Source organism: Bacillus cereus group sp. MYBK108-1, assembly GCF_051917185.1.
GTDB lineage: Bacteria > Bacillota > Bacilli > Bacillales > Bacillaceae_G > Bacillus_A > Bacillus_A cereus.
Genome location: NZ_JBQAHZ010000015.1, coordinates 1 through 57,671, shown reverse-complemented (window position 1 = coordinate 57,671; position 57,671 = coordinate 1). Strand labels below are relative to the sequence as shown.

The window sequence follows — 57,671 nt, the reverse complement described above, 5'->3', positions numbered from 1 at the left end:
GTAGTACTCCCCTTGCTCTACTGGTTTTGGAGTATAAAATTTCTTTTATAACTTTTAAATACGGTGAATGAAATTTTTGTTTTTTCTTGCCATCATCCTTGTTGTATACAAACAAAAAAAGAGCCGCAATATTTTGCGACTCTTTTACAATTATAACTATTTAACGGCCACGTCTTTGCTGACCTTGTTTTGTACTACCTTTTTTATTACTTGGCTTATTAAATGATCGATTATTTTCATTTCTCGAACTATTTCTTGAATCACGTCTTGAACCTTCACGGCTATCTCTTTGACGATTTTGACCTGATTTCTTCGGAGCCGGCTTTGGTACCGGTTTTCCATTTTCATCTACACGTTTTATCTTCGGTTGTTCGATTATTTCTCTTTGTATTGGTGCACCAAGCGTTTTTTCAATTTCTTCTAAATGTTTTTCATCTTTCGCTGCAACGAACGTAATTGCAAGACCTGATCCACCTGCACGTCCTGTTCGGCCAATGCGATGAATGTAACTTTCTACATCTTCAGGGATATCATAGTTAAATACGTGCGTTACACCATCTACATCAAGTCCACGAGCTGCTACATCCGTTGCGATTAAGTACTGAATTTTAGCTTCGCGGAAACTCTTCATAACTCTTTCACGTTTCGCTTGAGGTATATCACCATGAAGTTCAGCACAATTATAACCTAGTCCTTTTAAATTATCATAAAGCTTACTTGCTCTAACCTTTGTACGACAGAAAATAACAGCTAAAAATGGCTGATCACGATCCATAACAAAACGAAGTGCATCTGGCTTTGCACGGTCTGTCGTCTCAATGACACGCTGCTCAATTGTATCAACCGTTACTTCTTCACTTTGTACTTGAATCATTTGCGGTTCATCCATATAACGCTTCGCCAATTTTTTAATATCTTTTGGCATCGTTGCTGAGAATAACATCGTTTGTTTACTACCTGGTGTCTCATCTAAAATATCTTCAATATCATATAAGAAACCAAAATAAAGCATTTGATCCGCTTCATCTAGTACAATCGTTGAAAGATTACTTAAATCAATTGTTTCACGTCGTATATGATCTAATAATCGTCCTGGTGTTGCAACAACAATATGTGTATTACCTTTTAATTTTCTCAATTGTTGTGCTACATCTTGCCCACCATAAATCGCTAGTACATTAATATCTTCTCTTTGAACAAGCATTTTTTTAATTTCAGCTGTAATTTGCAGAGCTAGTTCCCTTGTTGGTGCAACAATTAAGGCCTGAACATCACTAGACTCTGGATCGATTTTTTCTAAAATCGGTAACACGAATGCTAACGTTTTACCCGTTCCTGTTTTCGCCTGCCCAATAATATCTTTACCTGACAGAATAACTGGAATTGCCTTCTCTTGAATTGGTGTTGCTTCTGTAATTCCATTTTCACGTAATGTATGATTAAAAGTTTCACTAATTCCTAATTCTAAAAAGTTTTTCAAATAGACCACTTCTTTTCCTTATTTTTCACATTAGCTTTCATTGTACCATTTGTTTCGCCAAATATGAAAAATAAAAAAATTCTTATCTTCTTTTTTTATATTCATCCTGTACTAGATGAACAAATTCTTTTTGCTTTTTCTCAGATTTTATTAATGCTTCCATGTTAGTAGAAGACAAAATATACTTTTTAATTTTTCTATTACTCCAAATTAAACTTGTATACTTCGGATCTTCATGTAGATTTCGAAACCACTCTAATTCACTTAATTTTGCAATATGGTGTTTCAATTTCATGTCATTTCGAGGATAAAACAAAATTATATCCATTATTACATCAAGCAATAAACTCATCTTCTCCCCTCCTATACATATATATTTCAAATTTACGGAAACATAGTTAAAGGGTGATGGAATTGAACACTACATTCATAAAGATATTTTGCATATTTTTCTTACTATATTTTCAGTCGACCTCAATTATTATGGCAAAATCTCGAACAAATGTGATAAGTGAATTTAAACAAGCTTTACTCAAAAATGATAAAAAATTAATGCAGTCATATGTAACAGAAGGAGTTGAACTACCTACTTTCCAAAAGGAAAAACCTATTCATGAAATTAAAATAGTACCATCTCCAAAAGAAGATACTACAATTCTTATTTCTTATTTCAAAGGCACTAATGATGAATTTACTGTCGGTTTCATTTTAGAAATAGTAACAAAAAATAATAAAATATCTCAAATCAATCAAATTTATGATGGGAATCCACTTATGAAAGAAGCTACTATCGTAAAAGAATATGAAATGAATTGTAAGGAACATATACTTACTCCTACAAAATTCCCATTCGAAATTCACGAATTTCAAGGGTACATCTATAACGATTACTTAAACCTCCAATACTACAATGAAGATATTAATGGGATTTTAAAAATCACTGTTTCACCAGTTCAAAATAAATTAGGCTTCTATGTACATAGGGGAGCTAAGTTCTACAGTTTAAAAAATAATATGAACGCATTATATAATCCTCATTTTGATTCAGCATATGAACTTATCTTTCAGAAGAATGGTTTTCAATATACAATTGCAATTGGTAACAAACGCTATATACAAGGAAAATATAACGTAAAGAATTTAATTAAAATTGCAGAATCTATGAATTAAAAAAACGATCTTTTCGATATAGGAAAGATCGTTTTTTTATTATTTTATACAGTAAGCTTTCCTCCATGATAGCAATAATACTGTGCTGCTTTAAAACTTTTAATCCTATTTAAAGACTGTTTCGCTTTTTCTATATCCAAACAAAAATTCGGATTAGCTATTACTAACTCACGATTCTCTTGAACAGCCGCATCTCCCGTAATTACACAGTCTAAATTCGGAAAATATAATGAAATATGCCCCGAAGTATGTCCTGGCGTCGCTACTATTTGACATTCATTATTCAAAATCATTTGACCATCATGCACTTTTTCATCGACGGAAATATGTTTTATATTTTTTAACTGTTGTATAAACCATTTACCAAATTCTTTTTCTTCATTTGGCATACGTTCTAACATTTCTTCAGCTTGAACTAACCTCTCTGATTTTATATCACCACTAATATAGTTAGATTCAATTTCACTAGCAATAACATTAATGTGAGGATATTTCACTTTGAAATCATATAAAGCCCCTATATGGTCATCATCATAATGAGTAATAATTATATTTTTTAAGTTTTTCATCTCATATCCATGTTTTAATATTGCATTTTCAATTAAAGGTAAAAAACTTGGATATCCTGTATCGACTAACGTTAATTCATTATGTACTATAATTAAACTTGGATAAACACATTGTTTTTGCCCGTTAAATTCGAATTCAATTGGTAGTTCTATTATTTTCATTTTTCTTCCCCCATACCGCTTATAAAATGCATAATAATAACTAAATGATCCACATACATCTTACAATATATATACTATGTAACGGAACAATGTGAATCATTGTATAATCCACATTATATTATTTTAAACAGGTAATCCCCTATTTTTATGGAAATATATAATTAAGAAAAACAATAAAATTGATTAATCTCTCACTTCTTTGTCCATCCTTTTAAAAAATCTATGTTTTTGTAAAAGGAGTGTTTATATGGAGAAACAGACACTTTGGAAAAAGTTCAAAAAAAGCTCTGTAAACCTCGGTAAATCCAGCGTATATGAAAGTATTATTTTATTCTACACAATGAAAAAGAAAGAATTACCTACTAAAGCAAAATTCATAATATTAGCCGCTTTATCTTATTACGTATTAACAATCGATTTCATTCCAGATATAGCTGCTATTATTGGGATTGGCTTATTAGATGATGTTTTAGCAATCGCTGTAGCGCATAAATACGTTATGAGACACGCAGATGCTGAAATTCGAGAGAAGAGCAAAGTAAAGATGGAGTCATTATTTACTTCAGCACAAGCATAATTAAACTATCTAGTCATTTACCATGAGAGCATTGCAGAATAAATTCCTAAACAGTAAAAGAATTTCTCTTAGTCCTCAAACCATAAACAAATAGGGTGTCAGCACTTATTCCTAAGTTCTGGCACCCTTTTATTTGTTCTTATTTCTATCTGTTATACAGTTGCATGTGTCCCCTTATACAAAACTGCTATTGCCGCGACTATAAGGATCACACCCATAAAAGCAGGTGTAGCATGACCAAGCGATACATAGATTTGCCCTCCAATAATAGGACCAATTATTCTTGCTAAAGCTTGAATAGATTGGCTTCCACCTTGAATCCTTCCTTGTTCACTAGAACTAACAGACTTTGAAAGCATCCCGTTGAATGAAGGTCCGAAAATTGAATCCCCAAAACCATACATCAGCATCCCAGCAATAAGTAGTGGATAGAGTGAAAACAAAGCTGATGCCGCAATAAAACTGTATCCTATAATCTCCGAAACCATCCCAAGAATTGCTATTTGTTTATCACTAAGCTTGATCAAAAGCTTTGGCATGATAAAACCTTGTGAAACAATGTCTTGAAAGCCCAAAATTGAAAACATAAGTCCGATTAATGCAGGTTTCCAACTGAAAGTATCCATTGTAAATTGCGTGAAAATTGCTTGTAAAGATCCGTTAGGTATCCAAAATAAAAACGCTGAGACAAGTAACCACTTTAAATTTTTCATGGAAAGTATGTTTGCTAGCTGTACAAAAGGATTTAACCTTACAAAAGTAATCTCTTTCAACCTATTATTTTTTTCAAGGCTCTCAGGCATATATTTGATCCCATATACAACATTTATTAACGTTATGATTGCACCAAAATATATAGGTACAGTATCACCAAAATTGGCAAGTATCCCCCCAATGGTTGGGCCAATGATAGTTCCCGCACCTACAACTGCACTCACCCATCCAAAATATTTCGTTCTCTGTTCTTTTGGAATGATGTCTGCAAAATATGCGAAGATAGTACTTATGCTCCCGCCTGTTATTCCTTCTATTATGCGTCCAGCAAATAGTACCCATAAAGCTCCTCCTATTCCAAAAACTAAGTACCCAATTGCAGAACCCAATAAGCATATTAAAAGTAGTGGACGACGGCCATACTTATCGCTTAAAGCTCCGAGTACTGGTGCAGCTAAAAACACGCAGGCCGCATATACGGAAGTTAGTAGTGTAACAACCAATGCTTGTTCTTCCGGATTACTTGTATATGGCTGTACTAAGAATGGGACTACAGGCATGATGATACTGAAACCTATACCACAAAGAAATACAGAAATAAGTCCGAATAGTAAAGCATGTTTATCTATGCTTTTTTCAGTTCCCCTTTCATTTTTCGATCTAAATATAGACATTTAACTTCTCCCCTAAAAATTTTGTTGCTTTGTCAACAAAATAATAACTCTATTTTGTTGATTAGTCAACAAAAATAAAATAATAAAAAAGCAGCCTATTCTCATTAGAGTAAGGCTGCCCGTAAAAGCCCGATTGGTGAGGGCTGATAATCAGTGGAGATGAAGCCCCCCACTGATTAAAGTTTCACTTTATTATTAAAATATATTACGATTTAATATGTATACCTTGTTTCTTTATTTCTGCATCCAAATGTCTACTATACTTTTCCACAAAGCTAATTATACTGTTGAATTCTTCTTCAGTTACTTGTTCAAATACAGCTTTATCTCGCTCTTGAAACTCTTTGTGCAGATTTTCATGGATTTTATAAATTTCTTTCCCTTGTTCGGTAAGCCTAAAATAAATTTCTTTCTTATTTTCTGACTTTTGGTAGCTTTCAACAAGGCCTTTTTGTATGAGCTTCTTAGTCATTCTACTTATAGCACCGCGAGTCACATAAAAAGCCTCTGCGAGTTGTGTCACGTTAGAATCTGCATTGTTTTCAATATATTCAATGCAGTGGACTTCAGAAGACTTAAAACCTTTAAGACCCTCTTCCATCTTATCTTTATTAAGCCAAACCAGCTTATTATATAATTCCCTGAAACCGTTCATGACCTGTTCTTCTTTATTCATGCCCTGCCCTCCTCACCGCTCATTAGCACATTAAAACTATTATATTAAATTTCTGCTTACGTTTCGACAATATTGAAATAATTATTATAACATTAAAGATATGTGTAAAAATAGGCGCTTATATAAAATAATTTTTAAACAGCAAATTTTGCAAGTTTATTTCTACTTACAGTAAACGGTAGACAAAAAGTAAGAGCTAAGATCATTTCTCTTAGCTCTTCTTTCATAAAACTATTTCACTTCATTAGCGACAAAAAAGTGCTCACATACACTTGATATGCGCTGTAAGTCCACGTTCCCACCAGATATAACAGCCACTACTTTTTTCCCTTTTATATAACTATCAACTTTTCCTGCAAGAAGTGCAGCAGTTGCTAATGCACCTGCACCTTCTACAACAGCTTTCCCACGTTGTAATAAATCTTTCATCGCTACTTCCAGCTCTTTTTCTGATACAGTTACAATATCATCTACTAATTCTTTTACAATTTCAAATGTTAATTCACCTGGTATTTTAACTGCGCAACCATCTGCAATAGTAGGCGCCTCATAGTGTTCTACGATTGCTCCTTTATCGTAAGATGCCTTCATTCCATGAACATTATCTGCTTGGACACCAATTATATTAATGGATGGATTAAAAGATTTCAATGCTACAGAAATACCAGAAATAATTCCGCCTCCACCTATTGGTACAATGACAGTATCTACATCCCACATATCATCAAGAATGTCTAATCCAATTGTACCTTGACCAGCCATTACCTCTACATCATCATATGGATGTAAGTATGTTTCACCTGTTTCCCTTATAATTTCTTCACATTTTACCTTTGCATCATCAAAGGTTTCACCATGTAAAATCACTTCAGATCCATATCCTTTTGTTGCTTCAACTTTTGCCTGAGGTGCAGAAATTGGCATAACAATTTTACTCTTAATACCGAGTAAATGAGCAGATAATGCAACTCCTTGTGCATGATTACCTGCTGAACATGCAATTACACCTCTTTCTTTTTCTTGATCCGTGAGCCGCGACATTTTATTAAATGCGCCACGAAATTTAAAAGAACCCGTTAATTGCATATTTTCTAATTTCAAATGAATTTCTCCACCCGTTTTACTAGTCAAGTAAAAAGATTTTACTAATGGCGTTTTACGAGCATTTCTATCTAGAATTTTGTGAGCTTTTTTAATATCGTCTATATGTAATGGTAGTTTTCTAGTTATCATACTGACACCTCTTCCAATGTTCTATTCCTAAGTTTTCGTAAGTCGTAGCTCCTTTATACGAAAAGAAAAAGTCTTTATATATGTACCCCACTCTGAAATAAACACATTTGCAAACAATTTAACATCCTCTTCATATCGCGTTCTTTATAATGATTTAAACATGCAATTTGGATCCAATTATTCTTTTGTAAATAAGATGACTCATAATGAACGATGTATCCTTGTAATGCTAATGTATCGCCTACTACTTTAGAAGAATAATTTTCGCTCAATACAATAGTAAGTATAATTGGCGCGGCATGTTCTTTAGGTGAAACAAGCTTTAAACCCATATCAGTAATAACTTCTTCAACATAATCATATGTCTCTTTAATTTTTACAAATGCCTTTTCATCTTCAAATCTCTTCAACGCTTCTTGCAATGCATAAATTAAATTCCATGATTGTGAGTATGGAATACTTTCATTTTCTTCATACATGCCAATGTCCATATAGGCCGGCACAGCCTCGTTTATTTTTACAATGTGGTTATGAAAAACGAAAGAAATTCCTGTATATGATTTAATCGCTTTACCGCTAACACCACTTGCAAAATACACATCCTTCAAGTCTAATGGTATTGCTCCAATTGAGCTTATGCAATCTACACACAGTTTCATTTGATTCTCGTTACAAAGAGTATTTAGCTCGTTTAAATCGTTTAACATTCCAGTAGATGTTTCATGATGAACAAACCAAATCCATTCATAATTTCCAGTTGTCATAATTTCTTCTAATTCGGTATAAATAAATGGATCTCCCATTTCCTTTTTATACGTATCAAAATGTAACCGTGCTCGTTTTGCATGTCCAACTAATCTATTACCAAATTCCCCATTTGTTAATACTAGTCCTTTCCCTTTTAAAGAACGTAACTGTAAAGCAATCGCATCATTTGCTAACGTCCCTGTTCCTAACATAAGCTGTACATGTTTTGCTTTTGTCATGTGAAGTAACCGTTTTTTCACATTGTCCATCATCACTTGAAATGACTTAGAGCGATGGGAAATAGGTCGCGTAGAAAATGCCTTTCGAACGTTCTCTTCAATATCTACTGGACCAGGTAAAAACGTATATTCTTTCGTCATAATCCCCCCAACACTCGACTCTTCAAACATAGCAGGGGTAACATACATTGGCTGGAAGGCTGCTTCTTCTGTACCAACTAACGTATGGAAAGATTTGAATCCCATTTGCTCATATAAAGCTAGTTCACGTGTTGTTGCAGAAATGAGTGCTAATTCATATCCATTTAGAAGCAAATAACGATGTAGAAAACGAATTAATCCTAACAACGCTCTTCCATTTCTATATTCACGTTCTACTGAAAGTAAACGAATTTCATACACTTTTTCTCCATGCTCTTGCAAATAAATATCTAAATTTGAAATTTTATAATCTAACGAGAATGGTCGTTTTCCCCGCACTGCGACCATACCTACTAATCTATCCTCATCTAAACAAATTAAATATGTATTTTCTTTATGAAACCGATCTATACGAAACCGTTCTTTCGTTTCTTCATGTTGTGGTATCTCTTCTACAAAAGTTTTATAATTCAATTTATGTATACTTTCAAATTCCCAATCTTGATCAGCAACTTTATAAATTAACCCCATGCCTTATCTCCTTTATCTATTTAATAAAAAATGATAAGTGGAGATTATCCCCACTTATTAAACATTCATTTTATTCTCGATTTACATATAGAATGAGTACAATAATTATTCCACTTAATATAGTGGTAACAATAGAATAAGAATAAAGAATCATACAAATTGGTAAACAAGCAATCGTAATTAGTCCTGGCTTCGTAAACCCTTTAAATATTAAATAAAATACAATAAAAATGCCTAAGAGGGTAAGCGCTATCAAATAATCAAATGCGATTAGTCCTCCTATAAATGTTGAAATACCTTTACCGCCCTTGCCTTTAAATAAAACTGGATAAATATGTCCAATAATAACGGCCAATAATGTTAACATTACGAATGTAGGATCTTCAAAAAGGTATTTTGCTACAGCAACAACGATTGCCCCTTTAATTGCATCACCTAAAAATGTAGCGATGAAATACCCTTTTCCATATACGCGCCCCATATTTCTTGCGCCAGGATTTCCGCTTCCTTCATCCCTAATATCAACGTTATGTCTCAATTTTGTTACTATATAAGCCGTCAATATGTTTCCAATTAAATAAGAAGCCACCAAATATAAAAACTGCATACTATTAATCATGTAATCATTCACTTTCTACATGGGAATACATATACAATATTCAATTACTACGTATATTGTACGTTTTTAACATACATCCCTTTATACATTTTAACATCATATTTTTACAAATCATACAAAAATTCTCATACCTATTTTTAAAAATATATATCCCTCATTAAATAATATGTTCCTTTCACTGCCATTTCTGCTTGTGATACGAATGTAATTTCTTTCATACTTTCTTCACACCATTTCTTAAATACAGCAAATATTTCAGGAACTAAACGCAATATACTGCCACTTACTGCAATTGGCGTTGAGTGCTTAAAGTTCAACTTGTTATAAACATTTACTGTAATCCTTGCTAATTCCTTTCCAGCTTGCATCATAATTTCATGCGCATCATCATTGCCATCTCTCGCTTCCTGAATAACTAATGGGGCGATTGCTGCAATTTTATCTTTAGAAGAAGTATATACTAAGCTTTTTATATGAGACGGTGTCAAAAGTTGAAACTGCCTTTGAATATTCAAACTCAATGGACAAAGACTGATTCCTTGATCGAACTGAATTGCCATTTTCTTTAAAGCTTGTAATGCAATCCAATATCCGCTCCCCTCATCTCCTAAAATATGTCCCCATCCACCGCTATACTGATATACTTCTCCTTTTTTTCCTATACAAATTGCACCTGTACCACCTATAGTTAATATTCCATCCTTACCTTTTAAAGCAGCTGCATGTGCGATCATTGCATCATTAAAAATTTCAATTTTTGTTCCGTATTTCTTTTTTAAACGTAATGTTAATTCATTTGTATTCGCTCCGCTTATACCAGCTAATCCTAAACAAACACAAACACAATGCCCATTTATTAAACTCTTCTGGCATTGATTAATTGCTTCCATAATATGCACAAGAGCTTCTTCAAAATCTATTAATATGTTTCCAAAACCACTGGTACCTCTTACAAGTTCATTTCCGTCTTTATCAAATGCAATTGCCTCGGTCTTTGTTCCCCCGCCATCTACTCCAATCATATACTTCATATGTTCGCCTCATTTTCATTTGCGTATGGAGGGAATGTTATATTCCCTAAAATTATGGAATTCTTAGCACCTGTTGCGCTCGGCACATTACTCGGATTACGATGATACGTTTCGTTTGCTAAAATAGCAAATGCAATTGCTTCTTTCGCTGCTGAAGAATGACCAATATCTTCTTGTATACATATGCTACATTTCTCTTCTCTTAATCCATTCCGTAACATTTCAACAAGTGTATTATTATAACTTCCACCACCACCTAAAATCACCTCATCAATTTCATAATACGGCAAAATAAACGCCTTATAATGATGAACAATTGAACATGCTGTAAACATCGTGACAGTTGCCAATATATTTTCTTTACTATGCTTTTTAAATCGATTCAATAATTCAGTCACAAACGCTTCTCCAAACTGTTCTCTACCTGTTGATTTTGGTGGTTTCATGTTCAAAAATGGATGGTTCATACAGTATGTTAAAATTTCATCTACAACTACCCCCTGCTTTGCAATCCAACCATTTTGATCATATGGTACATGAAATAATCTTTGACATACTTCATCGATTACCATGTTGCCTGGTCCAGTATCGAAAGCAATAACACTCTCTTTACTTCGTTTACTTGGAACCACTGTAACATTACTAATCCCACCAATATTTTGTAGTAGTCTATTTTTAGTTTGATGCCGATATAAAATAATCTCTGAATATGGTACAAGTGGTGCACCTTGTCCCCCTGCCGCTATGTCCATCGTTCGGAAATTCGAGATAACCGTCGTGTTCGTTTCATATGCTATTACTGCTGGTTCCCCAATTTGCAATGTTGAAGAAATAATATTCCCTTCTTGCTTTGGCTGATGATAAATCGTTTGTCCGTGAGAGCCTATTAAATCTAATTGTCTCAAAGGAAAATTGGCCTCTTTACAAACTTCCTTTACAGCATTGGCGAAGCATAAACCAAGTTTAAAATTTAAACTACATATAAGTTGGACATTCGAAGTTTCAATTGATAACGCTTGTTGGATCTCATTTTTCATATCATTACAAAATGGAACAGTAGTAAAATGGATGAGTTGGATTTTAGAATCTACACCACTTCCTTCTATATGAACGAGCGCTACATCTATTCCATCTAATGAAGTACCAGACATTACCCCTGCAATATACATAACGTGCATGACCTCCTATTTACTAAAAAACAATCATGTAAGTAACGAACGTACAACCAATCGAAAACAATATAAATCTAAAAAACAACTGAGCTTTCGATGCAAACGATCCATCAATGAAAGAAACAACTACCGTAAGCAAAACGCTTGCCGCAATACTTGTAACAAGCCAGATACTATGCATTTGTGATAGATTTAGCATGCCTAATAAAGGGACAAAAAGTAAATTTGCACAAATCACTCCAAATAATAATAAAAATACGCCTTTATAACTAAATTTTATATTCATTCTATTTCCCCCTTTCTAGTTTTAATGTGAAAGAAGTGATAGACAAAAAGTCTATCACTCAAAATAACAGCGTGCAGATTAAGGATTAACAGATTCCCCGTCACCATTTTTTTCAATTTCAAGCATATTTTTGTCGTACATTTTAAAGAATGGTAAATAAATAAGGAACGATATTGCTATATTTATAAAAACTAATACAATCGCACGCCAATCTCCACCTGTTGCTAAATATGCACCAATTGGAGCAGGTAATGTCCATGGCGGCATAATATGCGTTGGTGTTACAAATCCCATCGCAGTTGCTGAATATGCAACAGTTGCTGTTACAAGTGGTGTAATGATAAATGGGATAATTAAAATTGGATTTAGTACAATCGGTAATCCGAATATGACTGGTTCATTAATATTAAAAATACCCGGAACAATACAAGTTCTTGATAATGCTTTCGAATATTTCGATCGACCAAATACAATCATAGCTAATACAAGCCCTAACGTCGCACCAGAACCGCCAATCCATATAAACCATTGATATAACGGCTCTGGTGAAATAAATGGCAACTGATCTGCTCCACTAGCAACTGCTTCACCATTTTTCCCTAGGTATACTTCCCATAATGGCCGAGCAACAGTTCCAACAACCGACACACCATGGATTCCGAATGACCAAAAAAACGTAATTAAAAACACTGGAATCATTACACCGAAGTAACTGTCCCCAGCTTTTACTAATGGTGCTGCTAATTTATCAACAACATGGTGTAAATCAATGCTAAAAACGACAGTTACTAGACTCATTATAATAATAACGAATGCTGCAGGTATAAGTGCTTCAAATGAACGCGATACAGATGGCGGTACTTGTTCTGGCATTTTAATCATTACATTTTTCTTCTTACAAAACCTTAAAATCTCTACGGATAAAATAGAAACAATCATCGTCACAAATAATCCATGACCTCCGAGATTTGTCATCGGAAGCATGAATCCTTTTTTATCAATTAACTCAGGCGTTAATGTTAAAAGTAGTGAACATACCGCGAGCTGTGCTCCTGATAAAGCATCTAATTTATAACTTTTCGCTAAATTATATCCTATTCCAAATGCGATATATAAGGACATAATAAACATGGTTAAACGATATGGTATCAATATACTTGTTTGATTCTTTAATGCCCAAACTGATATAAAACTATCTTTCGGCAGTGGTGGAAATGCTACTATTAAAAAGAAGCTTCCTACTATAATAAATGGTAACGCCGAAATAACTCCATCACGGATTGCTTGTAAATGTCTCTGCTCAGAAAGCCTTGCCATCGGTCCAGATAAGTTTTTATCAAGAAACGTGACAAACTTATTCATAACGTTTCCCCCTAACTGATTAATTCATTTACAGTTTTTAATAAAGTCGGGCCGCCAAGCGGTGTGTATGCTTGCGGCGGTATGATGCCACACGGAATTGATTCCTCCTCTGCAAATTTTTTTACAGAGTCAAATCGGTGTCTTATTTGAGGTGCCACCATTACGACATCCCAGCCATTCTTTACTTCTTCCTCTACCTCATTCGTTCCAATTGCATGCACTTCCATGTTCACACCATTTTTCTCCGCTTCTTTTTTTAAAGCGTTCACAACAATTGCACTGGACATTCCTCCAGAACAGACGAACAAGACTTTCATTTATTAATCCTCCTATACTTATAATTTATTACCCTTCAAATGAAAGGAAGTTTCACTTTACTAACAAGCATATGAAGTAGTAAATGAATTTAGTTATAATGAAAGTAAATTTCATTAAAAATATTTTTCCTATTAAATTAATGTTTCAATATGCAATTTTCTCTATTGCAAAATCAACCTCGCCTCATATATTATTTTAAATAATCATATGATAGGGAGGCGTATAAATGATCGTTAAACGTTTATTAATGATATGTTGTATCGTTATCTTGTTCATCCCTTTCTCTTTCATTCCCCCTCACTTTACTTATGCTGAAGTAAATACTACGTACAAAAAACATGAATTACGTGCTGTATGGATCGCATCAGTTCTGAATATTGATTGGCCCTCAAAAACTGGCTTACCTATTGAAAAACAGAAGCAAGAATTTATAAGATTATTAGACGATGTAAAAAGCACTGGTATGAATGCAGTTGTTGTACAAATTAAACCAACCGCTGATGCTTTCTATCCTTCAAATTACGGTCCTTGGTCTGAATACATTACAGGAACACAAGGAAAAGATCCTGGTTATGACCCGCTCGCATTTATGATTGAAGAAACTCATAAAAGAAATATAGAATTCCACGCTTGGATTAACCCATACCGAATAACGATGAATCACACCGATATAAATCGATTATCAAATAATCACCCTGCAAGGCAACATCCCGATTGGGTTGTCCCTTATGGCGGAAAGTTATATTACAATCCCGGTATTCCGGAAGTGAAAAAATTTATAACAGAAGGCGCTTTAGAAATCGTACAAAATTACGATATTGATGCGCTGCATATGGATGATTATTTTTACCCATATAAAGTAGCCGGTGAAGAATTTCCAGATCAGAAAACGTACGAAACATATAATAATGGTAGATTTACAAATATAGAAGATTGGCGACGTAACAATGTAAATGAACTTGTAAAAGATTTAAATACTGCTATAAAACAAGAAAAATCATATGTAAAGTTTGGCATTAGTCCGTTCGGCGTATGGCGAAATATAGCTGACGATCCCACTGGCTCTAACACAACCGCAGGCCAAAGAAACTATGATGACCTTTATGCTGACACACGTGAGTGGATACAAAAAGGATATATTGACTACATTACACCGCAAATATATTGGAATATAGGTTTCACCCCAGCTGCATATGACATATTAGTAGATTGGTGGGTTAAAGAAACAAATAACAAATCGCTTCACCTATACATCGGTCAAGCGGCCTATAAAATTAATAATAACTCCGTCCCTGCTTGGTCTGATCCAGAAGAATATCCAAAACAAATTGCATTAAACAGGCTATATCCTGATATAAAAGGTAGTATGCATTTTAGCTTAAAAGATATTAATAACAATCCACTCGGAGTTAAAGATAGACTTTCAAAAAACATATATAAACATCCTGCATTAATCCCGCCTATGCCTTGGCTTGATCATGATCCACCAAAACAACCGACTTTAAAAGGCGCCTTTCCAAGAGATGAAGGTATTGCAATCGGTATCATTGACAATAGAGATAATGATTCTGCTTATTACGCTATTTACCGCGTGAATGGGAAAAATGAAGTGGATATACAAAATCCCCAAAATTTACTTACTACTGTAAGAAAAACAAAACTTGGAGAAATTTATGTAGATAAAACCGCTATTTCCGGAGAAACGTATACCTATGTCGTAACTGCAGTTGATCGATTGCATAATGAAAGTGTGGCTTCTAGTAAATCTACTATTCAAGCAAAATAAAAGTAAGAGCCCCCATTTTTTTGAATGCGGGCTCTTACTTTTATTTTCGTAGTTCACTATATTGAATATGAATTCTATTCTCAGGGTTTTTATCTACTGTGTAAAGTACAAATAAGAAGAACCATTCTAGTGGCTTCATTAAAATATAAACAAAATCAGCCGACCATTTCGTATTAATATGTTTACTAATCGGATAACCGTATTTATCATAAAAATTACGAATAACTTTATGACATTTTGGTACCCGCTCCTCAATTACATTTTCAAAAGCGTTCGCAATTAATAACTGTCGATTAACTGTAATTCTTTCCCCATGCCTAATTCCTGCTCGTAATGGCTTAACGATGTTTTTATGGCCTTTCACAGAAACTGTACATAAATAATGCCCATCCCCGGAGACAATTTGAGGACTTGGGGCAGGAATCTTAGAATAATTAAAACTACTTGTTTCCATAAACACTCTTATAAAACTATCTGGTTTTTGGCCAAACAGTATTAAAATGAATTGAATAATTAACAAGACAGGAAATAAACTTATCATCCAGACTGTAGCCATTTTTTGATATCCAAAAGAAATACGATACAGCAATAATATAATTCTGTTGCTCTGCGTATAATCTTTCTCATTCTGAGATTGTATGAAATAACCTAATGTATTTCTTAATTTAGCTAAGAATAATAGACTAAAGGCAAGCATTCCAACTTGAATACAAAAGACTGGAATGTATCTCAATCCTCCGAGTTCCGTATAAAAGGCAAAGCCTGTATGGGTAATATAGATGAATGTATATACAATGTTTACTATCATTAAAGTACTATAAAAAATATAAAATATTGGTGAAAGTTTTGTTAAGCCTTTCGTTAATCTCCAATACGAAACCGCACCTAAAATAACTAAGAGAACTACTATAGCAATGTGGTCATGTGCTAAAGAAGCATATTGATCAGACATCATTCCGTTCTTTTCAAATTTATGTAATGGTATTCCTCCTCTTACATCATTTGCATTCCACATAATGCCTAAACCAAATATAAAATAACTCAAACATATTGATAATATTTCCTGTGGCTCGAACTTTAGTATACTTGAGGAATTTTCCTTCTTCGATTGGAAACTATCCCAAGCTTTACTAATGGGATAGCCCAGAAATAAAAATAAAATTACAAATAGGATGACTAACTCAAATAACACAATACCATACCCCTTTTATAATAATTATTTACACAAAGTACAAAAAACCACTCTATATTTTACCATTTATTTACGTTTGCATATACAATTTTACAAAAGATTAAACGCTCTCAATTTACAAAAAAAAACGCCTAAAAGCTGAAACATTCAACTTTTTAGGCGATCTCTTCTATTTATTCTTAAACTTCTCAGTCGCTGCCCTCATCTTCACATTTAAATCGTGATCAATCGAGTCGCGAATATCTCGCTCTACTACTTCCATTTCTTTTTTGAAATTTTCCAAGTAGATCTTCAGTTCTTCTTCCTTCTCTGGTCTTTGTGAAGGTGGTAATTGTACTACCAACGATAACATGGCCGTTAAATCTTTCATTAAGAATGTTTCAAGTTTATGTTGTTGTTCAAACATGCGTTGCTCTTGATAGTACGGAAGTGCATTTAATACTGAAATTGTAATATCATCAACCGTTCTTTGTAATGAAGGATTTATTGAGCGTTTATACGCTTGAATTGTATTTAATGCGTCTGGATAACGGTCATAAAAATACAATTTGTAAAATGATAAGTCTGTCGGTTTTACAGTTTGCTGCGCTTCTTGTCTTAAGAAATCTTTCACTTTCATCGCAGCCACATCAATATCTTCATTTGTAAGCTTTTTCGTAGTTTTTGCCATTACATGCACTTTTTTCTGCTTTTCTTTCGGTAACATCGAGAAGACTTGCTCTCTCGTACGTTGACCTGATGCACAAAATAGAGTATTTAATGTATTTTGTTCTTTCTTTCCTTCGATGCGAATCCAGCGATAAAACAGTGGATGTTGTGTAAATTCTTGTAGAAACGGTATTGATTTGTTTGATATCTTATCTAAAGAATCTTGTGCTCTTTTATATGGCTTCGTCCATGAAAAATACAGTTTCCGCCCGAAGTATACGACTAAAACAACGACAGTAAATGCTATTAAAAGCAATGTACCGAGTAGTAATAGTACTGTTTGAATGAAACTCATTTGTTCACCTCCTCTAATAATCCGTTATTTCCTTGGACGCTGAATGAGTTTCTGCTTCATCTCATCATTAAATGTGTCTAGTTCAATAACGAACTTCTTGCTTGACTCAATAATACGTTCTGACGATTTTTCAGATGCTTCAATTGCAGCGAACACATTTTGGAATGATTCACGTAATTTATCCATGCTAATAGCAGGGTTTTCAAGCAATTTCGTCGTTTCTTCTGTATTTTGTTTTAACGCTTGAGAATTACTTAATACCATCGATTCAATTGCTTCATTCGTTGCATTTACCGCATCAATTGTTTTACGTTGATTCGTTAATGCAAGCTGAATAGCAGCTGAAACTGTTACAACGTTTTGCGTCATCGTAATTGCATTACGTATTGCCTCTGTTAATTTTTCATTATTTTTCTTAATGATGTCTACAGAAGCTATAGATTGTAATAATACACTTTTCGCTTGCTGCATATTACGTGTACGTACAAGTATCTTTTCTAATGCATCGTTAATTAACGGAATATCCCTTTGACGCTCTGGGTTTTGTTTCTCAGCTTCAAGCATGCCAGCAAGCTTTTTCCCTAAGTATACTTGTTTATCAAGAGCATGAATTTTATCGTGCGATTGTTCTTTTAACATTTCAAGACCAACTGTATCCTCTTGTAAGTTATCACGACCAATTAGAAGGGATCTAATAATTTCCTCAATTTGCTTATCTATAGATTGATATTTATGCACGTATGTTTCAAGTGGATTTTTCTTAAATACTTTAAACATAATTTTCTTCATACCACTTGCTTTTAATGAATTCGGATCAAGCTCTGATACTACTTTGCGTAATTCTAACAATGTATTTGGAATTTCTTCATTCTTTCCATTCATCATCGCTGTGACAGGACGTTTTAATGCTGATAACGTTTGTCCTGCTGCTTGTTGTTCTTTATCCCCCAAATCTCCTAGCTGCGACAATACTTTCGATAAATCTGTATTTTGCTCGCTATTTAACTTTTGTACATAAAGATCGGCTTCTTTATTTAATTCATCAAGTTCTTCATCTTTTATAACTGTATCAACCACTACTTCTACATTATTATCTTTCACAATGGATACAGGTTCTTTTTTCTCGAGTTCAGTCAACAAAATCGCTCCTTTATTTATATGTGCGAATTTATATGCACTATATTTCATCAATTATATCGTATTTCATACACATTCTGATTGCTTGAAATCGATTTTTTTAGAAATGTCTGTTTATGCAGTCATTCCCTGTTTCTTACTATAAGTATACCTGTAATCAACATAATTTTCCTCAGACTTAAGACCTAGAGAACTACATGCTGAAGGCGGATTCTTCATATATTTCCTAAATAATTTACGTTCTTTTAATCGTGCTACACTCAATCTTTTGACATTCACCCGTTTTCAATGTGATAATTCTATTACACTCACTTCTATTTATTTTTGCGAGCTACAAATGCTCCCTTTTGAAACGCTAATAACACTGTTTCAAACGTATCATCTTCTTCAATCATTTTTATAAACTCATCTAATTCACTTGCATGAGAAGTTGCATTATCAACAACAAGAAAACCTTTTGGCTGTAACATACGTTTTATATGCTCAAACCACCACATGTATTGCGTGCGCTCTGAATCTAGGAAAATAAAATCAAATGAATGATCTAATTGGGAATCTAAAAATGCCCCTGCTTCTTGATTGTGAACATCAATCCTTTGTAAAAGGTTTGCCTTTTCAAAATTGACAAGTGCCTCTCCAACTCGTTCTGAAGAAAGCTCTACAGTTGTTACATTTCCATTTGTTTCTTCTACCGCATTAGCTAACCACAATGTAGAATAACCATTAGAAGTTCCGATTTCTAAAATGTTTTTTGCATTACACCCTTTTACTAAAATTGATAAAAATTGCCCCATCTCACGAGAAATATTCCGTAATTTTTCTTCCCGTATTTTTTTATTCCGATCATGCTCTTCTCCATATTGTTCAAGTTGAAGTAATAATGAATCTAACGTACCCATTCTTTTCATCGCCTTTCCAAGCAATATGATGAAAAAACTCTTGCTGCCCGTCTACTTTTATTATATGCGAAACGAAATCCTTTTTCCCGTTATATGACAAAGATTTATAATTTTTTATAGCATATTGTTTCGTTTTTTGGTAAAGTTAATTTCTACGTGCAATTATTCCATTCATATTATTTCATATAAAAATTGCAGTTATTAAATTATATAAACCCCATTTAAATGAATCGGTATTTCAAATTCAATTAAGCGCCCTTTTCGGACGCATTTTCTTTGTTTATATATTTCCAGAAGAAAGGATGCTTACAAATGAACGTGATTAGCTTAGATGCTGCTCGAAAACGAAAGCAGCATAAAAAATTAATGATTACTATACCGATTATTACACGTATTTATGAAGAAGACGGGGAAATTAAATTTGAGGTAGCTGGCGAAAAAGATGTACCTCTTGAAATGTTAGAAAAATAATAAAAAACGCATTTCTGAAGAAATGCGCTTTTTTATATTTTTACATTCAAATGCATAAGTTTTTCAGGATTAACCATCATATAAATATTTGAAATCTTCTCATCCTCAAATGCAAACGAAAGAACATATGTTACTTTATTATTTATTGTAACTATAACTCCTGGTATACCATTTACCATTTTGAAATCAACAGTGTACTCTTCTGTCAATCGTTGTGCAATCCCAAAGAACAAACGTATAATTCGATCTGCAGAATAAATTGGATTGATCGCAGTCGTAACTTTACCGCCACCATCAGCTTTGAGTATAGCATCTGTTTTTAATACTTCCAACATACCTTCCGTATCCCCACACTGTAATGATGCTACAAACTTTTCAACATAAGAAGCCATTTTCTCCGTGCTTAATTTTGATTGCTTCGGTTTCTCCAACATGCTTTTTCGTGCACGTTGAAAGATCTTCCTGCAGTTCACACTACTCTTATCAACAATTGAAGCTATTTCTTCGTATTCATAACTGAAAACCTCTCTTAATATGAAAACAATCCTTTCTACCTCAGATAGTTGTTGTAAAAGTAATAAATATGCGGTGGAAAGGGATTCTTTCATTATAAATGACTTTGATGGCTCATCACTCTCTTCTACAAGTGGCTCTGGTAACCACATCCCTACATACACGTTACGTTTATGCGCTGCCGATCGTAATTTATCAATTGAACGATTTGTCGCCATCTTACATAAATATGCTTTCATATTTTCTATAGATTGTGGATCTTCTATATTATTTAGCGAGATAAATACATCCTGAACGATATCCTCAGCATCCATAACACTCCCAAGGATTCTGTATGATAACGAAAATAATAATGGTTGATACGCTTCATATAACTGCTCCGTTTCCATGATGAACTGCCCCACTTTCATATTGCTTTAAAATGTGTAACGCTGCACGTTTCCCGCTTGCTACCGCAGCATCAGCTAATATTTCATCATGCCCTGCCCAATCTCCTGCAACATAAACACCTGGCATTTCAGGTATATTAGGACCCGGCTTTTCAACACGGTCAATATGAGGAAAATCATGTACTACTGTTATTTTCGGTAAATATTGCTGTGCAACAACTTCCCTTTTCCAATTTGGGTGTAACAACTCCATCGTACTTTCCAACTGTTCTTTATCTTCATGAATATGATTCATCTCTAGCACAGGATTATGGTACTTAATTAGACTCACTGCAATTGATCCGTCTTCACTTAATTTAGCTGCTCTCGATTGATTTGTGAAAAATATAGGTTGATCTAATCCTAATACAAATTGATGTGTAGGATTGGGTAATTGTCTCAAGCCAATATCTAATGCACCAACAGTAACCGGTACCGATTGTTCACTCCATTTATGCAAACTTGTTCCTTCTGCACCTTTTATTATTTTACAAGCCTCTTTCGGCGGAGTCGTCACGATGACTGTACCTACTTCAAAAACCTCATCATCAACACAATGTATTCTTTGTTTATCTTCATAATACTCTATTTCCAAAACATGCTTTTTAGCCAAAAATTTTACCCCGACATCATTCGCTAAATCTCTTAATTTTGTTATTATCGTCTCCCAACCACCATCTACATAAAGCACTCCTTCTTTTATAGAAAGCTGTATTTGCTTTAGTACAGATGATGCTAATTGTATTGTAGGAGCAAACGTATATGTTGTTGTCCGGCATAGCGCATAAAATATATTGCGAACCATTGGATCTTTTATTTCATTTTCTGCCCATGTAGTTAGACTCATTTTCGGAACTTCTCCTACATCTAAATTTCCTAAACGAATCATAAGACGTGAGAATTGTACTTTTGCAGACCAAGAAAGTAGTGGTGTTGATAAAATTGAGCGAAAATCTGTTGGGATGGTGAATATATCCCCTTTCCATATTCCATGTGCTTTTGTAGATGGTATTCCACCTGGAAGATTCAAACCGAGCTCATTAAAAGTTATAAACGCTGCCCCGCCTCTATATAAAGCATGTGCACCAAGATTCATGCAGATTCCATTTTTATTTATAGTCATCCCTCGGCCACCGAATTGACTGGATTTTTCTAATACAATCACTTTCTTTCCAGCTTTCGCTAAATATATAGATGCTGTTAATCCAGCAAGCCCACCGCCAACAATTGCTACATCAAATGTATTCATAATAAAATCCCTCCTTATCGTTCTACATACAAGACGAACGATTAAGGAGGGATGTGACATGAAAATAAATTTTTATTACCCTACTTTATTTCATTACTTTTTAATTCGGTCATATTGCATACGAAATAACTCAATTGCAAATGGAATATCCTCTTCACTCTTTATATAATAACTGATCCATCCTGATTCAGGTAATACGTGATGTGGTTTTACCAATCCTTGCTTCACTAATTCATCTCGCTTTAACTTCGGAAATGGTAAATCAGCTAATTTATCACCATGAAGATGGCCAAGTTCTTTCTTACCATAATTTATTTCAATACCACCAAATCGATGCGGTTTTTCAGAAACACCCGCCCAGCTGAGTACTTCATTTCTAATCATTTCACTAAATGACATGAACATTCACTCCTTATAAATGATTGATGTACTTTTAAATTAACATTTTCATTACTTTTTTCCATCAATCCAAAGTATGAATGGGAATACGAATATAGTTTAATCTTTATACCTTATTCTTTATGGAATAAGTGAATTTATTAAGCTACCGATAACAGCACAAAACAAAGACTAGACACATATCCTAATTTTGTAACCTAACTTACCTATAGAAAGGCGGGTAATACAATTGACTGCCAACATCGACTATACCTCCCCCTCAACCAATTTTACTTATGATGTAAATAAAAGTAATTTTTTTCGGAAAGATGCCCAAAATTATATAAATGTACTTGGTATTAAACAATTAAACACTTTAGAAAATACTTCTTTATTAGATATTTATTTAAGTACAGGAAATGTTGTAGAACCACATATTCATCAAAATGCAGCTGAACTTGTTTATTGTATTTCAGGGTCTGCTGTTGTTTCTTTACTTAATCCATTTACGAATCAAATATTAAACTTACCGATAAAACCCGGGCAAGTTGCCAACATTCCACAAGCGTGGTGGCATTATGAAATTGCTACAGCAGATAATACTCATTTATTAGCTATTTTCAACGCTCCAACTCCAGAAGTTATTTTCGGTTCTGACATTTTAAGATTAACTCCAGCTCATATGATGGCCCATACTTACTGCCTCAATGAACAACAATGGAAACAAGCGGTTTCCCCTATTCAATCAACTACTGTAATTGGTCCTCCGGCAAACTGCAATCAAAACCGTGAAACGAAAAATTATCCAACCCAGCCCCTCGCTCAACAACAGAATCCGCATCACCAAGATTCTTATTACTTTCCTCTTTACTGGGGCTATTAATTTGTGAATTTTCAAAAGAATCATCATTTATCTCCTAGGAAAATACCAAGGAGATTTTTTTATTGTATCTTCTCTTCCTATTAAAAATAGTAACAATTGATAGTGTACATACATATAATATTTATATATTAAATTGGAGGTGATAGTACTATGAGTAATTATAACTATCGAAAAAACTACTCTTATAATAAAAATAGTAGCTCTTCAGCATCCTCTCAATCTTCCAATTCTCAATCTTCCAATTCCCAATCGCAAAGAGACTTAGCCGAGCAAGGCTATGTAAAGAAAAAAGGATGTAACTGTAATAAAAATAAATAGTTTATTTTATGGATGAATTCTTTTTTTAAAGAATTCATCTTTTTTTCTAATCGAAAATTTTTAAAGTTACATAACTTATTCCTTAAATGAGAAAGGGTAAATTATACTTTTTTATACGAACTTAACAAGAGTAATTGTTCAATTGATTTATTACTTATTTTCCAAAAAAATATAGTCCTTCCTAAATTTATTAGGAAGGACTATATACAAACCCCTGTTTAATTTCCTACTAAATGTAACAAATTAAACGATATTAATACCTGCACTTACAAATCCAGCAACTGCAGCTATTGGACTTGCTGCTGTTAATGAAACATATAACAGTATTTTATCCCCAGCTGCTACTGGAATAGCTTCAGGTATGATTCCTGATGCTGTAGAACCAATCGCTATTGCGGCAAATGCTGGTGTTAATAAAAGAGGTGCGCCTTGTACTGTAAACGTATTGCTTGCTGCAGGTGCAGTTAATATTTGTATTTGCACTTGAACAGGTGATAATGGAGCTAATGCAGCTGTTGCACTAAAGAAACCTGCTAATGACGTAATAACCCCTGCTCGTGGTGCTACAAATGCATAATCACCTACACCTAATGCTAATGTGATACTTGTTCCACCCGTTAATGCTATACCAGGCTGACTAAATCCAAATCCAAGAAGAGTTCCTGTATTAGCTACTAACGCATTAACTAATGCTGCTGGTGTTGTACCGGAAGCAAACGGAATAATAGCTCCGCCACCAGTTGCACCAGTTGCTCCTGTTAAGCCTGTTGCACCAGTTAAACCTGTTGCCCCCGTTGGACCTGTTGCTCCTGTTGGACCTGTTGGACCTGTTGGACCTGTTGCTCCTGTTAAGCCTGTTAAGCCTGTTGCTCCTGTTAAGCCTGTTGCTCCTGTTGCTCCTGTTAAGCCTGTTAAGCCTGTTGCTCCTGTTGGACCTGTTGGACCCGTTGCACCAGTTGCTCCTGTTAAGCCTGTTGCTCCCGTTGGACCTGTTGCTCCCGTTGGACCTGTTGCTCCACCTCCAGGACCTGTTGGGCCTGTTGGGCCTGTTACTCCACCTCCAGGACCTGTTGGACCTGTTGGGCCTGTTGGACCTGTTGCCCCTGGAGTAGCATTGATTAATTGAATCAATAAATTAAAAAGAACTTGTAAAGTTGCAGGATCGACATTTGAGTCGCAGGATACAGGGATAAGATCTAAAGCGAAGAAGAATTGTGCAAGTGCGCTATAAAATTGTTGCAATAATGTTGACAATTGACCTAAATTAGGAGCTGGAGATTGTAATAAAACTAAAATACTTTGAGTTAATTGTTTCAAAAAATTAACTTCTGGGGAAGGTAATAAGGAATTTAAGAAAATTAAAAATTGATTAAACAAATTGAATAACGCTACTCTGTTTGCATCACTTGGATTTGCAAAAAATGCTGAAATAGCTGATACTAATGAGTTTAGTAAAGTAATTAATTGACTTAATTGTTCCCTAGTAATAGGAACTGACTGTGGATTTTTACAACAATCTGGAGTGAAAACAATCGGATTATTGCAGTGGTTATGACCGAAACAATTATTGTTTGTCATTTATGTCCTCCTTACTTGTTTTATATTTGAGTTTTTCCTATTATAAGGATCATAAAGTTGTAAAAAATATGTTATATATTTACTTAAAATAGGAAACATGAAATATAATTAAACTTGAAAACGCTATTTAATTATGTTCATGACTCACATATTAATTATATGTTTTTAATAATTGACTGCTTAGATTAAATACCTAAACTTAAGAGTTTATTTTATTTTTCCACGTTTATCTCTTAGGTTTAAATACACATATTAATTTGAATATACTCAACAATTAACAGTGCCATTTCTTTCATATAAATATACCTTATTTTTTTACTAAGATTGTGTTCTCTTTTTCAAACATGAAGCCGTTTGTATTATAGAGAACTCACATATACTATATTGAAAAATTCATTTTATATTTTATTCCAATACACTATGAAAAGGATTGAAGTTAAAATTCCTATCATTCAACCATTTATAACAGCTAGAAATTGAATGTACCTTCACTTAATTTTAACTATTCAAATATAAAACAAAAAGGACAGATTCCTTTTCATTAAGGAACTGTCCTTTTAATTAATAATGATAAATTGTAATATAATTGAAGATCCTTGCGATGGTGGTTGCGTATCCAATAAAGTCAATTTACCAGCACTCACTTCATATAATGGTTGTGGTTGCAGTATTCCGTTAACAAACAAATTAATATAAGAAACTTCACTAGGAGACAAAATATTCGTTGTACCATATTGAGGTATCCCGTCAGCATCTGTATATATAAGTTTCTCTCCATCTGCAAAAGTGTAATATAACAAATTGGTTGTGGTTATAGGACCAATGCCCCCAGTAGGACCTGTTGCTCCGGTTGGGCCCGTTGCTCCGGTCGGGCCCGTTATTCCGGTTGGTCCCGTTATTCCGGTTGGTCCTGTTGCTCCGGTCGACCCCGTTTCTCCGGTCGGCCCCGTTTCTCCGGTTGGTCCTGTTATTCCGGTCGGCCCCGTTTCTCCGGTTGGTCCTGTTGCTCCGGTCGGTCCCGTTATTCCGGTTGGTCCTGTTATTCCGGTCGGCCCCGTTATTCCGGTTAGTCCCGTTATTCCGGTTGGTCCTGTTACTCCAGTCGGTCCCGTTATTCCGGTCGGTCCCGTTATTCCAGTTGGACCTGTTGCTCCGGTTGGAATATAAATTGGTGGAAGAATCGGAAATGTAGGTCCAATATTTTCTGGGCCTATCATCCCCTTATTCAATGGTAAATTGTCATTGCGTTTCAATTTAATACCTCATTCCACATGTTTTTTAATTCATACACATCATTATGACCCTATCATTAAAGAATAACTTTATAACTATTCTCTTTTTTCTTCCCAAAGAATTATTACATATATTAAACATTTTACCGTTGCTATAACCGCTTTAATTAATATAATAAATTAATCATTCTATTTAAAAAGTACTAAATCTATTACATTCTTATTTAAAAAGATGAGGTGATTTATATTCAAGATAATAATGAAATTAGAAAAAAAGAAATAATGTCAATGGCCCTTGACATTATTTTCCCTTACAGGCTTACTGGACCTACGGGGCCTACTGGAAGTACTGGGCTTACCGGAAGTACTGGACCTACCGGGAGTACTGGGCCTACCGGGAGTACTGGGCCTACCGGGAGTACTGGGCCTACCGGGAGTACTGGGCCTACCGGGAGTACTGGTTCAATCGTTACAACAAACTCTATGTTCGCTAATAATACATCAGGTGGTCCTGTTTCAGTCATATTAGGAGGAACAAACATTCCACTTTCAAATAACCAAAGTCTTGGTAATTTTACAGTTAACGCTTCAAATGACATATTTACAATTCCTGTAACTGGAAGATATCATTTAACCTATCAAGTTAATACGACAACCGCTCTACTTGCTGGAACTAGACTACTATTAAACGCTTCTACGCCAATTCCTGGCTCTATTTTTTCTCCCGCTTTATCAACTTCAAATTATAGTAATAATTTAATTACTAATTTAAATGCTGGTAATACAATTTCACTACAATTATTTGGTATATTATCCGTCGTGAATTTAGTTGGAGGTGGATCAACAGGTGCCTCTCTTACAATTATACGAATTGATTAAAAAATGATTCATTCTTTTTATAATAAACAATCTAAATACTCAATTGATAAATATTACGATAGTGATTAAGTAATAAAAATAAATTGTACTATATCCATAGTAGAAAACATCTATACTAAATTTTCCGTATATATATTATCAATTTACACTTCCCCCATGTCGATGTTACATTAAAGATGAAGATCGTTTCTTCTTTACAGACCATCTCAATATGTATTTGAGGAACATCTCCAATCCTATACGCGAGAGCAATACTATATTGACACTCAATTGAGTGTCTTTTTTTATATTCAAAAAAATAATACCATCTCTTATAGATGGTTTTAACAATACACATTTACTTTTACTCTTTATATTATTGCCAGCTTATAAAGCTGGATAATAAATAGTCATACTTAACCGCGTTAATGTTCTTCCTGAATTAGTATAAGTATGCGGTCTATCCGCCTTAAAGCGAATTGAGTCTCCATTATTTAACGTATATTGACAATCATTTATGTCAATTGTCAATTTCCCTTCAATTTGTTAACCCTAAAGGAATATTATTCGGACTCACAGTAGTCTCTACTTTTATACTCCCTTACTACAATTCATATTCAAGTTTTCTTCTTTTCTCATTATTTCTAGGTATAGTCGGTTTACTGAGTACATTTAGTTGGAGTTTATTTGGTTCAATATTCCAAAAATTATTAGTAAAACATAACCAATTATTCAACATCATTATGGCTGTTTTATTAGTTTTCAGTGCCGTTTCAATCGTTATCCACTAGCTATCAACTCATTCTGGATGCTTTTTTCATCCTCTTTTCTGTATACACCACATCATTATTATAATCATCTTAAAATGTTTTTATTAGTAATCTATTTCGTAGTTCTAATTTATGGATTGGGACTACGAAATAAACTAAAATGTTTCTCACTATATAATATTAATTTTGTTGTGTGACGCTAGCTTAATAAATCTCTTCAATATTATTCGATTTACTATTATATGATTGTATGCAAAATGAAAACAATACGTCTACAACATAGGCATTTGAAAATCTTTTTATAATTATAGAAAAAAAATACGTTATAATATAAATTACTGTTCTTTAGGAGGATCACAATGGCTGATAAGTATAAATTTTTAATTCTCATTGTTACCGCATTTTTTTCATTCTTTTCTTTAATAAAAGATTTCCGCAATACTTCAAAAAGTTTCTTTTGGGGTAGTTTTATAATTCTTACTAGCTTCATGATACTATTAATACATGCTCTAGATTTAACTCAAATATTTTTTTATCCAAAGCAAATTGCGCTTGAATTTATTACAATCCCACGTAAATTATTTCTACCATCTGTCACTGAGGCTGCCAGTTTCCCTCCAACACTAAGATAATAATTTGATGAAGAGCTCTTTCTAAAAGAGCTCTTTTTTAACCTGTACGTACCATATACAAAATCCAACCTTAATCACTAAATTACTTATAAGAATCTAACTTGTAAAACGCATAATAATTATATTTATTTACTAGTATACAAGCCGTATCTCTTAGTAGAAGCACAGCATAATATACGATACAGGACAAAACTTTCAAAAAAACTTGTCTGAGTTAATTCTCAAAAAGGAGTGAATATAAATGCCTATCGTTAAACCTTTTATAGCTGGAAGACGATTTGTAAGTACAGCCGCAACAGGAACTGTTGCTGGAGCAGATTTAACTTTTGCTAACACAGACTTCACTGATGACACTGGTGCTGTAACAACATTCCCTGCTTCATATGCCTTTTTAACACTTTATATTAATGGTGTTATTCAAACAGGTGATACTATTACTGGTGTAACTACTACAGCTGCTACTATTGTAGGAGGAGCAGTCCTAGATGGAGGCACTCCTATCGCAATTGAATTTACTATAACGTAACTTTAGTTGTCTTTTTAGAGGTTTCATTAAAAGAAACCTCTAATTTTAAAAATTCATATCAATTTTAGTAGCAACTACATAATACAGTGCATATACTAGATAGAATGATAGAAATTTATACTCACTCTCAAAAAGAGCACTTATCTATAGTGATCTTTTATATAGCGCAATAATTTTTCGTCTATTTGCTCTTGGAGAACCTACTAAGCAGTTAGCTAAATTAGCTAACTGCTTTTTCCATATAGTATTTATTATTATTCATAGCTTTATCCGTAATAGTAACGCTTGTGCACTATCTACTATAAATTTTCATATATTGTATTATGCTTGTCCAAAATGTGAAGTTAATATTCACGAAATCTAAATACAAGAAAGGAGTGAAAATATGCGCTCATCCATTCGTAAATTCGCTAATTTTAATTGTGAAGCACAAGCATCTAGTACACTACCTGCCCTAGGTTTTGCCTTCAATGCTACTTCACCTCAATTTGCAACATTATTTACACCACTACTATTACCTAGTACAGGCCCAAATCCTAACATTACTGTCCCTGTAATCAATGATACAATTAGTACTGGAACTGGTATTAAAATTCAGGTAGCTGGTATTTATCAAATTAGCTATACATTAACGATTAGCCTTGATAACGTTCCAGTAGCTCCGGAAGCAGCACGCTTTTTCTTGACATTAAATTCATCGACTAATGTTATTGCAGGATCCGGAACCGCAGTCCGTTCTAATATTATCGGAACTGGTGAAGTCGATGTATCAAGTGGTGTCATTCTAATTAACTTAAACCCTGGTGATTTAATTCAAATTGTCCCCGTTGAAGTAATAGGTACAGTAGATATTCGTTCTGCAGCATTAACAGTTGCGCAAATTCGTTAATAAAGTGAAACTTTAATCAGCCCTCACCAATCGGACTTTACGGGCAGTCCAGCCCCCACCTAACTTCTTTGCTTCTGCTGAATTTTGAGGTGGGGGTCTTACTACCCGGCAAATAGCAGGATAAAAACAAAAGACTTGGCTAATTAACATTTATTGTTCCTTATACACAATATCTTTTTATAGATTTGACACACATTTATATTAAACAAGCATATTTTATTGTATGACTATATAGTCATACAAATCTAAAGCGTTCATAAAAGCACACTTATATGTGTGCTTTATTTTTAATTAAAACCTACAACATCCTCACACAATATCCATATATTATCTTGATTCCTCTCTAAATGTATGGTTTGTCTCAGAGCGCTTTTAACAGCGCTCTTTTTATTTAAACTCCGATTTTTAAAGTTCGATTTTTAAAGTTCGATTTTTAAAGTTCGATTTTTAAAGTTCGATTTTATGATTTACGTTATTATACACATGCTACGCTACTTTTGAAACAAGGTATACATCCAAAGACTGTAAGTGAACACTTCAGTTATAAAGATATGTTCATAACATTAAATCGCTATTCACATGTTTTGCCTGGAATGCAGGTGGATGCTGTTAAAATATGTAGTGAAAGACCATTTGGATAGTAATATTTGCAAATATAAAAAATGCGGTTTCTCCTCTCAAGAGAAACCGCAACATATCAATGCTTTTACTATATTTTAAACTGACTCGTATACAAATCAAAATAAAACCCTCTATCTTCCATGAGAGATTCATGATTCCCTCTTTCTAAAATATTTCCATCTTTTATAACAAGAATTTGATCTGCTTTTTCAATTGTTTTAAGTCGATGAGCGATCACAAAACTTGTGCGACCTCTCATTAAATTATTTAGTCCTGCTTGTATTTGTAATTCTGTTCTTGTATCAATATTTGATGTCGCTTCATCGAGAATTAATATATCTGCATCTGCTAAAATTGCTCGTGCAATCGCTAGAAGTTGTTTTTGTCCTTGACTTAAATTCGATCCTTCTGAAGTAATTTCTGTTTCATATTGATTTGGCAAATGCTTAATAAAAGAATGTGCAGATGCTGCCTTAGCTGCAGTGATAACTTCTTCATCAGTAGCATCTAAGCGTCCATAACGGATATTATCCATAATCGAACCAGCAAATAAATACGTATCCTGTAAAACTACACCTATTTTACTTCGTAAAGAATTAATATCATAATCTTTTATATCTTTTCCATCAATATGAATTTGTCCTTGCTGTATATCGTAAAAGCGAGTTAACAAATTAATGATTGTTGTTTTCCCTGATCCAGTCGGACCAACTAAAGCAATTGTCTCTCCTGGCTGCGCTTTAAGACTCACTTCTTTTAAAATCGTTTTATTTTCTGCGTAGCTAAATGAAACATTCTCAAGTGCAACATGCCCTTGTAAATTTTGTACAACGAATGCGTCTTTTTTATTTTGAATTTCTGGTACTTCATCCATAATTTCAAAAACACGTTCTCCACCAGCAACTGCCGCTTGAATTGTATTCATTAAAGTCGCAAATTGACTTAGCGGTCTTGAGAATTGACGAGAATAATTAATAAAAGCCGCAATAACTCCTACTGTTGTCATTCCGTTTAAGACCATAACTGATCCAGTCCCAATGACAAGGCCCATACCTAAATTATTAATAAAGTTCATACTTGGAAAAATAAAAGCTGAAAATGTATCAGCCTTCGTAGCTGAAACTCTTAGCTGTTCATTAATTTTATTGAAATTTTGTACAGTTTCTTTTTCTTTTCCGTACAACGTTGTAACATCCGCACCTGTAATTGCTTCCTCAATAAATCCATTTAATTCACCTAAATCTTTTTGACGCTTCGCAAAGTTTTTACCACTATATGCAACTAGTTTTTTTGTAACGTAAAACATAATAGGTACTGTAATTAAAGTTACAATTGCTAAAATCCAATTTAAGGCGAACATTGCAATCGTTACACCTATAAAAGTTAATGCTGATGAAATAATTTGTACAACGCTTTGTGTCAAGGCTTGATTCAAATTATCTATATCATTTGTCACACGGCTCATTAAATCACCTTGAGAACGCACATCAAAGAACCGTAAAGAAAGCGTTTGGATTTTCTCAAAAATATCTTGTCGTATTTTTTGAATTGTTTTTAATGCAACGTTAATCATGACAAACGTTTGTAACCATGTTAAAAGTACAGTTACACCATAAATCGCGATAAGTAACATACACATTCTTGCTGTACCACTTAAATCTTTCGGTACAATATATTGATCTATAATGACTCCCATAAAATAGGGGCCTAATAATCCAAGTAATGTAGTAACAACGACTAGAAATATAACAAACATAAGAGCAGCTTTTTGATAGCCCATATAGTTCCATACCCGCATTACAGTTCCTTGAGCATTTTTAGCTTTTCCCATCTTTGGGGTGTTTCGTCCACCTTTATTAGCAAATTGCCCTTGAAAATTACGCATGTTCTTCCCCACCTTCTTTATCCAAATTACCACCTTGGGAAAGATAAATTTCCTGATAAACCTCACTTTGTTCTAACAATTGTTCATGTGTACCATTGCCAACTAATTCACCATTATCTAATACAAGTATTTTATCCGCATCCATTATGGAAGAAATTTTAGACGCAATTAATAAAGTTGTTGTGCCTTTATATTTTGTTTTTAAAGCTATTTGAATAGTAGCCTCTGATTTTGCATCAACTGCTGATGTAGAATCATCTAATATGAGAATCGGTGGTTTTCTCACAAGTGCCCTTGCAATTGATACACGTTGTTTTTGTCCACCTGATAGATTTGTCGCGCCTTGTGTTAAATTATATTGATAAGATTCTTCCAGCTTATTGATAAACTCAGTCGCACAAGCTGATGCAGCTGCTACTTCCAGCTCGTCATGTGTTGCATCTTCTTTACCATAACGTAAATTTTCTTCTATACTGCCTGAGAACAACAACGCCTTCTGAGGTACAAACCCTATTGAAGCACGGAGTTTTTGCAAATCATATTTTTTAACATCTATTCCATCTATACATATTTCACCATGATCCACATCATATAGACGTGGTAACAGTTTCGCTAAGGTAGATTTACCACTTCCAGTTGATCCAATAATCCCTACTTTTTCACCTTTTTGTATGCTAAACGAAATATCTTTTAAAACGTATTCATTATTTTTCGTATAGCTATAACTAACATTTTTAAATTCGATATTTCCTTCAATTTTCTCAGGTTTGATCGCATTCGCTTCGCTTATAATATCAACCTCGGTATTTAACACTTGCTGTACACGATCCGCAGATGGAAAAGCTCGCGCAATTTGAATAAATACCATGCTAATCGACATAAGTGACATTAAAATGATATTCAAGTAATTAATAAATGCCAAAATCGCTCCTACTTGAAGCGTTCCATTGAATACTTTTTCTCCACCAATCCATAATGTTGCGACAATCCCGCCACTTACAACTAGCATAATGATTGGCATCATTAAAGAAATAAGCTGCACAGCTCGAATATTTATCTTCGTTAAATTTGTATTTACACTTCCAAATTGAGCGATTTCATATTTTTGTCTTACATACGCTTTTATAACACGTACACCAGATAAATTTTCTTGTAACTTTGTATTCACTTTGTCCAATGCCTCTTGCACCTTTTTAAATGTACCACTTGCTTTACTTGCAATGAAAATAATCGCAAGTAATAAAATCGGAACAACTACAAGTAATATTGGAAATAACTCTCGCGCTGTTACAAAAACAATAATTATACTTCCGATAAATAACAGTGGACCACGAACGAGAACACGTAATGTCATCGTCATTGCCGATTGAATGGAAGTGATATCATTTGTCACGATCGTTAATAATTTACCTGTTCCAAATGAGTCCCGATTATTACTAGAAAATGTTTCTATTTTCGCAAACACATCTTTTCGTATGTCTGTAGCGAAATTAACAGCTGCTTTTGTAGAATACATCATACACCCAAGCCCTCCAACTAAACCGAGTGCTGCTGCTCCTATCATAAGAAGCCCCATTTTTATTACATAATTTAAATCCCGATTTGCAATCCCAACATCAATGATATGTTGCATAATAGTCGGTTGAATTAAGTCCATCGCAACCTCAAGTACCATAAATAGCGGCCCAATAATAGCGAAGAACATGTATGGTTTTAAATACTGTAATAACTTACGAAATGATTTCATACATAATCTCCTTTTCCCATGAAATTACCACTGAATAATTCATATCCTTCCTTATTTAAGCTATATATTTTGTAATTTCTTTATTACTTCTATTATATTATGTAAATTAATATTTAACATTATTAAATGATAAGTATTAATGACTTTCTAGTCAATAAATGTGCTTTATATTATATAAATACAAAAACCGCATTCTTAATGAAAAGAATACGGTTTTTCATCTATATTTCTTCAATTGTAAAATGTAAAAACTCAGTCTCAAATCCCTTATTTTTAGAAGGACTACACGTGTAAAAACCTATTTTAATAGGCTCATTTCCTATATCCTCCATTAAATGAGCGATTCTTATTTGTTCCCATTGATGGCTCTTTTTCACATATATTGTATAATCACCGCGTTTTCGAATAATTCGAAAACGAAGTTGTTGCTTAGCTGCTTCAGTTGGATAATCTTGCGTTGACCAATCAGAATATCCATTATTCGTTACGACAGCACCTAAGTGAGATGGCCCTTCGGGGATATATTCTAAAGATGTTTTTAGCCAACAGTTCTCCGAAATCATAACAAAAAGACCTGCTTGATCGAATTTTGAATTTGGATTCATACGTAACTGAACTTCAGCTTGAAAGTCTGTCATCATCTCATTATAAAACACATGACCATTCATTACTTCAAAACCATAATGTGTTTTTAGCCAAAAATCAGTTTCTGCTTTCGAACGGACAATAAACGCATGATTATCATTAATTTTATAGTAATCAGGTACATTCATTATAGTGAGTTGCTCAATACGTTCTGGTATATACGATATATTCATAGCTCCTCCATAATAAAGCATTTATATAGACATTTAAAACTCCGCTAATACTGGGAATTTATAACCTTTAAAATCTAACTCTTTATCACTTCGCACCATTAAATACTTGCTAGACTGTAATTCTGTAAACTGTACATCCTCAACCCCTAATTGATCCGGAGAAAAATAAAATTCGATTTCAGTAAACCTTTCATTGATTTCTCCACATAATTCATCTAAAACCGGAATTACTGGCGCAAATACTCCAAATAATTTCAACTTTTCATTGTCTACCTCATAAACGATTAAAGCATCTAGCTTCTCTGAATAATACAATTTCTCATTCCATTCCGAATCATACATATTCAAATAAAATGAAGGATGGAAGTTTAAAGTTGAAAAACTATTTGAAAGTCTTTGGCTACTATCAATAGTTTCATGTATTAACTGTCTATTCTCTATATTATAGTAATCTAACTTTTTAAGTAGTGAATCGTTATTATTAATATTTTTATCATATGGTATAGTCATCAAATATTCCTGCACAACTTTAAATCCAAATGCTGTATATAGTTCAGGTTTTTCCGTAAACAATAATGCACATTCACATTTCTTATCGATTTCTTCTATCATTTTACCCATTAATTGTGTCATTAGCCCTTGTCTACGGAAATTAGGGTGTGTCATTACTGATTGAATACCCGCCGCATTTATTTTTTCACCATTAATTAATAATGGGAGTGAAAATGCCGCAACATTTGCAATCACTTTATCTTCTTGTAAAAATGATAAAGCTTTATATGTATCATCCCAATATCCTTTATCCGAAAAATCATTCAATGTTTGAGTTGTAATTCCAAACACTTCTTCAAATAAAGGAAATAACTGCTCTCTTTTCGGTTCTTCTATTAGAAGACTTGCCAATTTTTCAACATTCCCCATGTTGTACCTCCAAATGTTAAATTCCATTAAATTAGATATACTTATATGACCTACTCTTAAAAATAGAGGTCTTACCAATCAATATACTATCACAAAACATAAAAAAAAAGTCTAATTAATTTTATGTTTTGACTATTTGAAAATAAGTCGAATAAAACGATATTAAGATTTCTGGATATTAATTAGTTTATTATACAAAAATAGCGCTTTCTAATTAGCTTTTACTAATAGAAATACACTATTTATAATAAAATATTTTTAGTCTTTTATTCCTTCAAGTCTTTCCTTCGTATTAATTTCTTCTCCACTTATACGCTTTTCAAAAGACTTTCTCCAACTACATGAGAGTGCATTTACTTCTAATATCCTTTTTACCCCTTCAATATTTTGTTTTTCCTTATGCATGATACGATTAGCAAACGCTACTGAAACACCTTTTGGATCAGACTGTAGTTTTTTTAAGGTATCGACTGATGATACCCATCCTTCTTTTAATACACGAAAATAAAATCCTGTATATCCTGTTTCTTGAAAATATAGTGGTAACTTTGGAATATTATATTTTTTTGCTAATTTAAAACAAGGTTGCCTTGGTTGTGTTACCTGTACGATTGCCTGTCCTAGCTCAAACGTATCACCAATACAAACATCCTCTTCGCGCATACCACTAACTGTTATATTTTCTCCGAAAGCCCCATATACAAAATCTTGATTCAATTCTTTTTCCCAATATGGATAGTGATCACCAGTATAAACACAAACTGCTTTATCTACTCCTCCATGATGAACTAAGTCAGCTTGTCCATCCCCATTAAATTTTACAAAGGATAAATATACCGGTTCCTTTACTTGTTTCTTATTTATGCCTGTATGAATTACTTTTCCGCCGTATGTAACCTCTTTTGGTAATCCTATATTTAAAGATAATAATTGATATTCATTAGCCATTCTATTTCCTCCTTTAAAGGTGTTACATGTATTTTCTCTCGATTAATTTTTACAACCCTCTCTGTTACATAAAGATGATTATAAAACCTCTAAAATCATTGTTCAATTCAATTATTTATATAATAATGATAGGTATAACCTATCATTATACTTGAGGTGATTCCAATCGAATTACGACAACTTGAATACTTTTTAGCTGTTTCAAAAGAATTACATTTCACAAAAGCGGCTGAAAAATTAAATATTTCACAGCCTTCACTAAGTCAACAAATACGTGCATTAGAGCATGAAGTAGGAATGCCACTTTTCGATCGAATTGGTAAAAAAATATCATTAACTGAAGCAGGGAAGATTTTATTATCACATAGTAAAACCATTTTTCATGAAGTCGAACAAGCTCGTTCAGCTATTCAAGACCTAAACGGATTACAGCAAGGTTCCTTAACAATAGGGGCTTTGTTAACCGTCGTAAATTATTTACTACCACCAGCTATTTTAAATTTTAACAATTTATATCCTAATATAGAGCTTTCTGTATTAGGGCTTCGTACAGGAGATATTCGTGAAAAATTATTACAAAACGAACTAGATATTGGAATTACATTTCTCCCGGTGCAAGATAAAGAGATTATCTCCATCCCTCTATACAAAAGCGATCTTACATTGGTCGTGCCCACTGGTCATCGATTAGCTGAACGTAATCATGTATCTATTGCTGAATTACAGAACTACCCTTTAATTCTTTTACCTAAAAATTTCTTTTTAACCGAACTAATTACATCTCATTGTCAAAAGTTAAACTTTAAACCAAGGCCAATTTTAGAAATTAGTACGATGGAATCTTTAATCCAAATGGTTTCCAAAGGAATGGGAATTACAGTGTTACCCAAACCATATATAGACTTTTTACAAAATAAAAACATTCAAGCTATTAAAATAGAAAACCCTACTCCAATAATTGAAATAGGGCTAATTTATAGAAAAGATAAATATATGTGTGCTGCAACTCGAGAATTTATTGAGCAACTAAAAATCACAGTACGTTCTTTCCAAAACTAAACAAAAGAGATTATCCTATGAAACCGTTTCACAACAATTTAGTAGAATAATCTCTTTTCAAAACAAAGTAAACATTATATTTAACTCTTATAAACTTTAATGTACCTTTTTAGATATTGGAATATATTTAGTAAAATATGCACCAACTAGCAATAATACAATTGAAAATAACCAAGTAAAAGCACCGCCAAAATGAAACCAATATGCAAACATATTTAAGATTGCAAGTGAAAAGAAGCAAATAGAAGTTACCGCACTTTTCAATCCTTTTATCCCAGACTTTTTTCTCTTTTGATAAGCAATATACATCGCAATAATAAGAAAAAAGATAAGAACAAATGGTAACATAACTTTTAGCATTTGTAATCCCTCCAGTATAAATGCACTCTTTACATCACCATCTTATCCCATTTATCTTTTAGGTATCAATTCATTCTTATCTTCCTTCCAAAAGTCAGTATAAGTTTTATTTTTAAAGTTCACGTTCACCTCAGAAAACGGCATACTTCCTCCAACTTTCAATGAATACCAGTCGTTTAAAAGTGGTGATCCGAAACAAATCTTCATTGTACGATCATGTAAATCGAATAATACAGAATGTAAAGTTCCAAACCATTCTTCATAGTTATGCACAGTAAGTCCAGCAGGATATTCTTCTTCTACTAACTTTTTTAAAGACTCTATGCTTACTTGTTCACATCTATTTAAATGCTCATGTAAAAGGTAATATCTCTTTGTTGATTGTTCTAATTTCCTATTATTTAATTTCTGAATTGATGAACTAACTGCATGGTTTGTTGATACAATAAAAGCTTGTTTTTCATCATCAATCGTTATTGTGGATTTATGACCGTCCAATATTTCAATATATGCTGCATTTAAAGGATCAGCTATTATTAAATTAATATTACTAGCAATTGGGATTTCTTCTATTAGTAACTTAGCTTCCTGCACATTTTTACATTTCTCCAACAACAATCGAATTACCGCAAAACATTGTAAACCACTCACCATTGGCTTTCTTAAACCTGCAATATTTCCTACTGGTTGACCACATGCTGAAAATGTAACAGATAATCCATGTTCGTTAACCCCTTCTGTTCGACCAAAATATTGAGTAGAAAAACCACTATGTGCATACGCACCTTCAACATGAGTTGAACAAAAACGCATATCATCTATTACTGGTGACAAATCATAATTCCTTAATACATATGTGTGCTCTAAATCGGTCTTTTTAGGTAATACTGCACAATGACTACAACCTGCTTTTAATAACGTTTGATAATAATACATCATATTTTTAGCAGGAATTTTCAACACTTCACAAAAACCTTCAATTTCTTCATTAATTCCAGAACAATATTGATTTAATATATTTCTAGATTCTGTCCAATGGTTATTAGATATTACATTTTCTTCGCGTATAAATTGCGGGATGAGATACGGATTTTGTTTCACGAATTCCCCTTGTTGCTTTCCAATCTCATAATAACTTCCTTTTAATGATGAAAAATACCCCTTTACTTGATACATCAAATTCCCCCTCTTATTAAATATATCCATATCGTACCAAATATACTGTATTCATTCTTGATGTTTTTCACTCTCTTTCCTTAACACCCTCCCGTTTCAAAATCTCAACTAATGATTATTTACTAGACAATTAAAGTTTTGTTAATATTGCTGTAATAGCTTGATTTCAAAATAAAGTAGTTTGGATATCAAATGAGCAAAATACTTTCTTGAACCCACTTATAAGCAATCATCTAATTCATGAAACTAAGACACTTATTTATCAAAACAAAAGGAGAATTTATATATGAATAATTGCAAACCAATTGATGAATTAACTATTGAAGACCTAAAACAAAACCCAATATGGGAATGGGCAATAGATGAAGAGGAAAATGAAGAACATGACGAAACATGGGTAAAACCAGCAGCAACTACTAATTTTACAGAGGAGTTAAACGGTTCAATCGTACTAGGCGAACTATTCTTACATAATGGTGAAAAATTCCCTATGATGTGTGAAATTGATATTGAAGGTGACGAGGCCGTAATTCGTTCTGTTGTTTATTATAAGGAAGCAAAAAATGAGTATATTGCTATAGAAGATATTGTGAAAACGGTCGAAGTGCCGTTATCGATTATTATTAATCTTACAATTCATGCAGAATCAAAAACCTTACGCTTCACTGCACATAAAGTAGACATTTATAAAAATTCAATAACGACTAATTTTAATTAAAGTCGGCCGAAATAAAGAAAACAATTATGAAATACAAACTGGGGAGTCATTAACGATTCCCCAGTTTTTTAAACTATATTAAAGTATCCCCTTTTCCACTAAAGTCTCTGCAATTTGAACTGAATTCCAAGCCGCACCTTTTAATAGGTTATCGGAAACAATCCAGAGGTGGAATCCGTTTGGCGTATCAGGATCTTTACGTATTCTTCCGACAAATGTATCTATTTTCCCTTCTGCATATAATGGCATTGGATACAGCTGTTCACTAGGGTTATCCTGCAAAATAACACCTGGTGCATCCATTAGTATTCCCTTGATTTCCGCAACGCTTGCTTCTTTTTCCAGTTCTATATAAACCGATTCTGAATGCCCCGATACAACTGGAACACGTACACAAGTAGCTGCCATTTTCAAGTTTTCATCTTCTAATATTTTCTTCGTTTCTTGAATCATTTTGACTTCTTCAAAAGTAAAATCATTGTCTGTAAATATATCTACTTGAGGCAGTACATTAAATGCTATTGGATAATGTTTTTTATCTTTTTTCACCGGTAATATATCACTCTTCACTTCTTCACCTGCAAGTATAGACTTAGCCTGCTCTCGTAATTCATGAATCGCATGAATGCCAGAACCCGATACAGCTTGATATGTTGAAACGATAATTCTTTCTAAACCAAATGATTTTCGAATCGGCTGAAGTGCTGTTACCATCTGTAGTGCTGAACAATTTGGAACTGCAATGATACCTTTATGCTGTTTTAAAGTGTGCGCATTCACTTCCGGAACAACGAGCGGTACACCTTGTGCCATTCGGTACTCACTTGTGTTATCAATTACAATCGCACCACTAGAAACTGCATGAGTTACAAATTGTCTAGATACTTCTCCCCCAGCGCTAAAAAAGGCAATATCTACACCTTCAAAGCTAGTTGTTTTTGCCTCTTGTATAATTATCTCTCGTCCTTTGAATCTTACTTTCTTACCAGCGGATCGTTTTGACGAAAGCAATGTAACTTCAACTATATTAAACTTCATTTCATTCTCTAACAGTTCAATAATTTTGTGCCCTACCGCACCTGTAGCCCCAACAACAGCTACATGATAGCCCTTTTTGATCATCTTTTCTCCTCCAATATCACCTGAATGAATATTTCTACAATTTCATTTTATACAGAATTTAATCATTTGGAAAATTAAAATACATGATATAATCATTCACAAATCATGATAATAAAAGAGGGATCGCTTATGGAAATGAGACATGTTAAAACATTTTGCGCCATTGTGAAGTATGGTAATTTTTCTAAAGCTGCGCACGCGCTAGGTTATGCGCAATCTACTGTTACAGCACATATGAAAGCTTTAGAGAACGATTTACATATTCCTCTTTTCGATCGGTTAGGGAAAAAAGTGCTACTTACAAAAGCCGGTCATCAATTTCATCCTTATGCATTAGAATTACTTTCAATATATGAAAAAGCGCAAGAAATCCCCCAAAATACAGATTATTTAGAAGGTACATTAAGTATTACATCTAATGAATCATTAGCGGTATACCGATTACCACAATTATTACGTACTTATAAACAGAAAAATCCGAAAGTAAATATCATGCTTGAAACGAACACAAATGAACAAGCATTACAAAAATTACGTGAAGGAGAAACAGACGTTGTCTTTATAATTGGAGAAAGTATAGAACATAATGATTTTATTACGCGTACTTTTAGTAATGAAACATTTGGATGGATTTTACCAGCTTATTCCTCTGCGCATACAAATCCATTCCAGTTATTACAGGACACCCAGTTCATTTTTACAGAACAAAGCTGCGGCTATAGGCCAATGGTAGATCGTTTTTTACGTCAAAGCGGGAATATTCCAGATAAAACATTTGAAACTTCCAATGTTGAAGTCATTAAACAATCCGTTATGTGTGAGTTAGGCATTTCAATTCTTCCTTATATCGTTGTACAAGAAAGTTGTCAAAAAGAACAACTATGTTTTCAGCCTATCGAAACTCCAACAGTTATTCAAAGTCATGTAATCTATCATAAATCTAGATGGATTTCCCCGGTGTTACAGTCGTTTCTTTCCTTACTTGAACGAGACTAAAATATTAAGACGTACATATAAAAAGAGTAATTGCCTAATAAGCAATTACTCTCTTTCATTAATTAGTATACTATTTATTAGTCTGTCCCCCACCTGCAATTAATTTACTACCTGAATATGTACCTTTGTTCATAAACAATTGATTAATTAATTCTTTTTGCTCAGCTTCCGACATTACTCCTTTTCCTTCTCCTAAATTCCCACTTTGTAATTTCCAAATCTTATTGTGATCCCCATCAACCTTTTCATATTTCCCTTGTTTCCATCGTTCTAAAATTTCTACATATGTACTTCCCTGCACAAGATCATTACTCTTTACAATATCAATTAAGCTTTCAATCCGCTCTTGTGTAATAAAAATATAGCCCCACTTTTGATCAGCTTTCGCTTTTTGATGTGCCATTTCATGTAATGCTGTCTGTATGTTCTCATCTGTCCATTTAAAATTTTTATTAAAACCACTATTTGGCAATGAATAATTGCCATTCTCTAAAAGCTTTGCATCTTCTGCTTTTACGTTACTATCAACTAATACTTCTACTGCTGGAGCAGCTGGTGATGCCTTTTTCGCAGCTGGTTTACTATTATTTAAATAATGCAGCATACCATATGTTAAACCTACTCCGATTACCGCCATACCAGCTATAACACCTATTATTTTCAAAAATGTTTTCATCTCACTTGTTTCCTCCCAAATATCTCTGTTCTGACTACCTAATTATTTCTTATATAAAAACTGTTACTTCATTCAAAATATCGCATCCCCTATCATATTATTTATATATACTTGCTCATATTGTATTTCTTTTCCTTTAAAATTGAAAGATTATTCTGTTAAATAATGAAAATATTCTACAAATTTTCCCTTTATATTTATAAAGAAACAAAAAAACAACGAGCGCGTTCTACAACACTCGTTGTTTTTACTTTATGCACGATTTTCTTTTAACCACTTCGTAATAGCATCTAACCTCGAAACATCAAAACGTCTTTCTTCACACACGTTCAAATTTTTTGAGTTTCTCACTATTTCTAATTCATTATTTCTTACACTTTTCGCCTCAATTAATTTACAATACTCATCTGTAACAGTATTTAAATTTTCATAATAACGCTGAAACGATTTTGATATATGTAAATGTTTTTCAAAGTTTCTTCTTCTTTTCGTCTCATCAGATACTTTCCGCTTTCTAAGTTCTTCATCGTTCGTATATAAATAAAAATATTGATCCGGAAAACCAATTTCCCTATTTATCATCTTTTCTTTATAAAAATTTTCTATTAAAGATAATGGCTGATTAAATATATCAAAATGAAAGCACCAATTATAACTAAGTGGTTGATATATATCCCCATCGAGTATTACTAATTCATATTGCTCTGACTTCTGAACAGCTATATTCCAGCGCTCAACTTGTTTTTCAAAATACCATGTTCTATGTTCATTTTTTGGCCTTTCAAATAAAGAATTCACTTCAGCTATTATATAAGCACCATAATTCTTTTCTAATTCACGGCACGTGGTACTTTTACCAACAGCGCTTGCTCCCTCAAATGCTATTATCCCCATAGTTTCCCCCTCTTTCATTAACTAAAATTTCGTTGTTTCGCTTTTCTTCCCCATAACTTTCTCCATAAAACAATTGAAGCGATAGTGAGCATGATTGTTGTAATGATACTACCTTCAATTCCGAACGTGCCTCCATGAAGGAATTCAGGGCCATTTGTTGCAGGTTTAAATAGCGGAGTTGAATATATGGTCATCCCGCTAACTGCAAAACCGTAGACGTTATATTGTGCCCAATTCCAAATGGAATGCCATGCGCAAATCCCCCACAGACTACTGTCTTTTAAAACGTAAAAAGCTGCAAATACACCAACTAATATTATATTCGATATTGAAAGAATTGTAATACCTGGATTAAGTAAATGAAGAAAACCAAATAAGAAAGACGTCACAACAATCCCAACCCATATACGACTTCTAACAGAAAGAACCGGGAATAACCAACCTCGTACAATAATTTCTTCCGTTGCCCCTTGTATTAAAAATGCAACTAGAGATCCTACTATTCCTACTATTACTGTTGAGGTAATATGTTGTACTTGCAATTTCACACTCCCCATTAATAATAGTAGAATAACTGGCGTTGAAATAAATACAAACCCTATTAACGCACCTTTTAAATACTTTCTCATCCATTTCTCTTTCCAAAAGCCAATGGATGAAAAAGGTCTTTTTTCTACAAAACGAACCCATATAAATAAAATAAATATAGCTCCGCCAAACGTTAACACCATTCTAACATTGTCATAAATACCTTTCATGAATATCGTTTCAGCTTTTGGTAAAAATAACATAAATAACATAAAAAGTTCGCCTAAAGTCAAAAATATAATGGCTAATATTACAGCAAAGACTGGATGCACCTTTTTTCTCCCTGCTTTTGCTGCTTCAATTATTATAAATGAATTATTCTTCACTTTCTTTTCTCCTTTTATAATATTTAACTACTACCAGTCAACAACCATATTTTACCATAAAAAATGCAATATTAATATTTACTCTAAGTTTTTCTTACATGATTTTGCATAAATCCAAATTAGGAATAATATATAAATAAAAGAGGTGCCTTTGTGCCTTTACTATTATCACCCAGATTACTCAGTGGTATTACCAGCACTTGCTATTTCCAACCATTTGTTGTAAGATAGTAATTAAGGTCAATTTAACACTATATTTTCTTTGCATATTATCAAGTATCAATCAGGGACATTTTGTACTCCTTATGGATTTTTGATAATATGTGAACTTTTATTTTCATTCAAATAAGGCCGATCATATTGTAATTTTTCTACTTTTAGGAGGCATTACCATGACATTAACAGGTAAAGTAAAATGGTTTAACAGCGAAAAAGGTTTCGGTTTCATCGAAGTTGCAGACGGTAACGACGTATTCGTTCACTTCTCAGCTATCACTGGCGACGGCTTCAAGTCTCTTGACGAAGGTCAAGAAGTTAGCTTCGAAGTTGAAGAAGGTAACCGCGGACCTCAAGCTAAAAACGTTGTAAAGCTATAATTCAAACAATAAAAAGGTTGTTACCAGCAAGGTTAACAACCTTTTTAATATATAACTAAAATTTTTTACATAAAAGGAGTGGTTACATGTATCGCAATCGAAAGAACGATGTAGCAGAAGTACCACCAGAACAAACCCCTGTTTGGGAATGTGAATCAGAGGATTGTTTAGGATGGATGAGAAAGAACTTTTCATTTGAAGAAGAGCCTAAATGCCCTTTATGTAAAAGTAGCATGAAAAGCGGAGAACGTTTATTACCTAAATTAGGTTAATTTATAATAAAAAAAACCTCTTTTAATTAAGAGGTTTTTTTTATTATAAATTTATGTCCTCAATATCAGTTCGTACTATAGAATACAATAATGCATCGTGTTGCTTATTTCCTTGATGAATATATCCACGCAATAGACCTTCCTTTTGGAAGCCAATTTTAGATAACATTCTACAAGAAGTATCATTTTCAGGATATGTAATAGCTCCAATTCTAAACAAACCTAAATCTTTAAATCCATAATCAATAATTTCTCGAGCTGCTTCCGAAGCGTAACCATTTCCCCAATAACGAGGATGCAGATCATATCCAATCTCAGATCGTTTACTCCATAATTGTAAATTGTTTAGTCCAATTGTTCCTATTAAAACGTTCGTTTCTTTTAACACAATTCCCCATCGTATTGCCTTTTTCTCAAAGTAATTTTTTGAAAAAGATTCGATCATACGTGAAGCTTGTCCAAACTCCGTAAAAGAATTCATACCGTAATAACACGTCACTTCATCCAATGAAAAGATTTCATATATTTTTTGACAATAAGATTGTTCTATTTCAACTAAACGTAAGCGTTCTGTTTCTAATATAGGAAATGCCATAGGATCACTCCTTTCTCTCTACTCATTCATTATATCAGAAAAAATATGTATAATTAGTAAAGTCCTTATTGTTCCATAAATCAAACATTTCTAATGGCGCATTCCCTCTTTATTCTATATACACGAATTGGATACCTTCTGATTGCGATTCAAACATGACGCTATAATTTTCATAAATCAAATTTTAAATTATCAAGAACTGTAAAGAATTTGTTCCTTCATTTTTTCCTTCTAAACAACCACCCTACCCCATACATTTATGGTAAAATATAGTTAATCCATTTTACGCTATGGAGGTGTAAAAATCTATGTATATATTCATCGGCTTATCCCTCTTACTCATATTACTTATTTTTTTATTCGCAAAAAAATTCACACCAAACTCATTCATGATGACTAGCTTTAAAGGCAATGGCTTTAAGACATTTTCAATCGGTATTTTAATCGCTGCCATACTCTCACTTTCATATGGAACTTATCATGCAGTAACATATCAACCTAGTTATTTAGATATTAAATTAAAAAATCAAAACTATACTGTTTTCGGTAATGTAGGCGAATTCGGTTATTTCTCCGAAGAATTATTAAAAAAAGATACAGAAGTACAACTATATTTCGTCTCTTGGAAAACAATAAAGTTAAAAAATCCGGTAATACTTATAGAATATCCTTCAGGAAAACAAGAAACATGGAAGCCAAATATCGTATCAATACCGGTAAATAAATTACAAGAAAAACTTGATATAAAAGATATTTATCAACTATCACCGTATTCATTTAAAGAGTCTGGAGAAATAATATTAACAATAAAAGAAAACAATGCAAAAAACAATACAATTTCCATTCAAATAAAATAAATAAAAACTGTTCCTCCATTTTGCTGAAGGGACAGTTTTTATTTATTCTACAGTATTATTTATTTAATGTATCCATTATTTCATTGGCTATATTCTTTCCATTTCCAATACACGCACCAATTCCAACACCATAATATGAGGCACCAGCTAAATATACATTTGGACAAAGATTCGTCATTTTTTCTTGTAATGCTTGAACCGCTTGATTATGTTCTAAATGATATTTCGGCATTAAATCTTTCCAATTTGTAACTTCAACTACTTCTGGTTCACCTTTAATTCCGAGACTCTTTTCAATATCATATAAAGCGACTCGTACTAATTCTTCTTCACTGTAATTCTTGATTGTTTCATATACCGGATTGGTACTCTTATAAAACATTCTAACTAATAATTTTTGTTTACCCGATGTATGTTTCCACTTTCGACTTGTCCATGTACAAGCATCACAATGTAAATCACTGTTTTCCGTTACAATAAACCCCGTACCATCAGCTGGTAGTTGTTCATCTAGTATGTCAAATCCTAAATAAATACTTATAAGAGATGAGTTTTTAAATGTATTAAACTGCTCATTTAACTCATTAGACTGTAATAAAGTTTGTGCAATATCATGTGGAGCTGCTAAAACAACATAATCAGCTTGTATTGTTTCATGATTTGCAAAAGAAATCTCATATCGATCTTCTTGTTTACTTACAGCCGTCGTTATAGCACCTTTTTTTACGACAGTTTCAGTCAGCACTTCTTCTAAGCGATTAATTATCGTAGATAGTCCACCTTTAAATGATACGAATTTTTTATTTCCTGCTGATTGAAATTGTTTTTTATTCTCTTCAAAACCTTTAATAATACTTCCATACTTATTTTTATAATCCAGTAAATACGGTAATGTAGATGCCATTGTAAGCTCATTCAATTTACCAGAATATACGCCTGAAAGCACAGGAGCAATTTGTCTTTCCACTAACTCTTTCCCTAAAAAGCTTTCTAAAAATAAAGCAAGTGATGTATCTTTCGTAAACTCTTTATTTTTCGTTATGAAATCTTTTAAAGCTACGATTTTCCCCTTCGTTGAGACTAGCGTACTGCTAAACAACGACTGGGCGCTCATCGGTATCCCAAATATAGTATCAGAAGGAATCGGATGTAACATGTTTTCAGAATATATGTAAGAAATACCCGTTTCATTATATACCATTTCATTTTCTAAATTTAAATCTTTTACAAGTGGCATAACGTGTTCATTACGAGCAACGATTGAATCCGCCCCTGACTCCATAATGAAATCCTTTTCTTCCACACTATGGATTTTACCACCTAAATACTCTTCTTTCTCAATAAGAATTAAATTTAAATCGATATTATAATCCTTTTTTAATTTTTCTAAATAAAACATAGTAGAAAGTCCCGTTATACCTCCACCGATAACAACAACTGTTTTCATATGTGCTGCGCTCCTAACCGATACAATTAATAATTCCTTTTTATTATAACCAAAAGTCCTTATATTCGACTAGCAAGTTGCGCATTCTGTAAGAAATTAGACAATATATTTTAATATATTTTCAAATTACCTAATAAAAAAGAACTATAACATTTACAAACCCCGTCATAGTTCTCTTTATTTTAAAAACATAAAGTAATTGATTAATTTGTCTAGTTCTTGACTCAATGCCAATACTTTTTCATGTTGAATTCCATAATCCGATACTAAATATAAAAGTTCTTCTTTTTTTATTTCAATTACTTTTTCCAATTTCGCTAGTTCCATGTCGTTTTACATCTCTCCAAAAATAAAATGTATGTATTTCAGTATAGCCTACTTACATAATTAGTAAAAGTAAAATACGCATGTAAAATCTTACATATTTGAAAAAATAATATACTACTAACAAAAAAAGAAACTAGATTAAACATCCTTTTACAGATCATTAACGTTCATTAAGAATGAATAACATAACGGAATTTTTCTAATGTGATATCTTTATAATTTGGAGCTCTCTGTATATGATTAAAATAACTATATGAGAATTTAAATACATGACCAAAATCCCAATCGAATTCACTATAGTCTTTTATCCAAAATATATTTTCAGTTGGTAAAATATTTGCACGTTTAGATTGAATTAAAGGTAATCGATCTATAGGTGAGTGTAAAGTTATTTCCGTATTCAGCTTGAGCTTTTGGCTAGCTCTTAGTACGTATACTAGTTTTAACAGCGGACGTATCCCTCGTTGAAATATATCTATATGTCCTAAATCGTACATTATATTAATTGCGTGGGAGTATGTAAGCAAATGCCCAATTAAATCATGATGTGATTCCGCTCGATAAATACTATTAAATTTCGATAACTCATTTAAAATGAGCTGAGATACTTGTGTTGGATTACTCAATTCACTTTGTATCTCCTCTTCAAAACTTAATTGTTTTACTTCTTTCGTCGTATAACCAATCCACGATCTACCTGGAATTGTTTTTCGAAATGATAAAATAAGAGTAGTAATCCCTTCAATTGCTTGATTATCACCCCATTTTTGTAGCTCTTTCATAGCTAATAAACTTAATGACGCATAAATGACGTTATGCCCCACCCAATGAAGCTCATCAATCGTTTGTTCTAAAGATTTTATAATCATATTTTCCGCAATTTTAAAATCTATTTCTTTTTTATCATCAATCATCTCACCAATTTTTTTCTTGTTCAGCATCATCCTTGTTTGCGAATACATATTACGAGCTGTTTCTTCATCAATATTATTATCTTTCATAAAAAAATAACTAGCAATTGCAGCTGCTCCAAAATGTGCATGCCAAATATCATTTGTTTCTTTTTTACATTGAGAAATAATTGAAAGACCGCCTTTCAAAATACTTCTTTCCATTTTCTTTCTCCCCTATTAAAAATCACTATATTTTCATCCTAAAGATGGTGTCAGTACAAATAAAATGTGATTCGATTCATCACTTTTATTCAAAAATCGATGCTTCACATTTGGTGGAATACGTACAACATCGCCTTCTTCTAAAAAATATTCTTTCCCCTCCAATTCCACATACACTTCCCCTTTCATAATAACAGCAATCTCTTCCTTATCTTCATGGGAATAATGGCTTTCTGTTGTGTTTGCTTGTTTATTTAAATCCATCATTAGCATTTCAATACGTGCTTTCATAAAATCAGGTGTTAATACATCATATACAATGTGATCATTGTTTTCCCGATATACTTTTTTTCGATCTTTTTTCTTAGAAATGAGCGAATCTGTATCAATATCGTTAATAAAAAGTGTAAACAGCGGTACATTTAATGCTTTTGCAATTAATTCCAAAACATTTAAAGAAGGATTAGCATGCCCTCTTTCAATTTGGCTAATTAATGATGTACTAATTCCTGCATAATCAGCGAATTCACGAATTGTCATATTATTTTTCTTACGATAACTTAATACTGTTTGTCCAAGCCTATCATGTATCATAGTAAAACTTCCTTTCATCCATCATAATGCATATTTCATTGTCTTTGTGCTGACATACTAAACAAAGGCAAATAATCCTTTCCTATTATCTCCGGGACTTATATACTTACCTTTGTACATTATATCGTATTAAGTTCATTATAATAAACATTCTATCGGAGGGACAAACTTTGAAATCACCTATTCTTTCATATTGCATCTTATTTTTTGGTGTATTCGCCTTATCAACTTCAGCAATTTTTGTAAAATTGGCAGATGCTCCTGCGACAATCATTGCTTTTTACCGATTATTCTTTGCCACACTGATCCTGTTACCGTTATTACTATTTAATAAAAATAGTCGAAATGAGCTAAAAACTTTAACGAAAAAACAATGGACATTCGGATTCATATCTGGGCTATTTTTAGCTGCACATTATGTACTATGGTTTGAATCATTACAATATACTTCTGTAGCAAGCTCTACAGTTATCGTAACGTTACAACCTTTGTTCTCAATGATTGGTGGTTATTTTTTATTTAAGGAAAGATTTACGAAAGGAGCGGTTATTGGTTGCCTCATCGCTATTTCAGGTAGTATCATCATTGGCTGGCAAGATTTCCAAATTAGTGGAGAAGCTTTATATGGAGATATTTTAGCATTTATTGCTGCCGGTATCATTACTGCTTATTTTTTCATTAGCCAACACGTTCGTAAAGATTTGTCACTTATACCCTATTCAGTAATTAGTTATGGAAGTAGTGCTGGCTTTCTTGGCATATTTGCTTTCACGCAACAAGAATCTTTCATCCATTACTCTACACAAACTTGGTTGTGCTTTATTGGATTAGCTTTCATTGCTACAATTTTAGGACAAACCATTTTTAATTGGTTATTAAAATGGATAAGTGCTACTGTAATTTCAATGAGTATTTTAGGTGAAACAATTGGCACTTGTATACTAGCGTACTTTATATTACATGAGACCATTTCTTTACAACAAGGACTAGGAATTACCGTTATTTTTATTGGTTTAGTATTATTTTTATTGCAGCCAAGTTCTAATAAAAAAGCATGACAGTATACTGTCATGCTTTTAACTATTCATTATGTACAATTAAACCATTCGGTCTAAAACGACTCATCATAATTTCATTAATAAACTTTCCATGAACTTTCAAATTCCCTATCTTTACTCCCTCTTCTACAAATCCAAATTTTTCATATAAAGCTTTTGCTTTTGGATTCGTTTCTAACACACCTAGTTCTACTCTCTCTAACATTAACCAATTATCAGCCAAATCAAGCATCTTCGTAAGAAGTGCTCTCCCAATTCCTTTATTATGATATTCACTGTCTACCCCAATGAATAAATCGCCTGAATGAGATCTTCGGCCCGGACTTTGTGTTAAACCTACAAACCCAACAACTTCTCCATCATATTCTGCAACAAATTCAAATTGATTTGGTGCTAAATTTCGAATTCTATTTTCCATAGCCTCTACACGCATGCTAGGTAAGAAAATCATATACGGTAAAACATCATCCTGTATACATATACGATGAATTGCTCTAGCATCTTGTATTTCTACTGCTCTAACGTTGATTCCCATCTTTCTCTCCTCCATATAAATAACAATATATTTGTGTGTATTCTAGAAACGTTCACGAATGACCTTCTCGCCCAGATTTCTTTATGTCATTTTTACATAATTATTTCGATATAATACTTAATTTCCAAAAAGATTAAAGACTATATGGATATGGATTTGGTTAACTTTTCACCTTGTTATATAAATCAAGCAAATTTTCAATCAGAATACCATTTAGTTTCATGCCGACTATATCACAATTTTCTATTTCAATATTTTTCAGATTACTATTACTTATAGTGCTACATTCCAAATCACATTTATCGAATACAATAGGTTCCTTCTCATCTCCGAGACTTGTATTTTTAAATTGCACTCCACCTAAAGTCACCAAATTAAATTTACTACCAGAAAGATTTAAATCTGCATATGATGACCATCTAAAATTTATATTTCTAAACTTGGATTGACTTACATTACAATTACTCATATTCATATTCATTATATTGCTACCAACAAATGAACTGTTTTTTAAATTCACTTGATAATACTCTGTATTTGCTAAATTACAGTTTTCGTATTGACTATTTTTCATATCTTTATTTGTAACTACACTCGCTTTGTTTGAGCTTGTTTTTATTCTTTTCACGTAACAATACTCATCTTCCGATTCAAAAATCATTTGGTAACCCATCTTTTTATAAAAGTGATGATTGTTAATTTGTCTACTAGATGTTTCGAGATCCCAAATCTTTATGTTCGGATATTCCTTTTCTATTAATTTCATAACATGTGATCCAATTCCTTTTCCTTGATAAACAGGATCTACAAAAATACGATCAATTCGACCGTACGACTTACCAGAAATCGTAACTATTATCCCTCCGATTATTTCTTTATCCATTACAACTTTGAAAGAATCCAATTCTTCAATGGAATATTCCATCATTTCAACTGAAGAATATCCTGGCGGTTGAATGTTATAATCAATGACATCATCTTGGCCATATAGCCATTGTTTTGCTTCTGCATCAAATGTTCTTTTCATTATTTCTGTTAACTTCTCAGCATCTAAAATTGTAGCTTTTTCTATAGATATTTTCGTCATTTTCGTTTTCCCCTTCATTATTACAAACCAACCATTTTTGTGAATGGCATAATTATCAATTCACTTTTGTTTTTAATGCTTTTCCCATTATTACATATGGAACATCATTTTTACTTGGATGAAATGGTTCTAATACATTTACCCAATCTAATCTTTCATATAACGAACGTGCTTTTTCATTGTTTATTTGTGTTGTTAAAACACTCGTTCTATTTGGAATCCCTTCTAGTAATTCATTATGTAATTTCGTTCCAAGACCTTCATTTTGATATTGTGGGTGGACTGCTAACTCTACAAATTCAAAACAATCTTGTAACCATTCGTCTACTTGCTCTAGATGTAACGCTTCTCTCATTAATTGATTATAGTACTGTCCCTCCATTGAGCGATAACCATAAGTAAAGCCAACTACTTCATTTTCATCATTTATTGCTACTATACCTTTAAAACCTGTATATTCTATATGCCTATTCATTCGCTCGATCATTTCATTGAAATTTGTTTTTTCAAATACTTTACAATACAATTTTGCCATATTCCCAATTAAGATCTCATCTTTTTCAATGCTTACGAATTTCACTTTATTCCCCCTATTAAAACATTTATATCCTTAAATTCTTAAAAACAAAGAAAATTAACACTAATCACTCTCTTTACTATTAAACTACAAATCACCCTATATTTTCCACGATTACTTAATATTAATGAATAATAAAAAGAGACCATGTAATATAAACATGTTCTCTTCTTTTATTCATTTTCAATTTTATCCCGCTATTTGCCGGGCAGTAAGACCCCCACCTCAAAATTCAGCGAAAGCAAAGAAGTTAGGTGGGGGTCGGGCTAATAATCAGCGGGGGCTGACACCCCACTGATTAAAGTTTCACTTTATATAATTAAAAATTAGATATTACTTAAGCCACTCGTTGCAAGTATTACTTAACTGCTGTAAATCTTCTATAAATTGACTCGCATCATATCCATCACAAACCGAATGATGTACTTGTAATGAAACTGGTAGCATAACCTTGTTTCCTTCGTTAAAATATTTCCCACAAGTTATAATTGGCAATAGAAAATTTTCATCATTATTAATATTAAGATTAAATCCAGTAAAACTAGTCCAAGGTATGCTAGAAATAGGAAATACATTAGGCGGAATATTTTCTTTCGTGAAAAGACCATGAACATTAGCATAGCATCTCATATCGTCTTCATAATTATTATAGAAAGTGCGGAAATCACTTGAATAATCCGTCCATATACTTGAAAAAGACTTATCATCTTTATGAAAGATTGTATAACTCGGTATCATCTCCTCCCAATAGCCTAAAACTCCTTCATCGTTAAAACATGTTCGAAATTTTTTATGATTATTTACTACTCTAGAAATTAAATATATAAAAACGGGATAAAATTTTATTCCCTTTTGATATACTTCCCCTAATAACATCGTGATATCAACATTCACAGTCATACTAAATGTACATTTCAACTTTAAATAATGCTCAAAATACTGCTCTCTATTCCAATCTTCTCTATCAATTACATGGAACTTCATTCTAATAGCCTCCTAAAATTTTCTTTTTATTTTAGAAGGCTAATTCCCTTGCTTTCACCATACTTGTTCACTCCTAACAGTTTACAACTCACCCTAATTATTCATTTAATTATATAACATATTTGAGACTCCCACGACTAAAGTCGCAAGCCCTAATCCTTACGGATTGACGGGTGGGATTCTTGAATGACTAAACGTTCGCAGTCCATTTCTGTTTTGAACAGACTTCAAGATGAGGGCATCTCATTGCCCCTCCTAAGACAGTGCGTATAGCATCTTAGGCTGATTGACTGTTACCATCAATCACAGTTGCGTAGCGAATATTCATCGCCCCAACAATATCACGATGTTTCTCAAATCCACATCGGCACTTGTATTTTCTGTCTGGTGCTTTGTTCTTTTCAGAACATTTCGGACATGTTTGACTTGTATAAGCAGGGTTCACATATTCTACCTTAATACCAACTAAATTCGCTTTGTATTCAATGAATTGTGCTAAACGATAGAATGACCAAGTGTGTAGATTTTTCTCGTTTTTACGGCTTGTTCTTGCCGTCTGTCTAATATTCGTTAGTTGTTCTAAACGAATAACAGAAATGTTATTATCAGTTGCAAAGTCAATGATTTCACGACTTACTTTGTGGTCTTGGTCTTGCATCCATCTTTGTTCTTTATCATCAAGTTGTCGAATGGCATTTAATTTCTTATTTTCACCTAACTTCTTACGAACACTACGAAACTTACGTTTCATATATTTGTTTTGTCTACCATTGCCGAAGAAACGAACTTTCTCATCGTCTGTGATGGCTACCGCAGGGACTTTAAGACCTAAATCTACCCCTAAAATCTTCGTTCCTGTTTTTTCATTTGTAGGAATTGTGACAGATATTTGAGCAATCCACTTATTAGATTTCTTCGTGATACGAAGTGTACCTAACTTGTGTGTTAACAAATTAAAATTGCGATTATATTTATCAGTTAATAAAGCACGAACCTTTAAGCGAGTTGATTTTCCATTTACCATGAGTGGAACTGAAATGTGCGTGAAGTCAAACGAATAGTTTTGATTGTTCCATACACAAACAGGTCTCTTTAGAATCGGAATAACTTTGTATTTACTTTTTTTCACCTTTGTAGAAAACACACTTTTAGCGTCTTTAATTGCTTGGTTCTTCACTGCGCTTGGAAGATTCGCTTCAACATCTTTTGTACTTTTCTTAGTGCTCTTCTTCGCTTCAGCCATTTCAGATACAAGTGTATTAATGACTTTGATATACTCATAGCTACTTTGTTCCAATAACTGAATTTGTTCTTTTGTTGGAAGCAATTTAACTTTGACTGTGATTGTTTGTGACACAATTTTCACCCCCTCGTCTTTTGATTTTCAACATACTGTTTAATTGTCTCAGTCGATACATTTCCAGCAGTAGAAACAAAATAGGAACGTGTCCATAGACTTGGCAAGTGTTGAAGATGAGGAAACTCTCCTCTCAAACGCTTCGATGTCACTCCTTTAATTTTCGCCATTGTGTCAGCAGGACTAAGTGTTGGTAGTGTATTTAAGAACAAGTGAACGTGGTCTTTGTCGCATTCCATTGCGACAATAGCAACATCCATTTCTCCGCATATTTCTTGAACCAACTCTTTGAAACGTTCTTCTACTTTTGTGTTAAGAAAAATTTTTCTTCTGTATCGCGGGCAAAACACAAAATGGTAGTTAATTAATGACACAGTTGTTTTGGTTCTTCTATAATCATTTATCATATTCACATTGTATCAGTTTTACTTTTAAACTACACCACAAAAGATACCAATATTTTGGATACTTAAAGTACCACAAACTTAGCGATTTTTAGTGGTACTCCGTATCCAACCTCACTTTCATCCCATGCCTAAAGGCGATGGGCTTTCCCGTTCGGAAAGGGCTGTAAGAATCAATTCACATATTTCTGGAAATCCATCCACATACTATAGATAAATCAAATGAAATTTGGAGGATACATACATGAATAACAAAAATATGAATAAAAAAGAAAATGTTACTGAAAACACTACATCTATTCAAAATAATAATACTGCAAATCTTACTATCGAAGAACAAGCAATGAACGGCTTATACGGGATGCCCGAAACAACAATTGAAGATGCTGATCACGCTGCAGCTGATGGTTTGACTTCAAAAAATTAATTAACTACATTGAAAAAAGCCAAGGAAAATTGAAGTGACCCCTAAAAGTTAGACACGGTTATTTCATTAGGCAGCTTGATAAAAATGAGTCCGGTATTGCACCGGGCTCATTTTTAATTTTGCCTTTATCCGTTTTGTATT

At 33.1% G+C, this 57,671-nt stretch carries 61 protein-coding genes and 2 pseudogenes; 18 read left to right on the top strand and 45 right to left on the bottom strand.

What is annotated here, in order from left to right:
- Window positions 1-160: 160 nt before the first annotated feature.
- Window positions 161-1,489 carry a DEAD/DEAH box helicase gene (locus ACTFSL_RS19650; protein ID WP_135277652.1) on the bottom strand — a complete coding sequence of 443 codons (1,329 nt, stop codon included), beginning with the start codon at window positions 1,487-1,489 and terminating at the stop codon, window positions 161-163.
- Between the two features lie 73 nt (window positions 1,490-1,562).
- Window positions 1,563-1,832, bottom strand: coding sequence for a hypothetical protein (locus ACTFSL_RS19645; protein WP_000054894.1), 270 nt, complete (start codon window positions 1,830-1,832; stop codon window positions 1,563-1,565).
- Between the two features lie 56 nt (window positions 1,833-1,888).
- Between ACTFSL_RS19645 and ACTFSL_RS19640 the strand changes: the two genes are divergently transcribed.
- Window positions 1,889-2,650 carry a hypothetical protein gene (locus tag ACTFSL_RS19640; RefSeq protein ID WP_205664827.1) on the top strand — a complete coding sequence of 254 codons (762 nt, stop codon included), beginning with the start codon at window positions 1,889-1,891 and terminating at the stop codon, window positions 2,648-2,650.
- A gap of 44 nt (window positions 2,651-2,694) precedes the next feature.
- On the opposite strand, the gene ACTFSL_RS19635 is transcribed toward ACTFSL_RS19640, so the two are convergent.
- A complete protein-coding gene (locus tag ACTFSL_RS19635) occupies window positions 2,695-3,381 on the bottom strand; it encodes an MBL fold metallo-hydrolase (protein ID WP_135277656.1) in 687 nt (228 codons plus the stop codon).
- A 247-nt stretch (window positions 3,382-3,628) separates the two neighbouring features.
- On the opposite strand from ACTFSL_RS19635, the gene ACTFSL_RS19630 reads away from it, so the two are divergent.
- The gene (locus ACTFSL_RS19630; RefSeq protein WP_000415089.1) at window positions 3,629-3,958 is read left to right on the top strand and encodes a YkvA family protein; all 330 of its coding nucleotides are present in this window, start codon (window positions 3,629-3,631) and stop codon (window positions 3,956-3,958) included.
- Between the two features lie 152 nt (window positions 3,959-4,110).
- Here the strand turns inward: ACTFSL_RS19630 and ACTFSL_RS19625 are convergent, their stop codons facing one another.
- The 10 genes from ACTFSL_RS19625 to ACTFSL_RS19580 form a co-directional block, all read right to left on the bottom strand.
- Window positions 4,111-5,346, bottom strand: a complete 1,236-nt coding sequence (locus ACTFSL_RS19625) for an MFS transporter (RefSeq protein WP_135277658.1) — start codon at window positions 5,344-5,346, stop codon at window positions 4,111-4,113.
- Window positions 5,347-5,551: 205 nt separating this feature from the next.
- Entirely contained in the window at window positions 5,552-6,022 is a 471-nt protein-coding gene (locus ACTFSL_RS19620) for a MarR family transcriptional regulator (protein WP_001030904.1), read from the bottom strand.
- Window positions 6,023-6,253: 231 nt separating this feature from the next.
- The gene (tdcB, locus tag ACTFSL_RS19615) at window positions 6,254-7,255 is read right to left on the bottom strand and encodes a bifunctional threonine ammonia-lyase/L-serine ammonia-lyase TdcB (RefSeq protein WP_000632959.1); all 1,002 of its coding nucleotides are present in this window, start codon (window positions 7,253-7,255) and stop codon (window positions 6,254-6,256) included.
- A 74-nt stretch (window positions 7,256-7,329) separates the two neighbouring features.
- The gene (locus ACTFSL_RS19610) at window positions 7,330-8,913 is read right to left on the bottom strand and encodes an aminotransferase class V-fold PLP-dependent enzyme (protein WP_000523062.1); all 1,584 of its coding nucleotides are present in this window, start codon (window positions 8,911-8,913) and stop codon (window positions 7,330-7,332) included.
- 70 nt (window positions 8,914-8,983) lie between these two features.
- A complete protein-coding gene (plsY, locus tag ACTFSL_RS19605; RefSeq protein ID WP_000610870.1) occupies window positions 8,984-9,532 on the bottom strand; it encodes a glycerol-3-phosphate 1-O-acyltransferase PlsY in 549 nt (182 codons plus the stop codon).
- Between the two features lie 137 nt (window positions 9,533-9,669).
- Complete coding sequence (locus ACTFSL_RS19600; protein WP_135277662.1) at window positions 9,670-10,563, bottom strand: BadF/BadG/BcrA/BcrD ATPase family protein; 894 nt, start codon at window positions 10,561-10,563, stop codon at window positions 9,670-9,672.
- On the bottom strand, window positions 10,560-11,732 hold the full coding sequence (anmK, locus tag ACTFSL_RS19595) for an anhydro-N-acetylmuramic acid kinase AnmK (RefSeq protein ID WP_135277664.1): 1,173 nt from the start codon (window positions 11,730-11,732) through the stop codon (window positions 10,560-10,562). The genes ACTFSL_RS19600 and anmK overlap by 4 nt, the downstream gene beginning before the upstream one ends.
- Window positions 11,733-11,754: 22 nt before the next feature.
- Complete coding sequence (locus tag ACTFSL_RS19590; RefSeq protein WP_001021963.1) at window positions 11,755-12,021, bottom strand: hypothetical protein; 267 nt, start codon at window positions 12,019-12,021, stop codon at window positions 11,755-11,757.
- 78 nt (window positions 12,022-12,099) lie between these two features.
- Window positions 12,100-13,383, bottom strand: coding sequence for a PTS sugar transporter subunit IIC (locus ACTFSL_RS19585; RefSeq protein WP_001032280.1), 1,284 nt, complete (start codon window positions 13,381-13,383; stop codon window positions 12,100-12,102).
- An 11-nt stretch (window positions 13,384-13,394) separates the two neighbouring features.
- Window positions 13,395-13,700: a PTS sugar transporter subunit IIB gene (locus ACTFSL_RS19580; protein ID WP_000865907.1), complete on the bottom strand. Its 306-nt coding sequence runs from the start codon at window positions 13,698-13,700 to the stop codon at window positions 13,395-13,397.
- 227 nt (window positions 13,701-13,927) lie between these two features.
- On the opposite strand from ACTFSL_RS19580, the gene ACTFSL_RS19575 reads away from it, so the two are divergent.
- Window positions 13,928-15,487, top strand: coding sequence for a glycoside hydrolase family 10 protein (locus tag ACTFSL_RS19575; protein ID WP_135277667.1), 1,560 nt, complete (start codon window positions 13,928-13,930; stop codon window positions 15,485-15,487).
- 40 nt (window positions 15,488-15,527) lie between these two features.
- Here the strand turns inward: ACTFSL_RS19575 and ACTFSL_RS19570 are convergent, their stop codons facing one another.
- The 4 genes from ACTFSL_RS19570 to ACTFSL_RS19555 form a co-directional block, all read right to left on the bottom strand.
- Complete coding sequence (locus ACTFSL_RS19570) at window positions 15,528-16,679, bottom strand: DUF6688 domain-containing protein (protein WP_000895915.1); 1,152 nt, start codon at window positions 16,677-16,679, stop codon at window positions 15,528-15,530.
- Window positions 16,680-16,848: 169 nt separating this feature from the next.
- On the bottom strand, window positions 16,849-17,682 hold the full coding sequence (locus tag ACTFSL_RS19565; protein WP_069355595.1) for a DUF3974 domain-containing protein: 834 nt from the start codon (window positions 17,680-17,682) through the stop codon (window positions 16,849-16,851).
- A 24-nt stretch (window positions 17,683-17,706) separates the two neighbouring features.
- Entirely contained in the window at window positions 17,707-18,819 is a 1,113-nt protein-coding gene (locus ACTFSL_RS19560; protein ID WP_000137402.1) for a toxic anion resistance protein, read from the bottom strand.
- A 314-nt stretch (window positions 18,820-19,133) separates the two neighbouring features.
- The gene (locus tag ACTFSL_RS19555) at window positions 19,134-19,727 is read right to left on the bottom strand and encodes an O-methyltransferase (RefSeq protein WP_135277669.1); all 594 of its coding nucleotides are present in this window, start codon (window positions 19,725-19,727) and stop codon (window positions 19,134-19,136) included.
- Between the two features lie 303 nt (window positions 19,728-20,030).
- On the opposite strand from ACTFSL_RS19555, the gene ACTFSL_RS19550 reads away from it, so the two are divergent.
- Window positions 20,031-20,189 (top strand): hypothetical protein, encoded by a 159-nt coding sequence (locus ACTFSL_RS19550; RefSeq protein WP_001100984.1) that lies wholly within the window; start codon window positions 20,031-20,033, stop codon window positions 20,187-20,189.
- A gap of 32 nt (window positions 20,190-20,221) precedes the next feature.
- Here ACTFSL_RS19550 and ACTFSL_RS19545 read toward each other — a convergent pair whose 3' ends face one another.
- The 3 genes from ACTFSL_RS19545 to ACTFSL_RS19535 form a co-directional block, all read right to left on the bottom strand.
- Complete coding sequence (locus tag ACTFSL_RS19545; RefSeq protein ID WP_000447162.1) at window positions 20,222-21,091, bottom strand: sigma-70 family RNA polymerase sigma factor; 870 nt, start codon at window positions 21,089-21,091, stop codon at window positions 20,222-20,224.
- Entirely contained in the window at window positions 21,069-22,379 is a 1,311-nt protein-coding gene (locus tag ACTFSL_RS19540) for a phytoene desaturase family protein (RefSeq protein WP_135277671.1), read from the bottom strand. Before ACTFSL_RS19540 ends, ACTFSL_RS19545 begins: the two co-directional genes overlap by 23 nt.
- 93 nt (window positions 22,380-22,472) lie before the next feature.
- A complete protein-coding gene (locus tag ACTFSL_RS19535; RefSeq protein WP_000010317.1) occupies window positions 22,473-22,778 on the bottom strand; it encodes a luciferase domain-containing protein in 306 nt (101 codons plus the stop codon).
- Window positions 22,779-23,007: 229 nt separating this feature from the next.
- Between ACTFSL_RS19535 and ACTFSL_RS19530 the strand changes: the two genes are divergently transcribed.
- Complete coding sequence (locus ACTFSL_RS19530) at window positions 23,008-23,640, top strand: cupin domain-containing protein (protein ID WP_061457194.1); 633 nt, start codon at window positions 23,008-23,010, stop codon at window positions 23,638-23,640.
- A 561-nt stretch (window positions 23,641-24,201) separates the two neighbouring features.
- On the opposite strand, the gene ACTFSL_RS19525 is transcribed toward ACTFSL_RS19530, so the two are convergent.
- Both ACTFSL_RS19525 and ACTFSL_RS19520 read right to left on the bottom strand, forming a co-directional pair.
- Window positions 24,202-25,536, bottom strand: a complete 1,335-nt coding sequence (locus ACTFSL_RS19525; RefSeq protein ID WP_440042252.1) for an exosporium glycoprotein BclB-related protein — start codon at window positions 25,534-25,536, stop codon at window positions 24,202-24,204.
- A 557-nt stretch (window positions 25,537-26,093) separates the two neighbouring features.
- A complete protein-coding gene (locus ACTFSL_RS19520) occupies window positions 26,094-26,789 on the bottom strand; it encodes a DUF4183 domain-containing protein (protein ID WP_440042250.1) in 696 nt (231 codons plus the stop codon).
- Between the two features lie 216 nt (window positions 26,790-27,005).
- Here ACTFSL_RS19520 and ACTFSL_RS19515 point away from each other — a divergent pair, with 216 nt between their 5' ends.
- Window positions 27,006-27,647, top strand: a complete 642-nt coding sequence (locus tag ACTFSL_RS19515) for a BclA C-terminal domain-containing protein (RefSeq protein ID WP_440042249.1) — start codon at window positions 27,006-27,008, stop codon at window positions 27,645-27,647.
- 366 nt (window positions 27,648-28,013) lie between these two features.
- On the opposite strand, the pseudogene ACTFSL_RS19510 reads toward ACTFSL_RS19515, so the two are convergent.
- Window positions 28,014-28,166, bottom strand: a pseudogene (locus ACTFSL_RS19510) (cupin domain-containing protein); the annotation flags it as partial.
- Between ACTFSL_RS19510 and ACTFSL_RS19505 the strand changes: the two are divergent.
- The 4 genes and pseudogenes from ACTFSL_RS19505 to exsF form a co-directional block, all read left to right on the top strand.
- A pseudogene (locus tag ACTFSL_RS19505) lies at window positions 28,157-28,417 on the top strand (lysine transporter LysE); the annotation flags it as partial. The pseudogenes ACTFSL_RS19510 and ACTFSL_RS19505 sit on opposite strands and share 10 nt — an antisense overlap.
- A gap of 338 nt (window positions 28,418-28,755) precedes the next feature.
- Window positions 28,756-29,028: a hypothetical protein gene (locus tag ACTFSL_RS19500; protein WP_088351622.1), complete on the top strand. Its 273-nt coding sequence runs from the start codon at window positions 28,756-28,758 to the stop codon at window positions 29,026-29,028.
- 241 nt (window positions 29,029-29,269) lie between these two features.
- Complete coding sequence (locus ACTFSL_RS19495; protein ID WP_001123250.1) at window positions 29,270-29,554, top strand: DUF4183 domain-containing protein; 285 nt, start codon at window positions 29,270-29,272, stop codon at window positions 29,552-29,554.
- Between the two features lie 385 nt (window positions 29,555-29,939).
- Window positions 29,940-30,443, top strand: a complete 504-nt coding sequence (exsF, locus tag ACTFSL_RS19490; protein ID WP_001257879.1) for an exosporium protein ExsF — start codon at window positions 29,940-29,942, stop codon at window positions 30,441-30,443.
- Between the two features lie 709 nt (window positions 30,444-31,152).
- Here exsF and ACTFSL_RS19485 read toward each other — a convergent pair.
- The 5 genes from ACTFSL_RS19485 to ACTFSL_RS19465 form a co-directional block, all read right to left on the bottom strand.
- On the bottom strand, window positions 31,153-32,949 hold the full coding sequence (locus ACTFSL_RS19485; protein WP_440042248.1) for an ABC transporter ATP-binding protein: 1,797 nt from the start codon (window positions 32,947-32,949) through the stop codon (window positions 31,153-31,155).
- Entirely contained in the window at window positions 32,942-34,696 is a 1,755-nt protein-coding gene (locus tag ACTFSL_RS19480; protein WP_440042247.1) for an ABC transporter ATP-binding protein, read from the bottom strand. The genes ACTFSL_RS19485 and ACTFSL_RS19480 overlap by 8 nt, the downstream gene beginning before the upstream one ends.
- A 221-nt stretch (window positions 34,697-34,917) precedes the next feature.
- Entirely contained in the window at window positions 34,918-35,514 is a 597-nt protein-coding gene (locus ACTFSL_RS19475; protein ID WP_061457181.1) for a DUF1349 domain-containing protein, read from the bottom strand.
- A 33-nt stretch (window positions 35,515-35,547) separates the two neighbouring features.
- Entirely contained in the window at window positions 35,548-36,435 is an 888-nt protein-coding gene (locus tag ACTFSL_RS19470; RefSeq protein WP_017674074.1) for a GNAT family N-acetyltransferase, read from the bottom strand.
- Between the two features lie 258 nt (window positions 36,436-36,693).
- A complete protein-coding gene (locus ACTFSL_RS19465) occupies window positions 36,694-37,383 on the bottom strand; it encodes an MOSC domain-containing protein (RefSeq protein WP_001262990.1) in 690 nt (229 codons plus the stop codon).
- A 156-nt stretch (window positions 37,384-37,539) separates the two neighbouring features.
- Here ACTFSL_RS19465 and ACTFSL_RS19460 point away from each other — a divergent pair, with 156 nt between their 5' ends.
- Window positions 37,540-38,442 carry a LysR family transcriptional regulator gene (locus tag ACTFSL_RS19460; RefSeq protein ID WP_000612238.1) on the top strand — a complete coding sequence of 301 codons (903 nt, stop codon included), beginning with the start codon at window positions 37,540-37,542 and terminating at the stop codon, window positions 38,440-38,442.
- Window positions 38,443-38,538: 96 nt separating this feature from the next.
- On the opposite strand, the gene ACTFSL_RS19455 is transcribed toward ACTFSL_RS19460, so the two are convergent.
- Both ACTFSL_RS19455 and ACTFSL_RS19450 read right to left on the bottom strand, forming a co-directional pair.
- On the bottom strand, window positions 38,539-38,802 hold the full coding sequence (locus ACTFSL_RS19455; RefSeq protein WP_061457180.1) for a hypothetical protein: 264 nt from the start codon (window positions 38,800-38,802) through the stop codon (window positions 38,539-38,541).
- 51 nt (window positions 38,803-38,853) lie between these two features.
- Window positions 38,854-39,978 carry a C45 family autoproteolytic acyltransferase/hydolase gene (locus ACTFSL_RS19450; RefSeq protein ID WP_440042246.1) on the bottom strand — a complete coding sequence of 375 codons (1,125 nt, stop codon included), beginning with the start codon at window positions 39,976-39,978 and terminating at the stop codon, window positions 38,854-38,856.
- Window positions 39,979-40,264: 286 nt separating this feature from the next.
- On the opposite strand from ACTFSL_RS19450, the gene ACTFSL_RS19445 reads away from it, so the two are divergent.
- On the top strand, window positions 40,265-40,696 hold the full coding sequence (locus tag ACTFSL_RS19445; RefSeq protein WP_088338862.1) for a hypothetical protein: 432 nt from the start codon (window positions 40,265-40,267) through the stop codon (window positions 40,694-40,696).
- Between the two features lie 78 nt (window positions 40,697-40,774).
- Here ACTFSL_RS19445 and ACTFSL_RS19440 read toward each other — a convergent pair whose 3' ends face one another.
- On the bottom strand, window positions 40,775-41,818 hold the full coding sequence (locus ACTFSL_RS19440; RefSeq protein WP_440042245.1) for an aspartate-semialdehyde dehydrogenase: 1,044 nt from the start codon (window positions 41,816-41,818) through the stop codon (window positions 40,775-40,777).
- 129 nt (window positions 41,819-41,947) lie between these two features.
- Here ACTFSL_RS19440 and ACTFSL_RS19435 point away from each other — a divergent pair, with 129 nt between their 5' ends.
- Window positions 41,948-42,814, top strand: a complete 867-nt coding sequence (locus ACTFSL_RS19435) for a LysR family transcriptional regulator (protein ID WP_098584005.1) — start codon at window positions 41,948-41,950, stop codon at window positions 42,812-42,814.
- Window positions 42,815-42,884: 70 nt separating this feature from the next.
- On the opposite strand, the gene ACTFSL_RS19430 is transcribed toward ACTFSL_RS19435, so the two are convergent.
- The 3 genes from ACTFSL_RS19430 to ACTFSL_RS19420 form a co-directional block, all read right to left on the bottom strand.
- Window positions 42,885-43,490, bottom strand: a complete 606-nt coding sequence (locus ACTFSL_RS19430) for a PRK06770 family protein (RefSeq protein ID WP_440042244.1) — start codon at window positions 43,488-43,490, stop codon at window positions 42,885-42,887.
- 252 nt (window positions 43,491-43,742) lie between these two features.
- Window positions 43,743-44,402, bottom strand: coding sequence for an AAA family ATPase (locus ACTFSL_RS19425; RefSeq protein WP_004405215.1), 660 nt, complete (start codon window positions 44,400-44,402; stop codon window positions 43,743-43,745).
- On the bottom strand, window positions 44,402-45,298 hold the full coding sequence (locus tag ACTFSL_RS19420; protein ID WP_088338860.1) for a CPBP family intramembrane glutamic endopeptidase: 897 nt from the start codon (window positions 45,296-45,298) through the stop codon (window positions 44,402-44,404). Before ACTFSL_RS19420 ends, ACTFSL_RS19425 begins: the two co-directional genes overlap by 1 nt.
- A 392-nt stretch (window positions 45,299-45,690) precedes the next feature.
- On the opposite strand from ACTFSL_RS19420, the gene cspD reads away from it, so the two are divergent.
- Complete coding sequence (gene cspD, locus ACTFSL_RS19415; protein ID WP_000176366.1) at window positions 45,691-45,894, top strand: cold-shock protein CspD; 204 nt, start codon at window positions 45,691-45,693, stop codon at window positions 45,892-45,894.
- Window positions 45,895-45,980: 86 nt separating this feature from the next.
- Window positions 45,981-46,166, top strand: a complete 186-nt coding sequence (locus ACTFSL_RS19410) for a cold-shock protein (protein ID WP_000286203.1) — start codon at window positions 45,981-45,983, stop codon at window positions 46,164-46,166.
- Window positions 46,167-46,209: 43 nt separating this feature from the next.
- On the opposite strand, the gene ACTFSL_RS19405 is transcribed toward ACTFSL_RS19410, so the two are convergent.
- Window positions 46,210-46,761 carry a GNAT family N-acetyltransferase gene (locus tag ACTFSL_RS19405; RefSeq protein WP_000885396.1) on the bottom strand — a complete coding sequence of 184 codons (552 nt, stop codon included), beginning with the start codon at window positions 46,759-46,761 and terminating at the stop codon, window positions 46,210-46,212.
- A gap of 308 nt (window positions 46,762-47,069) precedes the next feature.
- Between ACTFSL_RS19405 and ACTFSL_RS19400 the strand changes: the two genes are divergently transcribed.
- The gene (locus tag ACTFSL_RS19400) at window positions 47,070-47,618 is read left to right on the top strand and encodes a hypothetical protein (protein WP_119683339.1); all 549 of its coding nucleotides are present in this window, start codon (window positions 47,070-47,072) and stop codon (window positions 47,616-47,618) included.
- A gap of 55 nt (window positions 47,619-47,673) precedes the next feature.
- Here the strand turns inward: ACTFSL_RS19400 and ACTFSL_RS19395 are convergent, their stop codons facing one another.
- The 4 genes from ACTFSL_RS19395 to ACTFSL_RS19380 all read right to left on the bottom strand — a co-directional run bounded on the left by ACTFSL_RS19395 (window position 47,674) and on the right by ACTFSL_RS19380 (window position 51,101).
- The gene (locus tag ACTFSL_RS19395) at window positions 47,674-49,065 is read right to left on the bottom strand and encodes a protoporphyrinogen oxidase (RefSeq protein WP_440042242.1); all 1,392 of its coding nucleotides are present in this window, start codon (window positions 49,063-49,065) and stop codon (window positions 47,674-47,676) included.
- Between the two features lie 177 nt (window positions 49,066-49,242).
- Complete coding sequence (locus tag ACTFSL_RS19390; protein ID WP_000417698.1) at window positions 49,243-49,392, bottom strand: aspartyl-phosphate phosphatase Spo0E family protein; 150 nt, start codon at window positions 49,390-49,392, stop codon at window positions 49,243-49,245.
- A gap of 170 nt (window positions 49,393-49,562) precedes the next feature.
- Window positions 49,563-50,507 (bottom strand): hypothetical protein, encoded by a 945-nt coding sequence (locus ACTFSL_RS19385; protein WP_440042241.1) that lies wholly within the window; start codon window positions 50,505-50,507, stop codon window positions 49,563-49,565.
- 33 nt (window positions 50,508-50,540) lie between these two features.
- Complete coding sequence (locus ACTFSL_RS19380) at window positions 50,541-51,101, bottom strand: helix-turn-helix domain-containing protein (RefSeq protein ID WP_000581029.1); 561 nt, start codon at window positions 51,099-51,101, stop codon at window positions 50,541-50,543.
- Window positions 51,102-51,271: 170 nt separating this feature from the next.
- Here ACTFSL_RS19380 and ACTFSL_RS19375 point away from each other — a divergent pair, with 170 nt between their 5' ends.
- Entirely contained in the window at window positions 51,272-52,159 is an 888-nt protein-coding gene (locus ACTFSL_RS19375; protein ID WP_025689859.1) for a DMT family transporter, read from the top strand.
- A 22-nt stretch (window positions 52,160-52,181) separates the two neighbouring features.
- Here the strand turns inward: ACTFSL_RS19375 and ACTFSL_RS19370 are convergent, their stop codons facing one another.
- From ACTFSL_RS19370 to tnpA, 6 genes are all read right to left on the bottom strand, one after another.
- Window positions 52,182-52,694, bottom strand: coding sequence for a GNAT family N-acetyltransferase (locus ACTFSL_RS19370; RefSeq protein WP_440042240.1), 513 nt, complete (start codon window positions 52,692-52,694; stop codon window positions 52,182-52,184).
- 160 nt (window positions 52,695-52,854) lie between these two features.
- Window positions 52,855-53,799, bottom strand: coding sequence for a GNAT family N-acetyltransferase (locus ACTFSL_RS19365; protein WP_002025165.1), 945 nt, complete (start codon window positions 53,797-53,799; stop codon window positions 52,855-52,857).
- Between the two features lie 37 nt (window positions 53,800-53,836).
- A complete protein-coding gene (locus tag ACTFSL_RS19360) occupies window positions 53,837-54,361 on the bottom strand; it encodes a GNAT family N-acetyltransferase (protein ID WP_000673968.1) in 525 nt (174 codons plus the stop codon).
- Window positions 54,362-54,691: 330 nt separating this feature from the next.
- Window positions 54,692-55,342: a type A chloramphenicol O-acetyltransferase gene (gene catA / locus ACTFSL_RS19355; protein ID WP_017674082.1), complete on the bottom strand. Its 651-nt coding sequence runs from the start codon at window positions 55,340-55,342 to the stop codon at window positions 54,692-54,694.
- Window positions 55,343-55,619: 277 nt separating this feature from the next.
- A complete protein-coding gene (locus ACTFSL_RS19350; RefSeq protein WP_000084148.1) occupies window positions 55,620-56,699 on the bottom strand; it encodes an RNA-guided endonuclease TnpB family protein in 1,080 nt (359 codons plus the stop codon).
- A 5-nt stretch (window positions 56,700-56,704) separates the two neighbouring features.
- Window positions 56,705-57,106 (bottom strand): IS200/IS605 family transposase, encoded by a 402-nt coding sequence (gene tnpA, locus ACTFSL_RS19345; RefSeq protein ID WP_000606465.1) that lies wholly within the window; start codon window positions 57,104-57,106, stop codon window positions 56,705-56,707.
- Window positions 57,107-57,347: 241 nt separating this feature from the next.
- Between tnpA and ACTFSL_RS19340 the strand changes: the two genes are divergently transcribed.
- A complete protein-coding gene (locus ACTFSL_RS19340; protein ID WP_001060658.1) occupies window positions 57,348-57,530 on the top strand; it encodes a DUF4021 domain-containing protein in 183 nt (60 codons plus the stop codon).
- The last annotated feature ends 141 nt before the right edge of the window (window positions 57,531-57,671 follow it).

Bases quoted from the DNA above. Each gene is read 5' to 3' on its own strand.
- ACTFSL_RS19625 (WP_135277658.1), bottom strand. From the start codon at position 5,346: ATGTCTATATTTAGATCGAAAAATGAAAGGGGAACTGAAAAAAGCATA.
- tdcB (WP_000632959.1), bottom strand. From the start codon at position 7,255: ATGATAACTAGAAAACTACCATTACATATAGACGATATTAAAAAAGCT.
- ACTFSL_RS19635 (WP_135277656.1), bottom strand. From the start codon at position 3,381: ATGAAAATAATAGAACTACCAATTGAATTCGAATTTAACGGGCAAAAA.
- ACTFSL_RS19555 (WP_135277669.1), bottom strand. From the start codon at position 19,727: ATGAAAAGAATGGGTACGTTAGATTCATTATTACTTCAACTTGAACAA.
- ACTFSL_RS19600 (WP_135277662.1), bottom strand. From the start codon at position 10,563: ATGAAGTATATGATTGGAGTAGATGGCGGGGGAACAAAGACCGAGGCA.
- ACTFSL_RS19535 (WP_000010317.1), bottom strand. From the start codon at position 22,778: ATGTCATTTAGTGAAATGATTAGAAATGAAGTACTCAGCTGGGCGGGT.
- ACTFSL_RS19485 (WP_440042248.1), bottom strand. From the start codon at position 32,949: ATGCGTAATTTTCAAGGGCAATTTGCTAATAAAGGTGGACGAAACACC.
- ACTFSL_RS19430 (WP_440042244.1), bottom strand. From the start codon at position 43,490: ATGAAAACATTTTTGAAAATAATAGGTGTTATAGCTGGTATGGCGGTA.
- ACTFSL_RS19630 (WP_000415089.1), top strand. From the start codon at position 3,629: ATGGAGAAACAGACACTTTGGAAAAAGTTCAAAAAAAGCTCTGTAAAC.
- ACTFSL_RS19495 (WP_001123250.1), top strand. From the start codon at position 29,270: ATGCCTATCGTTAAACCTTTTATAGCTGGAAGACGATTTGTAAGTACA.
- tnpA (WP_000606465.1), bottom strand. From the start codon at position 57,106: ATGATAAATGATTATAGAAGAACCAAAACAACTGTGTCATTAATTAAC.
- ACTFSL_RS19425 (WP_004405215.1), bottom strand. From the start codon at position 44,402: ATGAAAGAGGGGGAAACTATGGGGATAATAGCATTTGAGGGAGCAAGC.
- cspD (WP_000176366.1), top strand. From the start codon at position 45,691: ATGACATTAACAGGTAAAGTAAAATGGTTTAACAGCGAAAAAGGTTTC.
- ACTFSL_RS19480 (WP_440042247.1), bottom strand. From the start codon at position 34,696: ATGAAATCATTTCGTAAGTTATTACAGTATTTAAAACCATACATGTTC.
- ACTFSL_RS19565 (WP_069355595.1), bottom strand. From the start codon at position 17,682: ATGAGTTTCATTCAAACAGTACTATTACTACTCGGTACATTGCTTTTA.
- ACTFSL_RS19405 (WP_000885396.1), bottom strand. From the start codon at position 46,761: ATGGCATTTCCTATATTAGAAACAGAACGCTTACGTTTAGTTGAAATA.
- ACTFSL_RS19450 (WP_440042246.1), bottom strand. From the start codon at position 39,978: ATGTATCAAGTAAAGGGGTATTTTTCATCATTAAAAGGAAGTTATTAT.
- ACTFSL_RS19400 (WP_119683339.1), top strand. From the start codon at position 47,070: ATGTATATATTCATCGGCTTATCCCTCTTACTCATATTACTTATTTTT.
- ACTFSL_RS19410 (WP_000286203.1), top strand. From the start codon at position 45,981: ATGTATCGCAATCGAAAGAACGATGTAGCAGAAGTACCACCAGAACAA.
- ACTFSL_RS19575 (WP_135277667.1), top strand. From the start codon at position 13,928: ATGATCGTTAAACGTTTATTAATGATATGTTGTATCGTTATCTTGTTC.
- plsY (WP_000610870.1), bottom strand. From the start codon at position 9,532: ATGATTAATAGTATGCAGTTTTTATATTTGGTGGCTTCTTATTTAATT.
- ACTFSL_RS19440 (WP_440042245.1), bottom strand. From the start codon at position 41,818: ATGATCAAAAAGGGCTATCATGTAGCTGTTGTTGGGGCTACAGGTGCG.
- ACTFSL_RS19550 (WP_001100984.1), top strand. From the start codon at position 20,031: ATGAACGTGATTAGCTTAGATGCTGCTCGAAAACGAAAGCAGCATAAA.
- ACTFSL_RS19435 (WP_098584005.1), top strand. From the start codon at position 41,948: ATGGAAATGAGACATGTTAAAACATTTTGCGCCATTGTGAAGTATGGT.
- ACTFSL_RS19580 (WP_000865907.1), bottom strand. From the start codon at position 13,700: ATGAAAGTCTTGTTCGTCTGTTCTGGAGGAATGTCCAGTGCAATTGTT.
- ACTFSL_RS19645 (WP_000054894.1), bottom strand. From the start codon at position 1,832: ATGAGTTTATTGCTTGATGTAATAATGGATATAATTTTGTTTTATCCT.
- ACTFSL_RS19455 (WP_061457180.1), bottom strand. From the start codon at position 38,802: ATGCTAAAAGTTATGTTACCATTTGTTCTTATCTTTTTTCTTATTATT.
- ACTFSL_RS19540 (WP_135277671.1), bottom strand. From the start codon at position 22,379: ATGAATACATTTGATGTAGCAATTGTTGGCGGTGGGCTTGCTGGATTA.
- ACTFSL_RS19585 (WP_001032280.1), bottom strand. From the start codon at position 13,383: ATGAATAAGTTTGTCACGTTTCTTGATAAAAACTTATCTGGACCGATG.
- anmK (WP_135277664.1), bottom strand. From the start codon at position 11,732: ATGTATATTGCAGGGGTAATGTCTGGTACTTCATTAGATGGAATAGAT.
- ACTFSL_RS19370 (WP_440042240.1), bottom strand. From the start codon at position 52,694: ATGGGAATCAACGTTAGAGCAGTAGAAATACAAGATGCTAGAGCAATT.
- ACTFSL_RS19470 (WP_017674074.1), bottom strand. From the start codon at position 36,435: ATGGGGAATGTTGAAAAATTGGCAAGTCTTCTAATAGAAGAACCGAAA.
- ACTFSL_RS19545 (WP_000447162.1), bottom strand. From the start codon at position 21,091: ATGGAAACGGAGCAGTTATATGAAGCGTATCAACCATTATTATTTTCG.
- ACTFSL_RS19340 (WP_001060658.1), top strand. From the start codon at position 57,348: ATGAATAACAAAAATATGAATAAAAAAGAAAATGTTACTGAAAACACT.
- ACTFSL_RS19390 (WP_000417698.1), bottom strand. From the start codon at position 49,392: ATGGAACTAGCGAAATTGGAAAAAGTAATTGAAATAAAAAAAGAAGAA.
- ACTFSL_RS19525 (WP_440042252.1), bottom strand. From the start codon at position 25,536: ATGACAAACAATAATTGTTTCGGTCATAACCACTGCAATAATCCGATT.
- catA (WP_017674082.1), bottom strand. From the start codon at position 55,342: ATGAAGTTCCATGTAATTGATAGAGAAGATTGGAATAGAGAGCAGTAT.
- ACTFSL_RS19610 (WP_000523062.1), bottom strand. From the start codon at position 8,913: ATGGGGTTAATTTATAAAGTTGCTGATCAAGATTGGGAATTTGAAAGT.
- ACTFSL_RS19640 (WP_205664827.1), top strand. From the start codon at position 1,889: ATGGAATTGAACACTACATTCATAAAGATATTTTGCATATTTTTCTTA.
- ACTFSL_RS19380 (WP_000581029.1), bottom strand. From the start codon at position 51,101: ATGATACATGATAGGCTTGGACAAACAGTATTAAGTTATCGTAAGAAA.
- ACTFSL_RS19365 (WP_002025165.1), bottom strand. From the start codon at position 53,799: ATGAAGGGGAAAACGAAAATGACGAAAATATCTATAGAAAAAGCTACA.
- ACTFSL_RS19465 (WP_001262990.1), bottom strand. From the start codon at position 37,383: ATGGCTAATGAATATCAATTATTATCTTTAAATATAGGATTACCAAAA.
- exsF (WP_001257879.1), top strand. From the start codon at position 29,940: ATGCGCTCATCCATTCGTAAATTCGCTAATTTTAATTGTGAAGCACAA.
- ACTFSL_RS19475 (WP_061457181.1), bottom strand. From the start codon at position 35,514: ATGAATATATCGTATATACCAGAACGTATTGAGCAACTCACTATAATG.
- ACTFSL_RS19395 (WP_440042242.1), bottom strand. From the start codon at position 49,065: ATGAAAACAGTTGTTGTTATCGGTGGAGGTATAACGGGACTTTCTACT.
- ACTFSL_RS19385 (WP_440042241.1), bottom strand. From the start codon at position 50,507: ATGGAAAGAAGTATTTTGAAAGGCGGTCTTTCAATTATTTCTCAATGT.
- ACTFSL_RS19620 (WP_001030904.1), bottom strand. From the start codon at position 6,022: ATGAATAAAGAAGAACAGGTCATGAACGGTTTCAGGGAATTATATAAT.
- ACTFSL_RS19590 (WP_001021963.1), bottom strand. From the start codon at position 12,021: ATGAATATAAAATTTAGTTATAAAGGCGTATTTTTATTATTATTTGGA.
- ACTFSL_RS19500 (WP_088351622.1), top strand. From the start codon at position 28,756: ATGGCTGATAAGTATAAATTTTTAATTCTCATTGTTACCGCATTTTTT.
- ACTFSL_RS19445 (WP_088338862.1), top strand. From the start codon at position 40,265: ATGAATAATTGCAAACCAATTGATGAATTAACTATTGAAGACCTAAAA.